The organism is Allobosea sp. WAO (genome assembly GCF_001509835.1).
Lineage (GTDB): Bacteria > Pseudomonadota > Alphaproteobacteria > Rhizobiales > Beijerinckiaceae > Allobosea.
Genome location: NZ_JXTJ01000018.1, coordinates 1 through 56,452, shown reverse-complemented (window position 1 = coordinate 56,452; position 56,452 = coordinate 1). Strand labels below are relative to the sequence as shown.

Genomic DNA, 56,452 nt, shown 5'->3' with positions numbered 1-56,452 from the left:
CGGCATCTCGAAATAGCTCTCGTCATAGACGATCTCGCGCGCCTTGCCGTCGTCGAGGACGTGCATGCGGACCGGCTTCTGGAAATAGCGCCCGAGATGGAAGAAGGTCACCGGCCAGGGCGAGGGCCCGTTCGCCCAGAGCGCCAGCTCCGGCTTGAACCTGATCTTGCCGTGCGCGTCGTAGTCGATCTTCTCGAGCACATCGGGCTTGGGGTTGGGCGGCGCCTGATAGGGCTTTCCGGCGAGATCCCGGGCGCGCGCCTTCAGCCCCTCGAAGCTGAACGCCTCGGCCTGGCCGAGCTTCAGCCCCTGCTGCGCCAGCGCCTTGGGCGCGAAGCCGAGCGCTGCCAGCGCGGCCGTTCCAGCCGCCCCCGACAGGAGCAGGCGACGGTCGATCGAAGGCGGGTTCGGCTTCTGCGAAGGCATCGGGTAAGCGCTCCGTGGCGGCGGGGGACGGATGTGCAGATGGTGTTCCCCGGCTAGCCTGTCCAGCCGGTCAGGGCAATCTCCGCCTCATTCTGTCCGGAGCAGGGCGAAAATCGCGCCGCAAGCGGGCATTCCACCGCCTTAGCCCTTTGGCCCGGCTTCCCTTTTCGGGGGCGAGCGTCCTACAACAGCCGTAGCCCGGCTCGCAGAAGCATGGGAAGCATTTCGGGAGGAACCATGAAGACGCTGTTCAGCGGCCGCAGCCTGGCCGGTATAGCCACCGCTTTCGCCATTGCCGTCGCACCGGGAGCCGCCCGCGCGCAGGAATTCATCAACGTGCTGACCGGCGGCACCTCCGGCGTCTACTATCCGCTCGGCGTCGCGCTTTCGAAAATCTATGGCGAAAAGGTGCCGAATGTGCGCCCGACCGTGCAGGCGACCAAGGCCTCCGTCGAGAACCTGCAACTGCTCCAGCAGGGCAAGGGCGAGATCGCCTTCACTCTCGGCGATTCCCTCGACGCCGCCTGGAAGGGCGACGAGGAGGCCGGCTTCAAGGCGCCGCTGAAGAAGCTGCGCGGCATCACCGCGATCTATCCGAACTACATCCAGATCGTCGCCTCGAAGGATAGCGGCATCAAGACGCTCGCCGATCTCAAGGGCAAGCGCCTCTCGGTCGGCGCCCCGAAGTCCGGCACCGAGCTCAATGCCCGCGCCATCCTCGCCGCGGCCGGCCTGTCCTACAAGGACCTCGGCAAGGTCGAGTACCTGCCCTTCGCCGAATCCGTCGAGCTGATGAAGAACCGCCAGCTTGACGCCACGCTGCAATCGGCCGGCCTCGGCGTCGCCTCGTTGCGCGACCTCGCCACCTCGGTCGAGATCACCGTGGTCGAGGTTCCGGCCGCCGTGGTCGACAAGGCCGGCCCGCCCTTCGTCAAGGTCGCGATCCCCGCCAACACCTATACCGGCCAGACCGCCGCCGTCCCGGCCGCCGCCGTGGTGAACTACCTCGCGACCCATGAAGGCATGAAGGAGGAGACGGTCTATCAGATGACCAAGGCCGTCTTCGAGAACCTGCCCGATCTCGCCGCCGCCCACGCCGCCGCGCGCTCGATCAAGCTCGAAAATGCGCTCGACGGCATGCCGCTGCCGCTGCATCCGGGCGCCGCGCGCTACTTCAAGGAAAAGGGCCTGAAGGCCGGCTCTTGAGCCAATCCGATCGCGACGCGCAGGCGAGGCCGGCATCCGGCCTCGCCTTTTTTTGACGAAACGAACAGGCAAGATCGCGCCGCGAGCGTGACGATGACGGGGAACAGCCGATGAGCACGCAAGCGAGCAGGCCCCTGGCCGTACCGGATGTCGCCGGCCCTGCGCAGGCGGCCCCTTACGACCCCGAGCACGGTCTTCCGGCGACCTTCGGCGAAGGCTGGAAGGGCAGGCTGCTGTTCTGGATCGCCGTCGCCTTCTCGGCCTTCCAGATCGTCACCGCCTTCGGCATTCCGCTCGACTTCCGGATCGTGCCGTCGATCTTCTGGCTGACACCGATCATGGCGATCCGGATCGCCTTCGTATTCTGGCTCGGCTGGATCCTGCTCGGCGCCGCGCGTGGCCGTCCGAATATCGAGGCGGTCCTCGCCTTCCTCGCCCTGTTCGGCGCCTTCGAGCTGGTGACGCTCTATACCGGCACGCTGCCGAACCAGGTGCTGCGCACCCTGCATGTCGGCTTCCTCTGCCTGACCGCCTGCGGCCTGCTCGCCAATGCCGACGAGACCTCACCGCCGGCCCGGGCCTTCTGGTGGGCAGTCGGCGTGGTCGGCTTCGCCGTCGGCCTCTACCATTGGTGGAACTATAACGAGCTGGTGAACCGCGCCGGCGAACTCACCCATGCCGACATGGTCGTCGGCATCGGCGCCCTCGTCGTGCTCTTCCTTCTGGTCTGGCGGGCGATGGGCATCGCCCTGCCGCTGGTCGCCGGCACCTTCCTGGCCTATTGCCTGTTCGGCAACTATCTTCCCGCCCCTTACGACCATCGCGGCTACAGCCTGGAGCAGGTGATCGAGCAGATGGCCTTCGGCACCGAGGGCCTCTACGCCACGCCGACCGCCGTCTCCGCCACCTTCATCTTCCTGTTCATCCTGTTCGGCGCCTTCATGGAGCGCGCCGGCGTCATCGATTTCTTCAACGACATCTCGATGGCGGTGTTCGGCGGCAAGCAGGGCGGTCCGGGCAAGGTCTGCGTCGCCTCCTCGGCGCTGATGGGCACGGTCTCGGGCTCCGGCGTCGCCAATGTCGTCGCCTCCGGCCAGTTCACCATCCCCCTGATGAAGCGCTCCGGCTTCAACGGCGCGTTTGCGGGCGGCGTCGAGGCGACCTCCTCGATGGGCGGCCAGATCATGCCGCCGGTGATGGGCGCCGTCGCCTTCATCATGGCCGAGACGATCGACGTGCCCTATTCAAAGATCGTCGAGGCCGCGATCATCCCGGCCCTGCTCTATTTCGCCGCCTGCTACTGGGCGGTGCATCTGGAAGCCGGCAAGCTCGGCCTGCACGGCCTGCCGAAGTCGCAGCTGCCGAGCGCCCGCGCCGAGATCCGCAAGAACTGGTACCTGATCGCGCCGCTCCTGGTACTGGTCTACCTGCTCTTCGCCGGCTTCACGCCGCTCTTCGCCGGCGCCATCGGCCTCGCGCTGACGGTCGCGCTGATCCTCGCTTTGGCGATCTCGGCCGGGCTCGCGACGCCCGCCTTGCGCATCGTCTTCTGGGTCGGCTTCGCGCTGATCTCGGCGGCCTCGATGACGATCAGCATGGCGACCGTGCTGATGGTCGTGCTCGCCCTCGTGCTCTGGAACGTGCTGCGCGGCGGTTCGGGCCGCGAGGTCCTGGAGTCCTGCGTCGCGGCGCTGGCGGACGGTGCCCGGCAGGCCCTGCCGGTCGGCCTCGCCTGCGCGCTGGTCGGCATCGTCATCGGCACCATGACCCTGACCGGCATCGGCACGATCTTCGGCTCCTGGCTGATCGGCATCGGCAAGCACTCGATGTTCCTCGCCCTCGTCCTGACGATGATCTTCAGCCTGATCCTCGGCATGGGCATCCCGACCATCCCGAACTACATCATTACCTCCTCGCTGGCCGCGCCGATCCTGCTGCAGCTCGACGTGCCGCTGATCGTCAGCCACATGTTCGTCTTCTATTTCGGCATCATGGCCGACCTGACGCCGCCCGTGGCGCTCGCCGCCTTCGCGGCGGCGCCGATGGCCAAGGTCTCGGGCATGAAGATCGGCGTGCAGGCGGTGAAGATCGCCCTGCCTGGCTTCGTCGTGCCCTATATCGCGGTCTATGATCCGACGCTGATGCTGCAGCCCGTCGCGGGTCTCTCCGGCACCGGCTACTGGCTCGCCGTTTGCTACATCGTCGTCAAGGCATCGCTCGCCATGGTGCTCTGGGGCACCGCCTTCGTCGGCTATCTCCTGCGGCCTCTGACGCTCTGGGAGCGCGTGCTCGCTGCGCTGGCGGCCGGATTGCTGGTCGCGGCCGTCCCGATCACCGACGAGATCGGTTTCGCCCTGGCTGCGGTGATCTTCGGCCAACACTTCTGGCGGGCGCGAGCAGCGACCCGGCAGGCGGCGTGATCTGCCTCGCCGCCGGCGCGCTGCTCGTGCCGCTCGGCGCCGGCGAGATCACCCTCGCCTGGCGCCATTCGGTCGAGAAGACGCTGTGGGAGGAACTCTGGCAGGAGAGCCCGGACGGGCTCGTCCTAGTCGAGGCGCGGGTGCAGGGCTCGGGCGCCGGCATGGACCCGCCCGAGAGCGCGAGACTGGTCGACGGCTTCTGGCGCTGGCGGCCCGGACTGCCTGCCTTGAGAGAGGTCGTGATGCGCCGCTCCGGCGCCACGGCCGACTGGCGCGTCTGCATCGGGAACGGCTGCCGCGCGATGGCGGAACTGGTGCCGGCCGAGGCCGATCCGGTGGTGCTGAAGCCCTGCCCGTGACGGCTCAGCTGCGGGGATGGATACGCTCGACCTTCACCACGCGGCGCATGAACACGACCATGCCATAGGCGGCGATGCCGGAGAACAGCGTCATCAGCACATAGGCGACGATGTGGCCGAGCTCGAACATGCCGGCGAGCGCCCAGCCCGAAGCCAGGGCAACCCCGAAGAGCTCGACCCCGATCAGGATCGCCATCGAGACCACCAGGATCATGTTGCGCCAGTTGGTACGCCCTGCGGCCATGCTTCCATTCCTCGCACCCATGCGCAGACCGCCTAGCCTAGGCAGCGCCGGCATGCAACAAAATCGCGCCTGATCGGCAAATGGTCACAGCTACCCCGAATGAAAAGAGCCTGATGCCCGACTCTCCCGTCTTCGCCAGCGCGGCGGTCGCCGCTCCCCATCATCTCGCTTCGCAGGCCGGCCGGGCGATCCTTGCCGAAGGCGGCAACGCCATCGAGGCCATGGTCGCCATGGCCGCGACCATTTCGGTGGTCTATCCGCATATGAACGCCATCGGCGGCGATGGCTTCTGGCTGGTGCACGAGCCCGGCGGCAAGGTTCACGCCATCGAGGCCTGCGGGGGCGCCGGATCGCTCGCGACGATCGAACGCTATCGCGAGAAGGGCTACGACACCTTGCCTTCCCGCGGCGCCGATGCGGCGATCACGGTCGCCGGCGCGATCGGCGGCTGGCAGGCGGCGCTTGCGCTCGCGCAGAGCCTGGGCGGCCGCATCCCGCTGAAGGACCTTCTGGCCGACGCCATTCGCCATTGCACCGAGGGCTATGACATCTCGGCGTCCGAGCTGCGCACCTGGCCGCAGGAGGTCGATGCGGTGAAGGCCGCGCCGGGCTTCAGCGATTTCTTCTGGCCGGGCGGCGAGCGCCCCAAGGCCGGCGACCGGCGCAAGCCCCGGGCGCTCGGCGCGACCTTCGAGCAACTGGCCCATGCCGGGCTCGACGATTTCTACCGCGGCGATATCGGCCGCGAGCTCGCCGAGGACCTCGATCGCCTCGGCGCGCCGATCACCCGCGCCGATATCGAGGCCTTCCGCGCGCGTGCCGTCCAGCCGCTGTCGCTGAAACTGCCGGGGCTGACCGCCTACAATTTCCCGCCGCCGACGCAAGGGCTCGCGGCGCTCCTGATCCTCGGCATCTTCGAGAAGCTCGGCGTCACCCGGGCCGAGGGCTTCGACCATCATCACGGCCTGGTCGAGGCGGTGAAGCGTGCTCTGGCGCTGCGCGACCAGGTGGTCACCGACCCGGCCTTCATGACCATCGACCCGGCGAGCCTGCTGAGCGACGCGGTCCTCGCCCGCGAGGCGCAGAAGATCGACCGCAAGCGTGCCGCGAGCTGGCCGTTCCGGCCCGGCGAGGGCGACACGGTCTGGATGGGCGCGATCGACGGCTCGGGCCTCGCCGTCTCCTATATCCAGTCGATCTACTGGGAATACGGCTCGGGCTGCATCCTGCCGAAGACCGGCATCAACTGGCAGAACCGCGGCGTCTCCTTCTCGCTCGACGCCAAGGCGCTGAATCCGCTGACGCCGGGCCGCAAGCCCTTCCACACGCTCAACCCGCCGCTGGCGCGCTTCGACGACGGTCGGATCATGAGCTATGGCGCGATGGGCGGCGACGGCCAGCCGCAGTTCCAGGCCCAGATCCTGTCGCGCTACCGCTTCGGCCAGAGCGTCGCCGACGCCGTCGACGCGCCGCGCTGGCTGTTCGGCCGGACCTGGGGCGCCGGCTCGATCTCGCTCAAGCTGGAAAGCCGCTTCGACCCGATGCTGCTGGCGCGGTTGACCGCCGCCGGGCACCCGGTCGAGGAATACAGCGAGGCCTATTCCGACCAGTTCGGCCATGCCGGCATGCTGGTGAAGCACCAGAAGGGCCAAGGTGGGGGTCATGTCGAAGCGACGCATGACCCGCGCTCCGACGGCGATGCCAGGGGGATCTGACAGGCCATGATCGAGGACGATCCGTTCCGCTGCTTCGTTCCCTATCCGCCGGCGCCGGTGAAGCACGCCTCCTCCGGTCCGCTCGCGGGCCTGACGCTGGCGGTCAAGGACCTGTTCGACATCAAGGGTTACCCGACCGGCGCGGGCTCACCGACCGTGCTGGCGCAGTCGGGCGTCAAGACCCGCACGGCGCCGGTGGTGAAGGCGCTGCTCGATGCCGGCGCCCGCTTCGTCGGCAAGACCCATACCGACGAGCTCGCCTTCTCGCTCAACGGCAAGAACGCCCATTTCGGCTCGCCGGTGAACCCGGCCGCGCCGGAGCGGATCACCGGCGGCTCCTCCTCCGGCTCGATGGCGGCGGTCGCCGGGCGGCTCGCCGACATCGCGCTCGGCTCCGACACCGGCGGTTCGGTGCGTGCGCCGGCGAGCTATGGCGGACTGTTCGGCATCCGCCCGAGCCATGGCCGCCTCTCGCTGAAGCGAACCTGGCCGCTGGCCGAGAGCTTCGATACCGCCGGCTTCTTCGCCCGTGACGGCGAGACCTTCGCCCGCGTCGCCAATGTCCTGTTCGGGAAGGACCGCACGACCCTTCCGGAGCGGCCGCGGCTGCTGCTCGCCGACGACCTTTTCGCCCAGGCCGTGCCGGAGGCCGAGCGCATCCTGCGCAATGCCGTCCAGCGCTTCGTGCCGCTGCTCGGCCAACCCGAGAGCGTCCGCGCCGTGCGCGACATGGACGCGCTCTACTGGGCCTTTCGCTGGCTCCAGGGCCGCGAGGCCTGGACGGCCGACGGGCCGATGATCGAGCGCTTCGCCCCGCCGCTCGGCCCGGGCGTCGCCGAGCGCTTCGCCTTCGGCCGCTCGGTCAGCGACGCCGAGGTCGCGCGCGGCGACACCGTCCGCCGCAACTTCCGCGCCAAGCTCGCCAAGCTGCTCGGCCAGGACGGCGTGCTGCTGCTGCCGACCGTGCCGGACATCGCGCCTTTGGTCAGCGCCGGCGAGAGCGAGCTCGATGATTTCCGCAACCGGGCCCTGCGTCTGCTCTGCCTTGCCGGGCTTTCGGGTTTCCCGCAGATTTCGATTCCGGTGGCCTATCGCGACGATGCCCCGCTCGGGCTGTCGGTGATCGGGCCCAGGGGCTCGGACAAGTCGCTGGTCGCCTTTGCGGTGAGGATCGAGCGGGCTGCCAGGATCAGACTGGCGTGACGATCAGACGGGCATGAGGAGGAGGCGGCGATGAGCGACCATGACCACCATCATCACCACGATCATGACCACGAGCACGACAATCATTTCACGCCGATCGAGGCGCGGGTGAAGGCGCTGGAATCGCTGCTGGTCGAGAAGGGCTATGTCGATCCGGCGGCGCTCGACGCCATCGTCGAAACCTATGAGACGAAGGTCGGCCCGCGCAACGGCGCCCGCGTCGTCGCCAAGGCCTGGAGCGACCCGGCCTATGCGCAGCGCCTGAAGCAGGACGGCACCGCCGCCGTCGCCGAACTCGGCTATGGCGGGCGTGGCGGCGAGCACATTGTCGCGGTGTTCAACACGCCGGAGGAACACAACCTCATCGTCTGCACGCTGTGCTCCTGCTATCCTTGGCCGGTGCTCGGCCTGCCACCGGTCTGGTACAAGTCACCGCCCTACCGCTCCAAGGCGGTGATCGACCCACGCGGCACCCTGGCCGATTTCGGCGTGACCCTGCCCGAGGGCCAGCGCATCCGCGTCTGGGACTCGACCGCCGAGACCCGGTTCATCGTAGTGCCGCAGCGCCCGGAAGGCACCGAGGGCTGGTCCGAGGAAGAGCTGGCGGACATCGTCACGCGCGACTCGATGATCGGCGTCGGCCTGCCGCAGGCGGGAGCGCGGTCATGAATGGCGGGCAGGATCTCGGCGGCCAGATGGGCTTCGGCCCGGTCCGACCCGAACCGGACGAGCCGATCTTCCACGCCGATTGGGAAGCGCGCATGCTGGCGCTCAACGTCGCCGCCGGGGCCATGGGGCACTGGACGATCGACGAGATCCGCCATGCGCGCGAGGCCATCCCGCCGGCCGACTACCTGTCCCTCTCCTATTACGAGATCTGGTACGAGGGCCTGCGCACCGTGCTGCAGCGGCACGGCTTCGCCACTCTTGCCGAGCTCGACAGCGGCGCCTCCGCCGGCAGCGGCACCACGCCGAAGCGCGTCCTGAAAGGGACCGATGTACCCGCCGTGCTGCGCCGCGGCTTTCCCTATGAGCGCGAAGCGGCTGCCCCGGCCCGCTTCAAGGTCGGCGACAAGGTCCGCACCATCGTCATGCACCCACGGCATCATACCCGCCTGCCGCGCTATGCCCGCGGCAAGCAGGGTGTGGTCGAGCGCGTTACCGGCTGCCATGTCTTCCCAGACACCGGCGCCCATGGCGCGCCCGAGACCGCGCAATGGCTCTATACGGTCGTCTTCGCCGGCCCCGAGCTCTGGGGCCGCGATGCCGATCCGAACTCCAGCGTCAGCATCGAAGCCTGGGAAAGCTATCTTGAGCCGGCCTGAGCACGATCTCGCGGCGGCACTCGCCGCCGATACCCCGATCCCGCGCGACGCCGAGGGCCCGATCTTCGCCGAGCCCTGGCAGGCGCAGGCCTTCGCCTTGGTCGTCGCCCTGCAGAATCGCGGTATCTTCACCGCCGATGAATGGGCGCAGGCGCTCGGCGCCGAGATCCGCGAGGCGCTCGCCGCCGGCGGCTGCCGCGATGGCTCCGATTACTACGAGCGCTGGTGCGAGGCGCTCGAGCATCTGCTGATCGAGAAGGGCTTGGCGAGCCATGAGGGCGTCGACGCCCGCAGCGCCGCCTGGGAGCGCGCTGCGCAGGCAACGCCTCACGGCAAGCCGATCCTGCTGGAGAACGACCCGCAACGCTAATGCCCTGGCCGGGCCCTTCGCCGTCACGACACTGTATCGCCGGCCGGACACAGGGCCGGAACTTCGCAGAACCGCTTCGCGCGACGAAGCGCAAACGGGAGGGACGCAGCATGAAGACGGTTCTCACCGGCCTGACCGCCCTGGCCGCGGCGGCCCTGTCCATTCCGGCCACGAGCCCGCCGGCCCATGCCGCCGACACGGCGCTCAGTACGCTGATCCCGAAGCTGACGCGCGGCACGCAATGGACGCAAAAGTCGGCGGTCGAGCTGCAGTTCCCGACGCATCACCCCCAGGGCATGGTCAGGATCGGCGATGCCTTCTTCATCTCCTCGGTCGAGATCAAGAAGCCGACGACCCGCTATCCCAGCCTGCAGGACGGCTATGACCGCGATACCGGAGAGGGCGTCGGCCATCTCTTCAAGGTCGACGCGCAGGGCAAGCTCCTCGGCAGCGTCACCCTCGGCGAAGGCTCGATCTACCACCCCGGCGGCATCGACTTCGACGGGAAGGACATCTGGGTTCCGGTCGCCGAGTACCGGCCGAACAGCCAGTCGATTGTCTACAAGGTCGACCCGGCGACGCTGACGGCGACCGAGGTCTTCCGCTTCAAGGACCATGTCGGCGGCATCATCCACAACACCGACGACAAGTCGCTGCACGGCGTCAGCTGGGGCTCGCGCCGCTTCTACAAATGGCCTCTCGACGGCGAGGGCAGGGTAACCAATGCGACGACGGCGCCCGAAGCGCTGCGCGTCGCCAATCCCGCGCTCTACATCGACTATCAGGACTGCCACTATATCGGCATGAGCCGGATGCTCTGCTCGGGCCTCAACGCCTACCGGACGACGAAGGACGGCCCGGTCTTCCGCCTCGGCGGCCTGGAGATCGTCGACCTCAAGGACAACAGGCCGGTCTATCAGGTGCCGGTCGAGCTCTGGTCGCCGAGCTCGGGGCTGCCGATGACGCAGAACCCATTCTGGGTCGAGCCGACGGCCGAGGGCGTGCGCGCCTACTTCATGCCGGACGACGACAAGTCGACCCTCTTCACCTTCGAGGCGGTGGTGAAGTAGGGCTGATTTCACGCCGCTGGTTTCGTCATGGTCGGGCTTGTCCGGACCATCCACTTCTTCCTTCGTCGCACAGCGTTCAAGACGTGGATGCTCGCCAACGAGGGCGAGCATGACGGGGTGATCAGCTTCCCTGCCCAGCCGCCCACAGGCCGAAGAGCAGGGCGGCGCCGAGCACGGCGACGAAGGCCGCCGCCAGCACTTCGAGCCCGGCGATGATGCGCACACCCGCGAGCGAACCGCCGCCGGCGAGGCGCAGCGCTGCGAACTTGAAGAACACGGCGAGCGCGGCCAGCGCCCCGGTGGTCAGGGCCGTGCCGAGCGCCATGGCGAAGGTCGCGGCGATCCCGGCCCAGAACAGGCCCTGCGCATTGGCGAAGACGAGGATGATCAGCGCTCCCGCGCAAGGCCTAAGGCCCGCCGCCAGCACGACCCCGGCCATCTCGCGGAAGGAACGCAGCCGCGAGATCTCCTCGGGCCCGGGCATGTGGACATGGTCGCAGGAGGCCGGGTCATGCGCCGCGCCGCCGCCGAGCGCGACGAAGCTCCCTGCCTTGCGCCAGAGCACGTAGAGCCCGACCAGCGCGACCAGCGCGAAGCTGCCGAGCTCGATCACCCGCGTCGTCGAAGCCATGGTCTTCGCCGTTGCGTTCAGTGCGAGGGTGAGGGTCCCGACCAGCCCGATTGCGACCAGCGCCTGGACGAGCGCCGCCGCGAAGCTCAAGGCGAGGCCGCGCCGCAGGCTGCGATTGTCGGCGACGATATAGCCCGAGATCACCGCCTTGCCGTGACCGGGGCCGGCGGCGTGGAACACGCCATAGCCGAAGGCCAGGCCTAGCAGCGCCGGTAGCGCGGCCGGCGACTGCGCGATCGCCTTCAGCGTCGCGGTCAGCTCGCGATAGAAACTCGACTGCCAGGCGAGGATGACGGCGCCGAGGCCCGAGGTCGCCGGCAGCGCCTCACGCGGCAGCGCCACGCCGAACGGGTTGCGCGGCGGCGGGGGCGGCGGCGGGAAATAGAGGCTGAGCAGCCAGGCGATCAGCCCGAGCGCGCCGGCGACCAGCGCCAGCGCCAGCACGGCGATGCATAGCCGGCGCGGCAGGGCGGCGAGGCCCGGCGCGGCGTCGACGCTCAGGGACATGCCACCAGGGCGCGCGTCGTGACGACGTAGGCGCTCATATCCGGCGTCGCGGTGATGTCTTCCTGCGCCAGGCGCTGCTGCGTCGCCGTATCGAGCTTGGGCGGACGCATAACCCGTACAACGCAGCCCTTCGGGGCATCGCGCGTCGTCACCGCATCGGCCTCGGCGGCGACCTCGAAGGCGACGAAATAGGTAGGGTCGCCGATCTCGATGCCGAAGGAGCGGTTGGCCACGGCCGGCGTCTTGAGCGGCAGCGTGAAGGTCAGGGTCAGCACCTTGTTCTCGTAGACCAGCCCTTCTTCCCCGGGCTTGCCGAATTCCTGCGCCTTGCCGTTCGCCTTGGCGCTCGTGAAGAAATCGACGTCCGGGAGGGATTCGATGTTGACCTTGGCGAGCTCGGCCAGCTCGTCCGGCGTCAGCTTGCCATCGCCGTTCTTGTCGAGCCCCTGGACCATATAGGCCGAATAGGCCTCGTCGAAGCTCCAGCGATGGCGCAGCGCCTGCACCGCGCCGTCGGGCGTGTAGATGATCTCGGTGCGCGAGGTCACGAAGACGTGCGGATGCGCCATGGCCGGCAGCGCGAGGCCGAACGAGGCGATGATGGCGCAGAGCGCGAGCGATCCGGTCTGGCGACGCGGCACGATGGCATTTCCTCGAATCTGCGGCGGAATCGGCAGCGCATGCTAACAAATGCGCGCGCTTTGCGCCTAGCCCGCAATCGGCTGCGAGACCGGCGCAGCCTTCCCCCGGAAAGGCGGCCAAATCGCGGCGCGCACGACATTGGCACAGTCTGGAATTGCACCAGACTGATTTGACGGCACCCGGGCGGTATGACAGCAATACTGACATAACAACGGGTTGGAGGCCGGCCATACCGTCCCCATAATCCCTGCGGGGTTCGATCTTCGGGAGGTCGTTCATGGCCGAGACGCAGCAGAACTCCGGGACCGAGGCGCTCCGCGCCGTCGCGCTCGACGACAAATACGACCTTTCGAAAGAGCAGATCTTCCTGACCGGCACGCAGGCCATCGCCCGCATGCTGCTGGTCCAGCGCGAGCGCGATCGCCGGGCCGGGCTGAAGACGGCAGGCTTCGTCTCGGGCTATCGCGGCTCCCCGCTCGGCGGGCTCGACCAGCAGCTCGCCCGCGCCGGCAAGCAGCTCAAGGCTGCCGACATCGTCTTCCAGCCCGGGCTCAACGAGGATCTTGCGGCGACAGCGATCTGGGGCACGCAGCAGGCCGAGCTCTCCGGCGAGGGCAAGCACGACGGCGTGTTCGGGCTCTGGTACGGCAAGGGCCCCGGCGTCGACCGCACCGGCGACGTCTTCCGCCATGCCAACATGGCCGGCACCTCGCGCCATGGCGGCGTGATCTGCCTGCTCGGCGACGACCACACCGCCGAATCCTCGACCAACGCCCACCAGACCGAATTCGTCCTGGTCGACCGGATGATGCCGATCCTCAACCCGGCGGGCGTCCAGGAGATCATGGACTACGCCCTGCACGGCTTCGCGCTCTCGCGCTTCGCCTCGGTCTGGGTCGGCATCAAATGCGTCAAGGACAACATCGAATCGACGGCCTCGGTCGACGGCTCGGTCGAGCGCGTCCAGATCGCGCTGCCCGATGATTTCGTCATGCCGCCGGGCGGGCTCGGCATCCGGCGCGAGCTCGATTTCCTCGACCAGGAGAAGCGGCTACACGTCCACAAGCGCGAGGCGATCCTCGCCTATCTGCGGGCGAACAGGCTCAACCAGGCCATCCTCTCGGGCGGACAAACGCCGCGCATCGGCATCATCACCGTCGGAAAATCCTATCTCGACGTGCGCCAGGCGCTGGAGGAACTCGGCCTCGACGAGGTCCGGGCCAATGATCTCGGCATCCGCCTGTTCAAGGTCGCCTGCCCCTGGCCGCTCGACCCGCAGGAGCTCAAGGACTTCGCCGCCGGGCTCGATCTGGTCATGGTGGTCGAGGAGAAGCGCTCGCTGATCGAGGTGCAGCTGCGCGAGGAACTCTACGGCTCGGCGCACCAGCCCATGATCGTCGGCAAGAAGGACGAGAAGGGCGACTGGCTCTTTCCGGCCCATGGCGCGCTCGACCCCAATGATGTCGCGATCGCGCTCGGCGCCCGCCTGCTGCAATACCGCGACGATCCCGCCCTGCGCGCCAGGCTGGAGGTGATCGCCGCCGCCCAGGGCCGGCTCGCCGAGGCGCAGGAGGTGGCCAAGCGCACCCCCTATTTCTGCTCGGGCTGCCCGCACAACACCTCGACCGTCGTGCCCGAAGGCTCGCGTGCCTCCGCCGGCATAGGCTGCCATTTCATGTCGCTCTGGATGGACCGCGACACCGCCGGCTTCACCCAGATGGGCGGCGAGGGGGCCAACTGGGTCGGCGAGGCCCCGTTCTCGACGCGCGGCCACATCTTCCAGAATCTCGGCGACGGCACCTACACCCATTCCGGCTCACTCGCGATCCGCTGGGCCGTCGCCTCGGGCGTCAACATCACCTACAAGCTGCTCTACAACGACGCCGTCGCGATGACCGGCGGCCAGCAGGCGGAAGGGCACCTGACGCCCGACCAGATGGCCCGCCAGGTCGCGGCGGAAGGCGTCGCCCGCATCGCCGTCGTCTCGGACGAGCCGACGAAATACCCGCCGGGAACGCTCTGGCCGCCCGGCACGACGCTGCACCACCGCGAGGATCTCGACACCGTGCAGCGAGAGCTCGCCGCGACGCCCGGCGTCTCGCTGCTGCTCTACGACCAGACCTGCGCCACCGAGAAGCGCCGGCGCCGCAAGCGCGGCGCCTATCCCGACCCGGACAAGCGCGTCATCGTCAACGAGCTGGTCTGCGAGGGCTGCGGCGATTGCGGCGTGCAGTCGAACTGCGTCTCGGTGCAGCCGCTGGAGACCGAGTTCGGCCGCAAGCGCCAGATCGACCAGTCGAACTGCAACAAGGATTTCTCCTGCCTGAAGGGTTTCTGCCCGTCCTTCGTCACCGTGCACGGCGCGCGGCCGAAGAAGGCCAAGGCGCGCGCGCTCGAGACTTCAGCCCTCGGCGGCGGCGCTGTCCCCGAGCCGCAGGTGCCGGCGCTCGACCGCAATTATGCGGTGGTCGTCACCGGCGTCGGCGGCACCGGCGTCGTCACGATCGGCGCGATCCTCGGCATGGCCGCGCATCTCGAAGGCAAGGGCTGCGGCATGATCGACATGGCCGGCCTCGCCCAGAAGGGCGGCGCCGTCTTCAGCCATGTCCGCCTCGCCCCGACGCCGGACGATATCCACGCCATCCGCGTCGCTGCCGGCCAGGCCGATCTCGTGCTCGGCTGCGACCTCACCGTCACCGGCTCGAAGAAGGTCTTGGGCGCGATCCGCCCGGGCTCGACCGTCGTCGTCAACACCGCCGAGAGCCTGCCCGGCGACTTCACCCGCAATGCCGATTTCTCGCTGCCGACCGAACGGCTGAAGCGGTCGATCCTCGCCGCCTCCGGCCGCGAGCACACCCATCTCGTCGACGCGACCGCCGCAGCCGTCGCCCTCCTCGGCAATGCCATCGCCGCCAACATGTTCATGCTCGGCTATGCCTGGCAGCATGGCGGGGTGCCGCTCTCGCGCGCCGCGCTGCTCCGGGCGATCGAACTCAACGGCGAGGCGGTGACGATGAACCAGCAGGCCTTCGAGCTCGGCCGCCGGGCCGCGCATGAGCCGGCGGCACTCGCCGCCGCGCTCGCAGAGGCGAAGGCGCCGACGCAGGCTCGCCAGCTCTCGCAGACGTTGGACGAGATCATCGCCCGCCGCGTCGATTTCCTCACCGGCTACCAGGACGCCGCCTATGCGGCGCGCTATCGCGACCTCGTCGAGAAGGTCCGTGCTAGGGAGGCGGGCATTCTGCCCGGCCAGAGCGCGCTGGCGGAAAGCGTCGCGCGCTATCTCTTCAAGCTGATGGCCTACAAGGACGAGTACGAGGTCGCCCGGCTCTATGCCGACGGCGCCTTCCGCCAGCAGCTCGCCGCGACCTTCGAGCCGGACAGCGCCTCGGGTCAGAAGCTGCGCTTCGAGTTCCATCTCGCGCCGCCGCTGCTCGCCAAGGTCGATCCGAACACCGGCCTGCCGCGCAAGATGAGCTTCGGCCCGTGGATGATGGGCGCCTTCGGCCTTCTTTCGAAGCTGAAGGGCCTGCGCGGCACCGCCTTCGACGTGTTCGGCTATACGCAGGAGCGCAAGACCGAGCGCCAGCTGATCGCAGACTACGAAGCGCTGCTCGGCGAGATCCTGACGAAGCTGAGCGCCGAAAACCACGCGCTCTGCGTCGCCCTCGCCGCGATCCCCGAAAAGATCCGCGGCTTCGGGCACGTCAAGGAACGCCATCTGAAGCAGGCCAAGGCCGAGGAGGCCGAGTTGCTGGCGCGCCTGCGCGACGGTTCTGCAGCGGCGCTCGCCATGCCGAAGGCAGCCGAGTAGCGCACGATCGTTCAAGACCGCGCCGGCCTTCCGGCGCTTCCCTGTGCCAACGTCCCGTTTCCGGGGACCTCGACGCAAGGAAGCCTCCATGGAAGGTCTCGCCGGCTTCATCCTCGCCGCGCTCGCCCTGACCGGCAGCCCGGGCCCGGCCAATCTCAGCCTCGCCGCGACCGGCGCCGCCTTCGGCCCGCGCCGCGGCATGCTCTATTCGGCCGGCATCATCGCCGGCCTGCTGCTGGTCATGCTGCTCTCCGGCAGCAGCCTCGCGGGTATCGCGCTGGCCCAGCCCGGCGTCGCGCCGCTGGTGACGGCGTTGGTCGTCGCCTATTTCCTCTATCTCGCCTTCCGCATCGCGACGGCGCCGCCGCTGGTGGAGGATGCCGGTGAGGGCAAGGCTCCCTCCTTCGCCGCCGGCCTTACCCTTTCCCTGGTCAATCCCAAGGGCTACGCCGCGATGGCCTCGCTCTTCTCCGGTTTCGTGCTGGTGCGCGGTGCGGTCCTCTCCGACGCCGCCGCCAAGACGGCGCTGCTGCTCGCCATCGTCACCGCCGTCAACGCGATCTGGCTTCTCGCCGGCGCTGCCCTGACCCGCGCCTTCCGCAACCGGCGCGCCAATCGCGCGATCAACCTCGTCTTCGCCGCCCTGTTGCTCGTCTCGCTGGTCTGGGCATTGCCGGGCTGACCGCTTATGCCTTTGTGCCGGCTTGAGTTTGCCGGCCGGCTCGCCGCATACTCGCCGTCAGGCGGCCCGCAAGGTCCGCACCCATCTCCGGCGAGCCTGCTTTGATCCCAGCCGAAGACCTGCGCCAGATCGCCTCCTGGTCGCTCGACCTCACGCCCGAGGAATTCGAGGAGGCCCGTCGCGGAACCACGATCAAGACCTATGGCAAGGGTGCCTATGTCTGCCATGTCGGCGACCGCCTGGAATCCTGGACCGGCGTCGCAGACGGGCTGCTGAAGATGAGTACGACCTCGCGCAGCGGCAAATCGGCGACGCTCGCCGGGCTACGCAGCGGCGCCTGGTTCGGCGAAGGCACGATCATCAAGAGCGAGCCACGGCGCTATGATCTCGTCGCGCTGCGCGAGACCAAGGTCGCGCTGATGCGGCGCCAGACCTTCTTCTGGCTGTTCGAGCACTCGGCCGCCTTCAACCGCTTCCTCGTCCACCAGTTCAACGAGCGCCTGGCCCAGTTCATCGGGCTCGCCGAATACGACCGCATGCTGGGGGCGACCGGGCGCCTCGCCCGCAACCTCGCCTGGCTGTTCAACCCGATCCTCTACCCCGGCCAGGGCCGGACGCTGGCGATCTCGCAGGAGGAGCTCGGCCTGCTGGCCGGCATCTCCCGGCAGATGGCCAATCAGAGCCTCGCCAAACTCGCCGAGCTCGGGTTGGTCGAGGTCGGGCATAACGAGGTGACGATCCTCGATCTGGATCGGCTTGCCCGCTACGAGGGGTGAGGCGCCCCAGAGGCGATACACGTCCGACCCGAGCGGCGCCGGCGCTAAGAATCCCCGCCCGGCGCGAAGAAGCAGAGCAGCTCGCCGGCATCGTTGATGCAGAGATGCCAGAGACCGTCCGGCGACAGCCGGGCCTTGTCGTGCGGGATCTGGAGGATCAAGAGCTCGCGGCGCTCCTTCGGCCACATCGGGTGTCGCCCCGGCGCGATCGTCACGACGAAGCCGGCCTTGCCGAGCTTCACCTCGTGGGGATCGATCTGGGCACAATCGGCGCCGGAACAGCAGGCGAACGGGTATTCCCAGCCATTGGGAGCCTGATGGGCGCGAGTTGCCCTCGCGCCGGCGGCGAGCATGACCGCTATCGTGATCGAGGCAAGAACGCGCATTTGCCGGTCCCCGCCCTGAAACTCCCGCCTGAATGCGGTGGATCGAAGGCATCTGGCCCGCGTGCCGCTACTCAACAGCAGGCACGGCAACCGGCCGGGGCCGGCGAGACGCGGCTCCTGCGCGCTTCTCGCGATTGAGTGAACACGCGCCAGTCAGCTTCAGCTGACGACGACGCGGCCTCCTTCACGATTGGAGGAGGTCGCAAATCCTTGAAATCTTTGCGGAAGCACCGATTCTACGGCCTGTCGGCCAAACCTCGGCGGGACAATAGCGCCCCAAAAGCATCCTGTCTGTCAAGCGCCTCCTTGCACAGGGTCGGGCCACCTGCAAAGCTTGCATGATCGCACAAGGGGCCGAATGGCCCGGACAATCCCGCGACAGACGGGGCGACAGGGTGGAGACGACGATCGTGGCAAGCGCTGCCGCCGGTGAGGCGGATACCTTCCCGAAACTGCTGACGCGCAATGCCCGCGAGCGCGCTTCGCGTGTCGCGTTCCGGCACAAGGATCTCGGCATCTGGCAGTCCTGGAACTGGGCTGAGGTCGTCGAGCAGATCCGCGCCTATGCCAGGGGCCTGCAGGATCTCGGCCTGAAGCGCGGCGAGAAGGTCGCCATCGTCGGCTACAACCGGCCGCGCCTCTATTGGTCGATGGCCGCGGCGCAGTGGCTCGGCGCGATTCCCGTTCCGGTCTATGCCGACAGCGTCGCCGACGAGATGGCCTATGTGCTCGACCATGCCGGCGCCGTCTTCGCCTGCGTCCAGGACCAGGAGCAGGTCGACAAGATCCTCTCCGTCGCCGAGCGGCTGCCCAACCTGCGGCACATGCTCTATGACGAGCCGCGCGGCCTGCGCGACTACGACCATGGCAAGCTCCACGACATCAGCGCGGTGATCGAGGCCGGGCGCGCGAAGCTGAAGGACCCTGCCGCGAGCGCCGCGCTCGACGCCGAGATGGCGCAGGGCACGGGCTCCGATCTCGCCATCATCCTCTACACCTCGGGCACGACCGGCCGGCCCAAGGGCGTGATGCTCAGCCATTACAACGTCATCACCGCTGCCGAGATCGGCTGCGCCTTCGACGGGCTGAACGAGAGCGACGAGATCATCGCCTATCTGCCGATCGCCTGGGTCGGCGACCACGTTTTCTCCTATGCCCAGGCGATCATCGCCGGCTTCTGCGTCAACTGCCCGGAAGGCCCGGAGACCGTCGTCGACGACCGCCGCGAGGTCGGCACCACCTACGCCTTCGCGCCGCCACGCGTCTTCGAGACCATGCTGACCATCACCATGGTGCGCATGGAGGATGCCGGCCCGCTGATGCGCAAGACGTTCCACTACTTCCTCGGCGTGGCGAAGAAGTACGGCGAGAAGATCCTGAACGGCGAGCCGGTGCCGCTCGGCGCTCGCCTGCTCTACAAGCTCGGCGACATCGTGATCTACGCGCCGCTGCGCAACCGCTTCGGCCTGACCAACATCAAGGTCGGCTATACCGCCGGCGAGGCGATCGGTCCCGAGCTCTTCCGTTTCTACCGCTCGATCGGCGTCAATCTGAAGCAGCTCTACGGACAGACCGAGGCCGGCGTCTACATCACCATGCAGCCGGACGGCGAGATCAAGGCCGACACGGTCGGCCGGCCGGCGCCGCAGGTCGAGATCAGGATCGACGACAATGGCGAGGTGCTCTACCGCTCGCCCTCGATCTTCCGCGGCTACTACAAGGACGAGGAGAAGACCGCGGAAACGATGACCGCCGACGGCTATGTCCGCTCCGGCGATGCCGGCTTCTTCGACGAGGGCGGCCATCTCAAGATCATCGACCGCGCCAAGGATGTCGGAAAGCTCAACTCGGGCGACCTGTTCCCGCCGAAATACATCGAGAACAAGCTCAAATTCTATCCGAACATCAAGGAGGTCGTCGCCTTCGGACAGGGCCGCGACTACGCGACCGTGGCGCTGAACATCGACCTCACGGCGGTGGGCAACTGGGCCGAGCGCAACAACGTCGTCTACGCCTCCTATCAGGAGCTTGCCGGCCACCCTCAGGTCTACGACATGATGGCCAGGCACGTCGACGAGGTGAACCGCTCGCTCGCCGCCGAGCCGATGATGGGCGGCGCCCAGATCAAGCGCTTCCTGATCCTGCACAAGGAACTCGACGCCGACGACGGCGAGCTCACCCGCACCCAGAAGGTCCGCCGCGGCTTCATCGCCGAGCGCTACGCGCCTCTGGTCGAGGCTCTGTACAATGGCTCCACCGAGGCCGACATCTCGACCGAAGTCACCTTCGAGGACGGCCGCAAGGGCATGATCTCGGCCAGGGTCAAGGTCCGCGACGCCAACATCTACCCGGTCACGGCCCCGGCCGGCGCCATCGCGGCGAAGGAGGCGGCATGAACGCGCATCCGATGAACCTCACCGGCGAACCCGTCACCGGCAAGGGCGATGTCCTGCTCTCGGTCGAGAGCGTCTCGCTGCGCTTCGGCGGCGTGAAGGCGATCACCGACGTCTCCTTCGACATCCGCAAGGGCGAGGTCCGCGCCATCATCGGCCCGAACGGCGCCGGCAAGACCTCGATGCTGAACTGCATCAACGGCTTCTACCACCCGCAGGAAGGCCGGATCACCTACAAGGGCGTCCGGCGCAGCAAGATCCGCCCGCATCAGGCCGCCGCCGCCGGCATCGCCCGCACCTTCCAGAACGTCGCTCTGTTCAAGGGCATGTCGACCCTCGACAACATCATGACCGGGCGCACGCTGAAGATGCGCAAGGGCTTCTTCTGGCAGGCCCTGCGCCATGGCCCGGCGATGAGCGAAGAGATCGAGCACCGCAAGGTCGTCGAGGACATCATCGACTTCCTGCAGATCGAGCACATCCGCAAGCTTCCGGTCGGCAAGCTGCCCTATGGGCTGCAGAAGCGCGTCGAGCTCGGCCGGGCGCTCGCCATGGAGCCCGAGCTGCTCCTGCTCGACGAGCCGATGGCCGGCATGAACCTCGAGGAGAAGGAGGACATGTGCCGCTTCATCCTCGACGTGAACAACCAGTTCGGCACCACCATCGCTCTGATCGAGCACGATATGGGCGTCGTCATGGACCTCTCCGACCGCGTCGTCGTGCTCGAATATGGCCGCAAGATCGCCGACGGCACGCCCGACGAGGTCAAGGCGAACCAGAAGGTCATCGATGCCTATCTCGGAGTAGCGCACTGATGACCACCGTATCCAGGAACCCGAGCGCAAAGGGGAAGAGCGCATGAGCGACGTCGCCGCGCAGCCCGCGCCCAGTCTCCTCGCCAATGGCTGGATCAAGACCGGCCTGATCGTCGCCGGCGTGATCGCGGCGGCACTGATCGGCGCCCAGCTCGACCCGTCGGGCACCATTCACAAGATCTTCGTCGACCCGTTCCAGCAAATGGTCCAGGCGCCCGACCTGCTCGCCCAGACGATCTGGGAAGGCCTGGTTTCCGGCGTGCTCTACGCCCTGATCGCGCTCGGCTTCGTCCTGATCTTCAAGGCTTCCGGCGTCTTCAACTTCGCCCAGGGCATCATGGTGGTGTTCGCGGCGCTGACCCTGGTCGGCCTGCACGAGAAGGGCGTCCCGGCCTTCCTCGCGGTCTTCCTGACGCTCGGCGTGATGTTCGTGCTCGCCGTCACCATCGAGCGCGTGGTGCTGCGCCCGCTGGTCAACCAGCCCGACATCATCCTGTTCATGGCGACCTTCGGGATCACCTATTTCCTGATCGGCTTTGGCGAATCCGTCTTCGGCGGCAATCCCAAGCAGATGATCACCAGCGAGCTCTATCTGCCGAAGGGGGCGCTCGACGCCAAGATCCTCGGTGGCATAGTCTCCTTCCAGAAGATCGACATCGCAGCGGCGATCATCGCCTCGCTGATGATCGCCGCGCTCGCCGTCTTCTTCCAGTACACCCGCATCGGCCGGGCGCTCCGGGCCGTGGCGGATAGCCACAAGGCGGCGCTCTCGGTCGGCATCTCGCTCAACCAGATCTGGGTGATCGTCTGGTTCACCGCTGGCATCGTCGCGCTGATCACCGGCATCATGTGGGGCGCGCGCTCGGACGTCTCCTTCGCGCTCGAGATCGTGGCGTTGAAGGCCCTTCCGGTGCTGATCCTCGGCGGCTTCACCTCGATCCCTGGCGCCATTGTCGGCGGGCTGATCATCGGCATCGGCGAGAAGCTCGGCGAGTTCTACTGGGGCCCGCTGATCGGCGGCGGCATCGAGAGCTGGCTCGCCTATTTCATCGCCCTGGGCTTCCTGCTGTTCCGGCCGCAGGGCCTGTTCGGCGACAAGATCATCGAACGCATCTGAGGGGCTGACACGTGTTCTACCGCGAAGCCGGCCAATTCAAATCGACCTACGCCGCCGACATGGCCGTGTTCCCGATCCGGCAGGACCGGATCGGCATCGCCGTGATCCTGCTGATCGCCTTCGTTGGCATCCCGATGATCGGCAACGACTTCTTCATCTCCTCGGTGATGATCCCGTTCCTGGTGTTCTCGCTCGCCGCGATCGGGCTCAACATCCTCACCGGCTACACCGGCCTGATCTCGCTCGGCACCGCCGCCTTCATGGGGGTCGGCGCCTATTCCTGCTACAAGCTGACGACGATCTTCCCGGGCGTGAACGTCATCGTGCTCGTGCTGGTCTCCGGCCTGTTCTCGGCGGCGGTCGGCGTGCTGTTCGGCCTGCCCTCGCTGCGGATCAAGGGATTCTACCTCGCGGTGGCGACCCTGGCGGCCCAGTTCTTCCTGCAGTGGGCCTTCGTGCGCGTGCCCTGGCTGTTCAACTACAACGCCTCGGGCGCCATCGAGGTGCCGCAGCGTCTGTTCTTCGGCCTGCCCATCACCGGCGCCTCGGCCTCGCCTGAAACGCGCTACTTCGTCTGCCTCGGGCTCGTCGTCGTCCTCACCTGGTTCGCCTCGAACCTGGTTCATGGAAAGCTGGGGCGTTCCTGGATGGCCGTGCGCGACATGGACATCGCCGCCGAGCTGATGGGCATCAAGCTGCTCAACGCCAAGCTGCTCGCCTTCGCCGTCTCCTCCTTCTATGCCGGCGTCGCCGGGGCGATGATGATCTTCTTCTGGTACGGCACCGCCGAAGCCGCCGACGTGTTCAACATTCGCCTCTCCTTCAACATCCTGTTCATGGTCATCATCGGCGGGCTCGGCTCGCTGATCGGCTCCTTCTTCGGCGCGGCCTTCATCGCCAGCCTGCCGACCATGCTGAAATTCGGCTTGCCGGCGCTGGGCGTGCCGCTCACCGGCGCCGCCGCCGAGCATGTCACCTTCATGCTGGTCGGCGGCCTGATCATCTTCTTCCTGATCGTCGAGCCGCACGGCCTGGCCCGGCTCTGGCAGATCGCGAAGCAGAAATTGCGGACGTGGCCTTTCCCCTACTGACCCGGGGAGGAGGTCCAAGAAGACGACCCGCGGCAAATCATAAGCGGCGGGCACTCAAGAGGCGGAACGGCCCCGGCCGCATCCGACGCAACCAACGGAGGAAGCAAAGATGAAGAGCAGCATGATCAAGGGCGTCGCGCTCGGCGCGCTTCTGGCGGCCGGCGCCCTCGCCGCTCCGGCCAATGCCCAGGACTCGGTCTACTTCGCCAACAACGCCTACCGCACCGGCCCGTTCTCCGGCTCCGGCATCCCGATCGGCGACGGCATGCGCGACTACATCACCATGATCAACGAGCGCGACGGTGGCGTGAACGGCGTCAAGATCGTCTACGAGGAGTGCGAGACCGGCTACGACACCAAGAAGTCGATCGAGTGCTACGAGCAGGCCAAGTCGAAGAACACCATCGTCTACTCGCCCTGGTCGACCGGCGCGACGCTCGCCGCGATCCCGCGCGCCCATGTCGACAAGATCCCGATCCTGTCGATGGCCTATGGCCTCTCGGCCTCGGCCGACGGCACCAACTTCCCCTGGGTCTTCATCCCGCCCTTCACCTATTGGGACGGCGCCTCCGTCATGGTGAAGCACATGGCCAACGAGCTCGGCGGCATGGACAAGCTCAAGGGCAAGAAGCTCGGCCTGATCCATCTCGACGCGCCCTTCGGCAAGGAGCCGATCCCGGTGCTTGAGAACCTCGCCAAGAAGTACGGTTTCGAGGTCAAGCTCTACCCGGTCGCTGCTGCCGACATGCAGAACCAGGGCTCGCTCTGGCTCTCGATCCGGCGTGACCGGCCCGACTTCCTCTACAATCAGGGCTGGGGAGCGATGAACCCCACCGCGGTCAAGGAAGCGATCAAGAACAACTTCCCGATCAACAAGCTGGTCGGCGTCTGGTGGGCTGGCGGCGATGACGACGCCCGCGCCGGCGGCGCCGAGGCCAAGGGCTACCGCTCGCTGAGCTGGGCCGCGGCCGGCACCAATTTCCCGGTGATGCAGGACATCCTCAAGCACGTGGTCGAGAAGGGCAAGAGCACGACGCCGAAGGATAAGGTCGGCGAAGCTCTCTACAATCGCGGCGTCTACAACTCGATGCTGGTCGTCGAAGGCATCCGCAACGCCCAGAAGCTGACCGGCAAGAAGGTGGTCACGGCGGAAGACATGCGCCGCGGCCTGGAAAGCCTCAACATCAACGACGCCCGGCTGAAAGATCTCGGCATGGCGGGCTTCACCACGCCGACCGTGGTCTCCTGCACCGACCATTCCGGCCACAGCAAGATGTTCGTCGCCGAATGGGATGGCACCAAGTGGACGCAGAAGGGCGACTGGATCGAGCCAATGAAGGACGAGGTCCGGCCGCTGATCGAGGCCAACGCCAAGGACTATGTCGAGAAGGCCGGTAACTGGCCGAAGCGCACCGAGTCCTGCGAGAAGTCGTCCTGATCTGACGAAGGGCGGACCGCGCTCCCTTCTCCCCCGTGCGGGAGAAGGGAGCGCGGCAAAGCCGAGACGGATGAGGGGTCGCGCCGTTCTGGACGGTCGCGGCTCTCGGCAAAGAACTCGGACGCGCAGCGCAACCCCTCATCCGGCGCTGCGCGCCACCTTCTCCCGCAAGGGGAGAAGGGGAGGAGCCGCAATGTCGAGCCTTGCCTTGGAAAACAGCCCCGCCCCAGCCGCCGCGACGGACACGATCCTGTCGCTGAACAATATCGAGGTGATCTACGATCACGTCATCCTGGTTCTGAAGGGCGTCTCGCTGCAGGTGCCGCGCAAGGGTATCGTCGCGATTCTCGGGGCCAACGGCGCCGGCAAGACCACGACCCTGAAGGCGATCTCGAACCTGCTCAAGGCCGAGCGCGGCGAGGTCACCAAGGGCTCGATCGTCTTCGACGGCGAGCGCGTTGACCGCATGTCCCCGAGCGAACTGGTGCGCCGCGGCTGCATCCAGGTCATGGAAGGCCGGCACTGCTTCGGCCATCTCTCGATCGAGGAGAACCTCCTGACCGGCGCCTTCACCCGGCGCGACGGCAATGCCGCGATCAAGCGCGACCTCGAGAAGATCTACGAGCTCTTCCCGCGCCTGAAGCAGCGCCGCAACTCGCAGGCCGGCTATACCTCCGGCGGCGAGCAACAGATGTGCGCGGTCGGCCGCGCCATGATGTCGAAGCCGAAGATGATCCTGCTCGATGAGCCGTCCATGGGGCTGGCGCCGCAGATCGTCGAGGAAATCTTCGAGATCGTTCGCCGGCTCAATGCCGAGGAGGGCGTCTCCTTCCTCGTTGCCGAGCAGAACACCAACATGGCCCTGCGCTACGCCACCTATGGCTACATCATGGAGACCGGCCGCGTCGTCATGGACGGCGAGGCGCAGATGCTGCGCGAGAACGAGGACGTCAAGGAGTTCTATCTCGGGGTTGCCGAAGGGGCCAAGAAGTCGTTCCGCGAGGTCAAGAGCTACAAGCGCCGCAAGCGCTGGCTGTCGTGAGAAACCCGCCGCGAATCCGCCGTATGAAGGGTCCAGGGCCTGATCGATGCTCTACGTCATCATCGTTCTCCTGCTCCTCGCCTTGATCTTCGGACCGCAGTTCTGGGTCCGTCGCGAGATGGAAAGGCACGCCGTGGCGCGGCCCGACCTGCCGGGAACCGGCGGCGAGCTCGCCCGCCATCTGCTCGACCGGTTCCAGCTCGGCGCGGTCGCGGTCGAGACCACGGCCGTGGGCGACCATTACGACCCCGACGCCCGTGCGGTCCGCCTCTCGCCGGGCAATCATGACGGCCGATCGATCACCGCCGTGGCGGTCGCCGCGCACGAGGTCGGCCATGCCATCCAGCATGCGCAGGGCAGCACCCTGTTCATCGCCCGCACCGGGCTCGCGCGCCTGCTCGGTATGATCGACAAGGTCGCGATGGTGGTGCTGGTCACCGCCCCACTGGTCGCGATCCTGACCCGCGTGCCCTCGATCGCCCTGATGCAGTTCGGTTTCGCCATCGCGCTGCTCGGCATCGGCCTTGTCGTGCATCTGGTGACCCTGCCGCTCGAATTCGACGCCAGCTTCGGCAAGGCGCTGCCGATCCTGACCAGCGACGGCTATCTCCACCCCGGCGACGTGCCGGCTGCGCGCGGTGTGCTGCGAGCGGCGGCGCTGACCTATGTCGCCGGCGCGCTGGTCGGGCTGCTGAACTTCCTGCGCCTCCTGCGCTTCATCCGATGATCGACGCCATTCCCGAGGACCCGAGCGATGAGCGAGTACTACGACGATCTCGAGACGCTATCGCCGGCGGCGCGCGAGGCCGCCCTGTTCGCCCGCCTGCCCGTCGTGCTCGAGGCCGCGCTGGCGACGCCGGGCTATGGCGCCCATCTCGCCGGCGTCGCGCCGGCGGCGATCCGCGACCGCGCCGCCTTCGCTCGCCTGCCGGTCCTGCGCAAGGCCGACATGCCAGCGCTCCAGCAGGCGGCACCGCCCTTCGGTGGCTTCACCACCGCGCCGCTCGGCTCCTTCGGCCGGCTCTTCACCTCGCCCGGGCCGATCTTCGAGCCGGAGGGCACCGGCACCGACCCCTGGGGCACCGCGCGCGGCCTCTTCGCCGCCGGGATCCGCAAGGGCGACATCGTGCTGAACACCTTCGGCTACCATCTGACGCCCGGCGGTTTCATCATGGATTCCGCCGCCCGAGCTATCGGCTGCGCCGTCATCCCGGCCGGTCCCGGCAACACCGAGCAGCAGCTCGAGGTCATCTCCGCTTACAGGCCGAGCGCCTATACCGGCACGCCGGACTTCCTGAAGATCCTGATCGAGGCCGCCGATGCGCGCGGCGTCGACATCTCCTGCATCAAACGCGCCGTGGTCTCGGGTGCCGCCTTCCCGCCCTCGCTGCAGAACTGGGTGCGGGCGCGCGGCATCGACGCCTACCAGCTCTACGCCACCGCCGATCTTGGCCTGATCGCCTATGAGACTGATGCCCGCGACGGCATGGTGCTGAACGAGAACCTGATCGTCGAGATCGTCCGGCCGGGCACCGGCGATCCGGTGGCGGAGGGCGAGGTCGGTGAGATCGTCGTCACCAATCTCGATCCGCACCACCCGCAGATCAGGCTGGCCGTCGGGGATCTCACCGCGGTGCTGCCCGGCGCGAGCGCCAGCGGCCGGACCAATGCCCGCATCAAGGGCTGGATGGGCAGGGCCGACCAGACCGCCAAGGTCAAGGGCATGTTCGTGCGGCCGGAGCAGGTCGCCGAGATCGCCCGCCGCCATGCCGAGATCGCCAAGCTGAGACTCGTCGTCGGCCGCGCCGACGAGGTCGACACGATGACGCTCAAGGCCGAGATCTATGCCGAGCCGAAAGGCTTCATCGACGCCGTGTCCTCGACCCTGCAGCAGGTGACCAAGCTCAAGGGCACCGTCGAGGTCCTGCCGCTCGGCGCCCTGCCCAATGACGGCAAGGTCATCGCCGACGAACGGCCGGTGGGGTAGTTCGTCTTCGCCGGAAAGAGCGCGGGGAACCCTCTCCTTCCAGGAGAAGGAATCTCGCGCCTCACCACGCGATCGGCTCCTCCCCCTTCCCTTCCAGCCACGCATTGGCGCGCGAAAACGGCTTCGAGCCGAAGAAGCCGCGTCGCGCCGAGAGCGGCGAGGGATGGGGGCTGGTGATGACGAGATGGCGGCTCTCGTCGATCAGGCCGCGCTTGCCCTGCGCCGGTGCGCCCCAGAGCAGGAAGACGACATGCGGCCGCGCGGCGGAGACGGCTGCGATCGCCGCGTCCGTCACCGCGCCCCAGCCGAGCGAGAGATGCGAGCCCGCCTTGCTGGCGCCCTCGCGCACGGTCAGCGCCGTGTTGAGCAGCAGCACGCCCTGGCGCGCCCAGGATGAGAGGTCGCCATCGGGCGGCGCGGGCAGCCCCAGATCGTCGGTCCGCTCCCGGTAGATATTGACCAGCGAGCGTGGCAGCGGCGGCGGCCCGACATAGGAGAAGGCGAGCCCATTGGCATGGCCCGGCGTCGGATAGGGATCCTGGCCGAGGATCACGGCGCGGACCCGGTCAAGCGGGGTCAGGGCGAGCGCGGCCAGGAAGCGTTCCGGAGCAGGGGCGACGATCTCGCCGGCAGCACGCTCGGCATCGACGGCGGCGCAGGCGCGTGCCACCGCCCCATCACGGAAAACGGACAGATCGCGCCAGGAGGCGGATGCGGGCGAAGCGAGAAAAGCGGCGAGCGCTGCGTCGAAGGTCGGCATCGTCGATTCTGCTGGCGGGAGAAGACTTGGTCATCCCGGCCGTAGCGCAGCAAAGGGCCGGGATCCATGCCTGAACCTCTATCGGCTAGGATCAAGCATGGATCCCGGGTCTCCCTTCGGTCGCCCGGGATGACTGGTATAGGTGCGATCAGACCGAGGCTTGCCTATTTCAGCACCGCCCGACCCTCGACCTTCGCGTCGACCGAGCCGAGCCGGCGGACATAGACCATCACCTCGTTGGCCATCAGCTTGCCGTCGGTGAGGCCGATCAGTGTCTTGCCACGGCCAAGCGCGGTGTAGCCGTCGCCGCCATCGAGCATGAAGTTGTTCGAGGCGACCGTGTACTTGCCGGCCGGGTCGATCGGCTTGTCATCGACGGTGACGGTCGTGACGCGCGAGCCCTGCGGCTGCTTCAGATCGGCCTCGAACTTCATGCCCGAGATCACCGGGAAGCGGCCGGCGCCCTGCGGCGCGTCGCGCAGCCCGTTCTCGATCGCGTCCCTGACATCCTTTCCGGTGATCTCAACCATCACCGTCGCATTGCCGAAAGGCAGTTCGCTCAGGACATCGCGCCGGGTCAGCTTGTGGCCGGCCGGGTACTGCTTGTTGGCGCGGATGCCACCGGCATTGGTGATAGCGAGCTGCGCGCCGGTTGCGCTCTTGATCGCATCCGCGATCAGGTTGCCGATCGCGGTCTCCTGGGTGCGGATCACGCCGGTGCGCGAATCGAGCGGCGCGGCCAGCGTCGCGATCTCGATGTCGAGTTCCTTGGAAAGCTCGGCCTCATAACCCTTCACGATGGCGGCGACCTCGGGATCCGGCGTCGCGGCGCGGGAATCGTTGACCCGGAAGGTCGGGGTCCACTCGACGCGGCGATTGGCGCCCTCACCCGTCGCCTTGGCGGCGATGTCGATCGCGGTGACGTAATTGCCCTCCTCGTTCGACTCGACCATCACCACCTTGCCGTCATAGGCGATGGCAAGATCATGGTCGTGGCCGGTCAGCAGGATGTCGACGACGCGCGAGCGCACGATCTGCAGGTCGGTGGCGCGGTCGGCATGGACGACGCCGACCAGGATGTCGGCGCCCTGCGCCTTCAGCGCCCGCGCCTCGCGCCGAAGTGCCTCCATGGTCGAGGAGAATTTCAGGTCGCCGGGATTGGAGAGCTGCGGCGTCGGATCATAGGTCGTGCCGATGACGCCGACCTTGAAGCCGCCGAGCTCGAAGATCTGCGAATCCTTGTGGCCAGGCAGCGGGTTGCCGGCTGCGTCGCGCAGGTTCGCGGCGAAGGTCGGATAGGTCTGGGCGGCGGCGAGCTTGAGATAGTTGTCCTTGCCGAAGTCGAATTCGTGATTGCCGGGCACGAAGACGTCGAGCCCCATCTTGTTCTGCATGGCGACGATATGCGCGCCCTGGTCGAAGCCCGACATCAGCGAGGGCGAGTAGCAATCGCCGGCATGGCAGAACAGCACCGGCACGCCGCGCGCCCGCTCCGCCTTGGCGATGCCCGAAGCCCGGGCGAAGCCGCCTTTGCCCTTGTCGTCGCTCATCTTGTAGATGTCGTTGACGAGCAGCAGCGTGAAGCTCGGAGCGGGCGCCTGCGCCTTCGCCACCGGGGCGGTCGCCGCCATGGCTGCTGGGGCGGCGAGCACGCTCAGCGCGCGGCGACGGGTCATCTTGGTCATAGGCCAACCCCTCCGGATTTGATTTTTTCCAGACTAGCAAGAGCCGTGCTGTGTTGGCGAGGTCCTGCGCGCGACAAAGCTGCGATTGCTGCGAGAACAGCTTCCGCATTGTCGCACCCGCCGACGAAACCTGTCTCGCGACTGGACGAAAGCCGGAACTCGTCTAAATCACAGGCCATGGAAAAGCGCATCGACACGAACGCCGAAGCCGGCTTGCCAGCGGCGCCCGCCATCGCCCTGCCGTCCGACCATCCGCGGGTCCGCTCCGGCCGGATCGGCGTGCTGCTGATGAATCTCGGCACGCCGGAAGGCACGAGCTACTGGCCGATGCGCGCCTATCTCAAGGAGTTCCTCTCCGATCGCCGGGTGATCGAGGAGCCGCGCTGGAAATGGTGGCCGATCCTCAACCTGATCATCCTGTCGACGCGCCCCGGCCGGAAGGGCAAGGACTACGCGACGATCTGGAACAAGGAGCGCGACGAGGGTCCGCTCAAGACCATCACCCGCTCGCAGACCGAGCAGCTGGCGCAGCGCCTCCAGGGCTTTGCCGGCGACCGGATCGTCTTCGACTGGGCGATGCGTTACGGCTTTCCCGATGTGAAGAGCCGGATCCAGCATCTGCAGAACGAGGGCTGCGACCGCATCCTGTTCGTGCCGCTCTATCCGCAATATGCCGCCCCGACCACGGCGACTGCCTGCGACCACGCCTTCCGGGCGCTGATGGAGATGCGCTGGCAGCCGGCGGTCCGCACCGTACCGGCCTATCATGACGATCCCGCCTATATCGGTGCGCTCGCGACCTCGATGCGGGCCTCGCTTGCCAAGCTCGATTTCGAGCCGCAGATCATCCTCTGCTCCTTCCACGGCATGCCGAAGGAGAACCTGCTCAAGGGTGATCCCTATTACTGCCAGTGCGCCAAGACCTGGCGTCTGCTGCGCGACGCGCTCGGGCTGCCGGAAGAGCGCTTCCGCATGACCTTCCAGTCGCGCTTCGGGCCCGATGAATGGCTGCAGCCCTATACCGACGAGACGGTGAAGGCGCTGGCTCAGGGCGGCGCCAAGTCTCTCGCCATCGTCGCGCCCGGCTTCTCGGCCGACTGCCTGGAGACCCTCGAAGAGCTCGACGGCGAGAACCGCGAGATCTTCCTGCACAATGGCGGCGAGAAATTCGCCTATCTGCCCTGCCTCAACGATTCCGCCGAGGGCATCGACGTCATCGAGGCGCTGGTCCGCCGGGAGCTGATGGGCTGGGCCTGAGGCATCCTGACGCCCTTCCCTCTTTGCCGGTCATTCCGGCCGGAGCGAAGCGCAGTGCCGGGATCCATCGTAGGGCGCAGTGCCCTCCGATGGATCCCGGGTCGACCCTTGGTCGCCCGGGATGACGGGAAGCGCCGAGGCGCATCGTTCAGCCCACCACGAAGCGCGTCACGCTCTCGACCACCGGCTTCGCCTGCAGGATGCGGCGGTGGCCGAGCCCGCCTGTCTCCTCCAAGGTCACGAAGGGCCCCCCCGCCGCCAGCGCCTCTGCATGGTGGAAATCGAGTTCGCGATCCTGCCGGTCATGGATCACCAGCGTCGGCAGGCCGATCGCAGCCAGCTGCTCGCGGCCCTCGAAAACCTCGATCGGATTGCCCGCGACGCTTTGGATGCGCTTCTCCAGCGCTGCCTGGCCGCGTCGGCCGAGTCCGATCGTCGCGCCGAAATTGCGCGTGATCATCGCGATCGAGGACGGCGCCGCGATCAGCGCGAGCCGGCGCGCCGCGACCGATGGCTGGCCCGGCACGCTGCCGGCGAGGGCTGCGAGCGCGATGGCCCCACCGAAGGAATGCGTCACGATAGCATGGACGGGGGCGAACACCCGGGCGACCGCAGCAAGGGCCGCAACGCCGAGCGGGATGTTGAGCTCCGCCCCGGTCGAGGCGCCATGCGCCGGCATGTCGAAGGCGACGACGCGGAACCCCTGCGCCAGCAAGGGCGCGACGAAGGCGGTCATGAAGGCCGCCTCGCTGTTCCAGCCATGCAGCAGGATCACCGTCGGCGCCGGGCCATCGCCATCTTGCAAGCGGGGCTCCGGTTCGAACAGATAGGTGCTGACCGTCCCGCACGGGTAGGATACCGCCTGCCTGATCGCCGGCGCGAGCCGGGCGCGGGCGGCAATGATCGCCTTGCCGGTCCGGCTCTGCGGGCCCGGCAGGCGCGGTGGCGTGCAGAAGAGCTTGAAGGCGGCGCGCCCTGCCGTATGCGGGGCGATGAAGCTGCCGATGCGGACGAGAGGACGAATGACGCTGAGGGCTGCGCTGGGCATGATCGGGAACCCTGTTTGTTCAGTCTTGAACTATTATGTTCAGCCATGAACAAAATGCAAGAGCCGATTTCCGCACCGTCAGATGAGCTGGGCGGCACTGGCGGCACCGGGCTGCCCTGGGATCTGCCGCGCTTCAAGAACTGGCTCGCCGTCGCGCGCATGCACCAGCTCTGGAAGAAGGTGTTCTCGGAGGCGCTGGCGCCTCTCGGCATCCAGCTCGCCCATTACGACGTGCTCGCCAATGTCTTCCGCACGCCGGGGCTGACCCAGCAGGCGCTGGCCGAGAAGCTGCTCGTCGGGCGCAGTGCCATGAGCATGCTGCTGCCCGAGCTGGAGCGCCGCAACCTGATCGAACGCCGCAATGACGAGGCTGACAAGCGCGTCCGCCGGCTCTGGCTGACGCCGGAGGGCGAGGCGCTCACCCGCAAGGCTCTGGCAATCCATACCGCCAGGATCGAGGCGATGATGGGCGTCCTCAGCGACGAGGAATGCAACGCCATCGGCGAGACGATGTGGCGTGTCGTCAAGGCGCTGGAAGGCTGATCCCGGCGCGAGCTTGCATCAAAGCTTCGCAATCATCAGCTTGATGGCCGCAGACTGGATTGGAGATTGATTTCATGGGTCCGTACGGGTTCGACATCGTCGTCGTCGCGCTGGTGGCGCTGGTCATCCTGACGATCGCGCTCGGCGTGCGCACGGTCCCGCAGGGCTACAACTACACCGTCGAGCGCTTCGGCCGTTATTCGCGCACGCTCGGCGCCGGGCTCGGCCTGATCGTGCCCTATATCGACCGGGTCGGCCACAAGGTGAATGTCATGGAGCAGGTGCTCGACATTCCCAGCCAGGAGGCGATCACCAAGGACAATGCCGGCGTGCGCATCGATGCCGCCGCCTTCTTCCAGGTGCTCGACGCCGCCAAGGCCCGCTACGAGGTCGCGAGCCTCGACGATGCGCTGATGGTCCTGACCATGACCAATATCCGCACCGTCGTCGGCTCGATGGACCTGGACCAGTTGCTCTCGCATCGCGACGAGATCAACGAGCGGCTGCTGCGCGTCATGGACGCCGCCGCGTCGCCCTGGGGCGTCAAGGTCACCCGCATCGAGATCCGCGACATCCTGCCACCGGCCGACATTGCCGGGGCGATGAACCGCCAGATGAAGGCCGAGCGCGAGAAGCGCGCCGCCGTGCTCGAGGCCGAAGGCCTGCGCCAGGCCGATATCCTCAAGGCCGAGGGCCAGAAGCAGTCGCAGATCCTCGCCGCCGAGGGCCGCAAGGAGGCGGCGCTGCGCGATGCCGAAGCGCGCGAGCGTCTCGCCCAGGCCGAGGCGAACGCCACCGCCATGGTCAGCGAGGCGATCAGCCGCGGCGACATCCAGGCCGCCAACTTCCTGATCGCCGAGCGCTACACCGACGCCCTCAAGGCGATGGCCAGCGCCCCCAACAGCAAGGTGGTGATCGTGCCGATTGAGGCTGCCGCGCTTGCCGGCACGGTCGGCGGCATCGCCCAGCTCACCAAGGCGGTTTTCGGCGAGGAGGCGATCGAGAGCCGCCGCGCCGGCTCCGTTCCGGCCGCCGGCCGCAGCCCCGGAGCCTGACATGCTCGACTGGTTCGGCTCCTTCGGCGGTTGGGTCTGGATCGTGCTCGGTCTCGTCCTGATCGGCGGCGAGATGCTCGCGCCCGGCGTCTTCCTGCTTTGGCTCGGCCTCGCGGCGCTGCTCACCGGTGCTGTCGTCGGCCTCACCGGCATCGCCTGGCAGGGCGCCTGGCTCGTCTTCGCCGCCTTTGCCGTCGCCAGCGTGCTGGTCGGCCGCATCGCGACAAGGCGCAAGGCCGAGGAGCCCGATGCCGCCCACGGCCTGAACGATCGCGGCCGACAACTGATCGGCCGGGTCTTCAAGCTCGAGGCGACCATGACCGGCGGCGAGGGCCGCATCCGCGTCGGCGATTCTTCCTGGCGCGTTACCGGCCCGGAGTTGCTCGCCGGCTCGGAGGTGCGCGTCGTCCGGGTCGAGGGCGCGACGCTGATCGTCGAGAAGGCTTGACTCGTCGCGCTCCGGGCCGCTTGCGCCGAATGCGACGCACAGGCTTAACCCGCCATTGAGGCTTGCGCGTCCCTGCCATGGACCACCGCAGCCGGTGCTGTCATGACGGGGCCTACGCTGCGGGCCCACAGGTAGCGCGGCGTGTCGGAGGGATCCGTCATGAGCATCCCGCACGGGCCAATCGATCTACTGCTAGCCGCCGCTCTGTCCCTGCTGATCGCAGCCCTGGCCTTCGGCGCCGTCTTCGCCTGATCCGAGCCCGTTTCAGGTGCGATTCATCCTGAATCGACCGTTCACCATCTCGCTGAACCGGTGATTCACCGGCGCCTTCTTCAAATCGCCCGCGAGGCGGCACTGGCCGCGTAGGAGGCGAAAGACATGACCCGCCGACACGGGCCGATCGATCTCATTCTCGCGGCAGGGTTCGCGCTGCTGCTGATGCTGCTCGCGCTGCGCCCGGTACAGGCCCGCGAAGTCGTCGAGTTTCCCGATCTTCGCTACCAGCCGGGCACGATCGTCATCCGCACCGCCGAGCGGAAGCTCTATTTCATCGCCGCCCCCGGCCAGGCGCTGCGCTACAGCATCGCCGTCGGTAAGGCCGGCAAGCAATGGCGTGGCGTCAAATACATCGAGGAGCTTGCGGTCGAACCGTCCTGGAGCCCGCCGGCCTCGGTCAAGCGCGACAATCCCTCGATTCCCGACATCATCCCGAGCGGCGCCCCCAACAATCCGATGGGCGCCCGCGTCATCGGCCTCGGGCCCGGCGGCGAATACGCGATCCACGGCACCAACAATCCGCGCTCGGTCGGCACGGCGGCATCCTATGGCTGCTTCCGCATGCACAACCGGGATGTGATCGATCTTTACGCCCGGGTCCGCATGGGCGCCCCGGTCGTGGTCATGCCCTGAGACAGCCGGCTTTACGGCGGGAATCGCGTCCCTGCCGTAAAGTCGCTTTGCATTCGCTTGCCCTCTCGCCTGCGGGAAGAAAGCCGGATATCGTTCGCCGCGCGCGACGCCAGTCTTGCTCAACTTCGAACCGCAGAGTCTCAGAGGGGCTACCGATGGATCATCTCGCAGACGTCAAGAAGTTCGCTAAAAAGGCCGTCAATGAAGCGGCTTTCGCCGGCATGGCCAAGTCTTATGCACTGGTCATGAGCAAGCCCGATACGCGCTACGTCGCCTGTTCCGACCCGGCCGAGCTGGAGCGCGTCCGCGAGAACTTCCTGAAGAAGAAGCTCGGCCTGAACGGCGGCGATCTCGACGCCTCGATCAAGGCGATCTGCGAGCACATGAAGGCCGACAAGACCAAATCGCGCCTGACCTTCTACTATCTGCTGGCCGAGCATTATGGAAAGCTTGATGCCTTCGTGAAGAAGTAGAGATCAATCCGACGGCTTTGGCCGCAAGGCGCTTCCCGAAAGGGAGGCGCCTTTTTTATTGCCCGCCGCCAGCCGTTTTCTATCCCCGCCGGCGAAACCGCGGCTGATCCGGCCAAGCCGGCATCATGGACGCACCGCCGCGTCGGGGGATTTCGCCATGTTCTCGCTTTCCCGCTCCGCCATCGCCAGCAACACCCCGGCCCTTCTCGCCGGTCTCGAGGCCGCGCTCGTCGCCGTCATCGTCTTCGGCGCCGGCCTCGCGCTCGCCGTCACCATCGGCTTCTTCTGAGAGGTGCCGCCATGCCGGCCCCGCAAATCTCCGTCGCCTCCCGGCCGGTCGGCCCGCATTTCGAGGTCGGCCGTGATCGCGAGGGCTTCTGGATCGCCGTCGAGACGCATGGGCGCGGCGGCGGCTACTTCGCCAGCCTCGATGCCGCCCTGCATTATGCCCGCTTCACCACCGGCCGCGAGCCTGGCGGGGTGACGCTGGCGACCCGCCCGCTCGAACTCCTGCCACCGCGCCTCTGCTGACGCCGCCCGCTCAGCGATAGAGGTCCTCGCGCGTCAGCGGCAGGCCGGACGGCCCCTTGCGGCGCTTCGAGACCAGCGTCTGATTGATCAGCGCCCCGCCACGCTCGAAGGCGAGCGAGCAGCCGGCGAGATAGAGCAGCCACATCCGCGTGCGCTCCGCCCCGATTTCGGCCTCCGCCTCCGCCTTGCGCGCGTTCAGCCGCTCCCACCATAGCCTGGTCGTGCGCTGGTAGTGCTCGCGCCAGCCCTCGACATCGTGCACCTCGAAGCCGTAGCGCTCGAGATTGGCGATCGACATGCCGAGATGATCGAGCTCGCCGCCGGGAAAGATGTAGCGCACCAGGGCGCGATACTCGGGCGGCATCTTGTTGAAGGCCTTCTCGGTCTTCTTCGCACGGCGCGAGATCGTGTGGTGCAGATAAAGCCCGCGCGGCCGCAGCAGCCGGTTCACCGCCTGGAAATAGGTCTGGTGGTTGCGGATACCGACCTGCTCGAACATGCCGATCGAGGAGATCTTGTCGAAGACGCCCTCCATCTGCGTGAAGTCCTTGAGATGCAGCGTGACCCGATCCTGCAGCCCGAGTCGCTCGACCTTCTCGCGCGCGAATTTCAGCTGCTCCTCGGCCAGCGTCACGCCATGCGCCTCGACGCCGTAATGCTGGGCAGCATGGCAGATCAGGGCGCCCCAGCCGCAGCCGATGTCGAGCAGCTTGTCGCCCGGCTTGAGGCGCAGCTTCCGGCAGATCATGTCGAGCTTGTCGCGCTGGGCCCGGCCGATATCGCCGTGCTCCTCGGTGAAGTAGGCGCAGGTGTAGACCATCTCCTCGTCGAGGAAGAGCCGGTAGAATTCGTTCGAGACGTCGTAGTGATAGGCGACATTGGCCTTGTTGGTCGCCGGATCGCCATCACGCGCGATCTCGTCGCCCTTGCGATGCGCCACCGCCGCCGGGGCCGAGCCCGGCGCGAAGATGAAGCGGCGCACCACGTCAAACACCGCCGATTTCGGGATGCCCCGCGCCAGCCTGCCGACCTTGCCCTCCGGCCGCGCCGCGGCGAGGTCGAAGATCGAGCCGTTCTCGATCGCGATCCGGTCGGAGATGTGGAGGTTGAGGAGTGTGTCGAGCTTCGGCTTGCGCAGCAATGCCGCAACGGCGCCGCCATCGCGGATCGCGATCATCAGCCCATCCTGCGGCCAGTCGGCGGGCACTTTCGAGCCGTCCCACAGGGAAAAGCCGAGCTTCAGCCCGAGTTTCGCATGGGCCTCGGTCAGAAGTCGCCGCAGTGCCTCGATGCGTTGTACGTCGCCGCCCATGCCGATAATCCGCCCCGTTTACCTTACGGCCTTTAGGCCGCAGGACGCTTCTCATTGCAACCGCGATTGCGCTCGTGGCCGGCGGCGCATGGCTATGCACCTTACGCAATGTCGCCATGCATGACCGCAGCAGCGTCACCGAATCTGCACAATCATTAACCGGCGGCGTTCCAGAACGATCCGGGCGCTTCTGCGCCGATTGATTCTGGAGCCCATGATGTCGTCAGCGGACCATCTCAGCCGTCGTCTTGATTTCCTGAAATTCGACGCCGAGACGCGTGCGCATATCGCCAATGTCCAGGATGTCGTCCGTGCGGCGCTGCCGGAGGCGCTGGACGCCTTCTACGGTCAGGTCGCCCGCTTCCCGGAGACCAACGCCTTCTTCAAGTCGCCTGGCCATATGGACAAGGCCAAGAGCCGGCAGCTCGATCATTGGCAGGTCATCGCCAACGGCCAGCCGGACCAGGATTATGTCCGTTCCGTCACCACCATCGGCGAAGTCCATGCCCGCATCGGGCTGGAGCCGCGCTGGTACATTGGCGGCTATGCCCTGCTGCTCGAGCAAATCATCGGCAAGGTCCTCGAGGAGCGTTGGCCGAAGAGCCGTTTCGGCGGCAAGCTGCCGGGCGCCGCCGAGCGCAGCGCCGAGATCGGTGCGATCGTTAAGGCTGCCATGCTCGACATGGACTACGCCATCACCGTCTATGTCGAGGCTTCCGAGACCGCCCGGCTCAAGGCAGAGGCCGAAGCTCGCGCCCAGGAGGAGATCAAGGCCCGCCAGCGCGACAAGGCGATCGGCTATGTCAGCGCTGCGATGGCGGCGCTCGCCCAGGGCGATCTCAGCCACCGCGTGCCCGCCGACATGCCGGAGGAATACGCCAGCATCGGCGAGCACTTCGACCACGCCATGACTCGGTTGGGCGAGATGGTCGCGACGATCAAGGCAAGCTCGGCTGCGATCGCCGCGTCCTCGCAGGAGATCAATTCGGGCGCCGACGACCTCTCCTCGCGCACCGAGCAGCAGGCGGCGGCGTTGCAGCAGACCGCCGCGACCACCGAGCAGCTCACCGCCTCGGTCAAGAGCTCGGCTCAGTCCTCGCGCGATTCGCTCGTCCTCGCCGACAATGCCTCGGCCGTGGCGCGTACCGGCGGTGAAATCGTCAAGGATGCGATCCAGGCGATGGTCCGCATCGAGGAGGCCTCGAAGAAGATCTCCGAGATCACCGGCGTGATCGACGGCATCGCCTTCCAGACCAATCTCCTCGCCCTCAACGCGGCCGTCGAGGCCGCCCGGGCCGGCGATGCCGGCCGCGGCTTCGCCGTGGTCGCCGCCGAGGTCCGGGCGCTGGCGCAGCGCTCGGCCGGCGCGGCCAAGGACATCACCAGCCTGATCGGCTCCTCCGATGCCGAGGTCGTCGAAGGCGTTCGCCTGGTTCGCCAGGCCGGCGAGACGCTGGAGAAGATCGTCGACGCCTCGACGCAGGTCTCGGCCACGGTCAACGACATCGCCGCCGCCACCGGCGAACAGGCCAACGGCATAGACGAGATGGCCCGTACCGTCAGCCATATGGACGAGATGACCCAGAGCAATGCCGCCCTGGCGGAGCAGAGCGCGGCCTCGGCTCGGACCTTGCTCGATCAGATCGAACGGCTGAACCAGCTGATGAGCGCCTTCCGGACGACGGGCCGCGAAGGCGCCGTCGCGATCCCGGCTCCGCGGCGCAGGGCCGCCTGAGGACGGATCCGGGCGTCGCCGCGACCTTAGAAGTCGCTGGCGATGCCCTTCACTTCCCAGTCGTCATAGCGCACCGGCTCGAGTCCGCCGCGGCCGGCGATTTCCTTGTCACGCCCGAGCGCCTCCGCCTTGGCGTCGAGGGCGGCGCGTCGCGCCTGCGCCTCGGCAAGCGCGCGCTGCGCCGCCGGCGTCAGTTCCTTGGTCGCAGGCACGCCGGAAGGCTCGCTCTTTTCCGCATTCGCGCCCATACTGGCCTCGATCTCTTGCAGGATCCGCATCGTCTTCACCACATAGGGATGAATTCGGCGCCAGGCGAGGGCGCCGCGGCGCGAATGCTCGAGCAAGCGAGAGGTGATCGATGAATTATGTCCGTACCGGCATGCTGATGGCAGCGCTGACCGCCCTGTTCGGGGCCGTTGGCTATCTGCTCGCGGGCGCCGGCGGCATGCTGATCGCGCTCGGCATCGCGGTCGCGACCAACCTGTTCAGCTACTGGAATTCCGACAAGCTGGCGCTGGCCGCCCACAATGCCGAAGAGGTCGACGAACGCGCAGCGCCGGAGCTCTACGGCATGGTGCGCGACCTCGCGGCGCGGGCGAACATGCCGATGCCGCGCGTCTACATCATCCATGAGGACCAGCCCAACGCCTTCGCCACCGGCCGCAATCCGCAGAACGCCGCCGTTGCTGCGACCACCGGCATCCTGCGCACGCTCAGCTATGACGAGCTCGCCGGCGTGATGGCGCACGAACTGGCGCACATCAAGAATCACGACACGCTGACCATGACGATCACCGCGACCATGGCCGGCGCGATCTCGACCATCGCCAGCTTCGGCATGTTCTTCGGCTCGCGCGACCAGCGTCCGAACTTCATCGTCCAGATCCTGGTGACGCTGCTGGCGCCGCTGGCGGCGACGATCATCCAGATGGCGATCTCGCGCTCGCGCGAATACGAGGCCGACCGGATCGGCGGCGAGATCTGCGGCAACCCGGCGGCGCTCGCCGATGCTCTGGCCAAGATCGCCGGCGGCGTCGCTCACATCCCGAACGAGACGGCGGAACAGAAGCCTGCTACGGCGCACATGTTCATCATCAACCCGCTGAGCGGACGCGGCATGGATTCTCTGTTCTCGACCCACCCCGACACCGGCAATCGCATCGCTGCGCTGATGGAGCAGGCGCGCGCCATGGGCGTCACCGGCCAGGCCGGCGGCTTCCTGCGCGGCGCGGCCCAAAGTCCATTCGGCGGCCGCGAACCCGGGCCCTGGGGCTGAGATGGCGCGCTCCGAAACCGCCGCGCCCTCCGCTGAAGCGAAGCCGCTCGACAACGCGCCGGGCCTCGCCGCCCGCCGGCTGGCTGCCGAACTGATCGACGAGGTCCTGCGCGCCGGGACCGCCCTCGACGAGACCTATGAGCGCATGGCTGCGGCAGCAAAGCTGGAGCCCGCCGATGCCGGCCTCGCTCGCGCCATCGCCACTGTCGCCTTCCGCCGGCTCGGCTCGATCCGCCATGCCATCGACGCAAGGCTCGAGCGCGGCAGCCCGCGCAATTCCGGCCCGTTCGAACCGATCATGGTCGCAGCCGCAGCGCAATTGCTCTTCCTCGACGTGCCCGACCACGCCGCCGTCGACCTCGCCATCCGCCATTTGCACGAGGATGCGCGTTCCTCGCGCTATGTCTCGCTCGGCAACGCCGTGCTGCGCCGGCTGGCCCGTGAGCGCGACACGATCCTCGCCGAGCTCGACCCGCTGATCGACGCGCCGGAATGGCTGGGCGAGAGCTGGATCCGCCATTATGGCGCCGAGACCGCCGCCGCCATCGCGCTCGCCCACGCGCAGGAGCCGCCGCTCGACCTGACGGTCAAGGCTGACGCTGCCGGCTGGGCCGAAAAGCTCGACGGCATCGTGCTGCCGACCGGATCGGTCCGTCTGCGCGGCCGCGAAAGCGTCACCACCCTGTCCGGCTTCGCCGAGGGCGAATGGTGGGTCCAGGATGCAGCCGCGGCGCTGCCGGCATTGCTGCTGGCCGCCAAGCCCGGCGAGCGCGCCGCCGATCTCTGCGCCGCCCCCGGCGGCAAGACGGCGCAACTCGTCGCGGCCGGCGCCGAGGTGACCGCCGTCGACCGCTCCGGTCCGCGCCTGCGCCGGCTCGCGGCCAATCTGGAGCGGCTCGGCCAAAAGGCCGAGATCGTCACCGCCGATGCCGCCCGCTACGAGGCGGAACCCTTCGACGCCGTGCTGCTCGATGCCCCCTGCAGCGCCACCGGCACGATCCGCCGCCATCCCGATGTCGCCTGGACCAAGCGTCCCGAGGACATCGCCAAGCTGATCGCCCTGCAGGCACGCCTGCTCGACCAGGCGGCGAAGCTGACCCGCCCCGGCGGCCGGCTCGTCTACTGCACCTGCTCGCTGGAGCCCGAAGAAGGCGAGGCGCAGATCGCGGCCTTCCTCGCGCGCCAGCCGGGCTTCGCCCGAAAGCCGATCGAGGCTGCGGAAATCGGCGGCATCGCCGAAGCGCTGACGCCTTTGGGCGAGCTGCGAACCTTGCCCCACCAGCTTGCCGGCGAGACGCCGAGACTCTCGGGCTGGGCGGGATTTTACGCATGTCGCCTGATCAGGCTATGACTTCTGCGGATTCGCCGCAGGGCTGGCGGCGGAACGGCGGGACGGACAGGGGCATTGAAGAGCTGGTCTGAGCGGGGGGGACTGGCACGCGCGGCGACCGGCCGCGCGGCGAAGCGCACCCGCGGCCAAATCGTTGGAGTCGCGCGCGCCTTCTGGCCCTTCGGGCGCTTGAAGGCGAACCGTCTGCTCTTCGCGCCGCACGACCTGCGCACCGCCGACCCGACGACGGCGAGCGACATCTATTCCGGCTATTTCGCCTTCGCCGGGCGCACCGTGAACAGCCATGGCGAATCGCCCTTCGAGATCGAACCGCCAACCGAGGCCTGGGCCGAGACACTGCTCGGCTTCTCCTGGCTTCGGCACCTGCGCGCCGCCGACAGCGCGATCGCCCGCGCCAATGCCCGCGCCTTGGTCGAGGAATTCCTCGCCAACAAGCATGATCGCGACGAGGTAGCTCGCCAACCAGCGGTAGCGGCCAGACGGCTGATCTCCTTTCTCTCGCATTCGCCGCTGCTGCTCGAAGGCGCCGACCATGTCTTCTACGAGCGCTTCCTCCGCCATATCGGGCAGACCACGGACCGGCTGCACCTGGCGCTCGCCGGAGCGGTCGAGGGCGTAGCGCGCCTGCAGTGCCTGATCGCAGTCTCCTTCGCCGCGGTCTGCCTCGACGGCCAGGAGCGCCGGCTGCGGCGCTTCGAGACCGCGCTATCGGACGAACTCGAACGCCAGATCCTGCCCGATGGCGGCCATCTCAGCCGCAACCCGCGCATCATCATCGAATTGCTGCTCGACCTCTTGCCGCTGCGCGAGACCTTTGCGGCGCGCGGCCTCGAACCGCCGCGCAGCATCATCATGGCGATCGACCGGATGATGCCGCATCTGCGCCTGTTCCGGCACGGCGACGGCGCTCTCGCGCTGTTCAACGGCATGGGCGCGACCCCGCCCGACCTGATGGCGACGCTTGCCGCCTATGACGACGCCCGCGGCCGGCCGATCGAGCATGCCGCCTATGCCGGCTATGACCGGCTCGCCGCCGGGCCGAGCACGGTGATCGTCGATGCCGGCCCGCCGCCGCGCGGCGCGAACTCGATCGAAGCCCATGCCGGCTGCCTGAGCTTCGAATTCTCCAGCGGCGCGCAGCGCCTTATCGTGAACTGCGGTGCCAGCCGCTATGGTGCGCCGGAGTTGCGGCTCGCCGCCCGCTCGACGGCGGCGCATTCGACCGTGACCCTCGACGACCGCTCGAGCTGCGTGTTCGGGCTGGTCCTTGGCGAGCGCCGCATCACAGCCGGGCCGGCCGACGTCCGCGCCGCCCGACAGGAGACCGAGCAAGGCGTCGAGTGGGTCGGCAGCCATGACGGCTACAAGCGCGCCTTCGGCGTCGTCCACACCCGCCGGCTGCTGCTCGCGCCGGGAGGCGGCGAACTGCTCGGCGAGGATGAGATCGGCGTCTCGCCCACCATGGCGAGCCTGCCCGCCGTCGCGCGCTTCCACCTTCATCCCGGCGTCACCGCCAGCCTGATCCGCGAAGGCGAAGGCGCCTTGCTGGCCCTGCCCTCCGGCGAGGTCTGGGCTTTCGAGGCGTCCGGCCTGACCGTCGCGCTGGAGGAAAGCATCTTCTTCGCCGCCGCCGACGGCAGGCGGCGCACCTCACAGCTGGTCATCGAATTCGACGCCGCCGCGACCCCGAAGATCATCTGGCGCATCGCCCGCCTGGGAACCGCTGCGCATCACGCAGGACCCGACCGGGAAGCCGAGATCGCGCTCGCCTTCCCGCCGATGAAACCGCCCTCCGAGGGCTGACCGTCGCCTCGGACAAGGCAAGCCTGCGCCCGTTGTGCTTTGCAGCGAGCCGCCGGCATGATAGGGCGCGCGCGAAACCTTTCGCGGTGCGCCGCGCAACTTTTGGATCTTTTTCCTCATGCCGAACGAACTTCGCCGCATCGAGCGCGCGCTGCTTTCCGTCTCCGACAAGACCGGCCTGATCGAGTTTGCGCGGGCGCTCTCACGCATGGGCATCGCTCTGGTCTCGACCGGCGGCACCGCCAAGGCGATCGCCGAAGCCGGGCTTGCGGTCACCGACGTCTCCGATCTGACCGGCTTCCCGGAGATGATGGACGGCCGCGTCAAGACGCTGCATCCCAAAGTCCATGGCGGCCTGCTCGCCATCCGCTCGCATCCCGAGCACCAGGCCTCGATGCTCGGCCACGGCATCAAGCCGATCGACCTCCTGGTGGTGAACCTCTATCCGTTCGAGGCGACCGTCGCGGCCGGCAAGCCCTATGACGACTGCATCGAGAACATCGACATCGGCGGTCCGGCGATGATCCGCGCCGCCGCCAAGAACCATCACGACGTCGCCGTCGTCGTCGAACCCGCCGACTATGCCGCCGTCCTCGCCGATCTCGAGGCCCATAAGGGTTCGACCACGCTGAGCCTGCGCCGCAAGCTCGCGCAAAAGGCCTATTCGCGCACCGCCGCCTATGATGCGGCGATCTCCAACTGGTTCGCCGGCGAGCTCGGCGACACCTCGCCGGCCTTCCGCGCGCTGGGCGGCGGCCTCGCCGAGACCATGCGCTATGGCGAGAACCCACATCAATGGGCCGCCTTCTACCGCACGCCGGAGCAGCGCCCGGGCGTCGCCACCGCGCGCCAGGTCCAGGGCAAGCAGCTCTCCTACAACAACATCAACGACACCGACGCCGCCTTCGAATGCGTCGCCGAGTTCGATCCGGCTCGCACCGCCGCCTGCGTCATCGTCAAGCATGCCAATCCCTGCGGCGTCGCCGAGGGCTCTTCGCTGCTCGAAGCCTATGAGCGCGCCCTCGCCTGCGATCCGGTTTCCGCCTTCGGCGGCATCGTCGCACTGAACCGCAAGCTCGACGCGGAAGCGGCGAAGAAGATCGTCGAGATCTTCACCGAGGTGATCATCGCCCCCGACGCGGATGAGGAGGCGATCGCAATCGTCGCCGCCAAGAAGAACCTGCGCCTGCTCCTGACCGGCGGCCTGCCTGACGTCCGCGCTGCCGGCCTTGCCCTGCGCACCGTCGCCGGCGGCTTCCTGGCGCAGGCGCGCGACAATGCCGTGGTCGACGACATGGAGCTGAAGGTCGTCACCAAGCGCCAGCCGAGCGAGGCCGAGCTCGCCGATCTGCGCTTCGCCTTCCGCGTCGCCAAGCACGTCAAGTCGAACGCCATCGTCTACGCCAAGAACCTCGCCACGGTCGGCGTCGGCGCCGGCCAGATGAGCCGCGTCGATTCCTCGCGCATCGCCGCCTGGAAGGCCGGCGAAGCCGCCAAGGCGGCCGGTGCGGCGGAGAGCCTGGCCAAGGGCGCGGTCGTCGCCTCCGACGCCTTCTTCCCCTTTGCCGACGGCCTGCTGGCGGCGGCGGAGGCCGGAGCGACCGCGGTGATCCAGCCCGGCGGCTCGATGCGCGATGACGAGGTGATCAAGGCCGCCGACGAGGCCGGCCTCGCCATGGTCTTCACCGGCCATCGCCATTTCAGGCACTGAGACGAGGCGCGGAGAAGCCGGATGCACACCGTCAAGGTCATCGCCGCCGGCTTCGCCCTGCTCGGCCTTCTGCTCCTGCTGGCGCCGCGCCTGAACACAGGCGGGCGCCATCCCGTGATCTTCGCGATGCGGTTGTTCATTCCGCTCTGGTTCGTCGCATCGGTGATCAACCTGATCGTCGGCATCAACAGTGCCGGCTACACCTTCCTGCAGGAGGCGCCGATCCTGCTCGTGGTCTTCGGCGTGCCGGCGGCGGTCGCCGCCCTGATCTGCTGGCGCTTCGATGGGAGAACACGGTGAGTCTGGCTTCGGTCCGCGCCTTCTTCGCGCAGCGCGCCCCCGATATCGAGATCCTCGAAACCGAAGGCAGCAGCGCAACCGTGACGCTCGCGGCCGAGGCCTTCGGCGTCGAGCCCGCCCGCATCGCCAAGACGCTGTCGCTGCGGCTTGGCGAGCGCATCGTGCTGCTGGTCACCCGCGGCGACGCGCGGCTCGACAACCGGAAGACCAAGGCGGCCTTCGGCACCAAGCCGCGCATGCTCGACCTCGAGGAAGTGGCGGCGATCACCGGCCATCCGGTCGGCGGGGTCTGCCCCTTCGGCTTGCTGAGCCCGCTGCAGGTCTATTGCGACGTCTCGTTGAAAGCCTTCGACGAGGTCGTGCCCGCCGCCGGTTCGACGCAGAGCGCCGTCCGGATCAGCCCTGAGCGGATGGTGGCGCTGACCGGCGCGGAATGGGTCGATGTCTGCCAGGAGCCTGCTGCTCAACAAGCCGAAAGCGCCGCCGCGCAACTGGCCTGAGGCCGCTCAGGCGCCGGCGCGCGCAATCAGCGCCATCGCTGCGGCGGGATTGCGGACCTTGTCGCCGCTGATCACATAGAGGAAGACGTCGCGCGGCTGCTTTTCGGCCGCCGGTGCGACCAGTTCGAGATCGCCAGGCGCATCGCCTCGCGCCCACTGGCGTGCACGCTCGGCCCAAGCGTCGAGCTGCGCTTCGGAATAGCCGTTGGGCTCGGCCTCCTTGGTCCCCATGATCCGGGCATAGACGAAAGGCGCGGTGACGTCGGCGATCTCGGGATACTCCGAATCCCCGGACGTGATCACCGCAACGCCGTACTCGCGCAGCAGGGCGACGAACTCGGCCGAGCGGAAGCTCGGATGGCGCACCTCGACGGCATGGCGCAGGGTGATGCCGTCAACCTCCTTGGGCAGCAGCTTGAGAAAGGCCTCGAAATCGGCGGGATCGAAGGCCTTCGTCGCCATGAACTGCCAGTTGATCGGGCCGAGCTTTTCCTTCAGCTCCGAAATGCCCGACGTGACGAACTTCTCGACCGACGGGCCAGCTTCGGCAAGGACGCGGCGATTGGTACAGAAGCGCGAGCCCTTCAGCGCGAAGACGAAGCCATCCGGCGTCTCAGCCCGCCATTTGGCGAAGCTCTCCGGCTTCTGCGAGCCGTAATAGGTGCCGTTGACCTCGATCGAGGTCAGCTTGCTGCCGGCATATTCGAGCTCACGCTTCTGCGGCAGCCCGTCCGGATAGAAAGCGCCGCGCCAGGGCTCGAACACCCAGCCGCCAATGCCGATGCGGATCGCGCCGCTGGATTTGCCGGGCATGTTCATTCTCCCATCTGCTCGCAGCGCGTCGCGCTCGCAATCCGCCGCCTCGTCGCTACACCGGTCCTGGCCGGCTTGATTCTCGCGACTATGACAGCTCAAGCGACGGAGCGCGTACTGCTTCCCTCGCTTTCCCGACAGAAGCTGTCAGCAGCGCATTGAAGAACGCCCCGCAGGAACGAACCTGCGAGGCGCTTGCGAGCTTGGTTGCGGGGCCGGCTACGGCCTTCCCGCCAGCGCTTCAGGCTAGAGCCCCTTAGGCAACCGCGGCGACCGAGGCCTCGTTGCCCGGCTCGCGTGCTTCCAGATCGGCCATAGCCGCCGCGACGCCGCCGCTGCGATGCGGGACGCCGGCTGCGGCCAGCCCCATCTCCACGCCCGACAGGGCACCGAGCAGGGCAAGCGCATTGCACTCGCCGAGATGACCGATGCGGAAGACCTTGCCGGCGACCTTGCCGAGGCCGGAGCCGAGCGAGATGTTGTACTTCTCCAGCGCGATCTTGCGGAAGCGGTCGGCGTCATGGCTCGGCGGCATCAGCACGGCGGTGAGCACCGGCGAGTGCTCGGCCGGGTTCTCGCAGAGCACCTCAAGCCCCCAGGCCTTTACCGCGGCGCGGCAGGCGCTGGCGAGGCGCTGATGGCGGGAAAAGACCTCGTCCAGCCCTTCCTCCTGCAGCATGGCGAGCGCCTCCTTCAGCCCGTAGAGGAGGTTGGTCGCCGGCGTATAGGGGAAGAAGCCGCCGGCATTGATCTTGATCATCTCCTCCCAGTCCCAGAAGGAACGCGGCAGCTTGTTGGTCTTCGAGGCCGCGAGCGCCTTCTCCGAGACGGCGTTGAAGCCGAGGCCCGGCGGCAGCATGAGCCCCTTCTGCGAGCCGGAGACGGTGACATCGACCTGCCACTCGTCATGGCGGTAGTCGACCGAGGCCAGCGACGAGATCGTGTCGACCATGAACAGGGCCGGGTGGCCGGCAGCGTCGATCGCCTTGCGGATCTCGGCGACGCGGCTGGTCGCGCCGGTCGAGGTCTCGTTATGGACGACCATCACCGCCTTGATCTTGCGGGCCTTGTCCTCGGCGAGCCGCGCCTCGATCGCGGCCGGGTCGGCGCCGCGGCGCCAGTCGCCCGGGATGAACTCGACCTCGACGCCGAAGCGCGTGGCGATGTTCTTCCACAAGGTCGCGAAATGGCCGGTTTCGGCCATCAGCACGGTGTCGCCCGGGGAAAGCGTGTTGACGATCGCCGCCTCCCAGGCGCCGGTGCCGGAGGAGGGGTAGATCACCACGGGCTGCTTCGTCTTGAAGACGGCCTTGCTGCCTTCGAGCACATGCTTGCCTAGCGCGGCGAACTCGGCGCTGCGGTGGTCGATGATCGGCATCGCGATGGCGCGCAGGATCCGGTCCGGAATTGGGCTCGGGCCGGGAATATGCAGGAAATGCCGACCCTGTTGTGCGCTCATGATGCTATCCTCTGCCAACCCGTCTGATCCGGCCGCAAGCCTGCGCCGTGTGGCTGGGTTTCATTTTGCATTCATTTTTTTCTTTGGCAATCTCTGGATCGTGCTCATTTCGAGCGCGCGGGGTCTCGACACCGCTATGTCGTTGAACTAGCGATTATTTATGATGAGCATGGTTCTGGATGCGCGCAAAGGCGCCGCCGCCGAAGCTGACCCGAGCGGACCTGCAACGGGAGAGGCCCCGCGCGCCCCGGTCTCGTTGCATGGCGAATTGCTCGCAGCGCTGCGCGACTATCTCGTCGAGGGCAATCTCGCCGACGGCGCCCGCGTTCCGGAAAGGCTGCTCTGCGACCGTTTCGGAATCTCGCGGACGCCGCTGCGCGAGGCGCTCAAGGTCCTCGCCGCCGAGGGGCTGATCGAGCTCCTGCCCAATCGCGGCGCGCGTGTGCGGGCGCTCAGCGCCGATGATCTGCGCGAGCTGTTCGATGTGATGGGCGGCCTCGAATCCCTGGCCGGGCGGCTCGCCTGCGAGCGCGTCAGCGACGAGGAGGTCGCGGAGATCGAGCGGGTCCATCACGAGATGTACCGCTTCTATCTGCGCCGCGACATGCACGGCTATTTCCAGTGCAATCAGGAAATCCACCACATGATCGTCGCGGCGGCGGGCAATGCGACGCTGGCCGCGACCTATGCCAGCTTCGCGGGCCGCATCCGGCGGGTACGCTATTCGGCCAACCTCGCCACCGATCGCGACCGCTGGGGCGAGGCGATGCGCGAGCATGAGGCGATTCTCGACGCTTTGCGGCGCCGCGCCGGCAGCGAGCTCAGCGACATCCTGTTCATGCATCTGCGCAACAAGCGCAAGGCTGCCGAACAGCGAAGCGTGAGCGAGGCGGCGGAGGTGGAGTCCGAAGACTGAGACTCTGCGCGCCTCGGCGCGCTTGCATTGTCGGGATTGCCGGAGCGGTTCTGCGCGAGTTGAGGTCGGCGCGATCGCGCTTGCCCGGCTGGCGTCGCGATGATGGCGTGCACTCCGGAGCAATTTTCGCCTTCAATCTCGCTGCGGTCATTTTTCGGATTGAATGCAAAATTTTTTGGTTCTAGGCTTCCCCTTACGACGCCGACAGAGCGCCACAGAGGGAGGTTCGGATCATCATGAAGCAGCATCTGCTTGCCGCATGCGCGGTTCTGGCAATCGGAGCGACGCCGGCCCTGGCCTGGGAGCCGAGCAAGGCGATCGAGATCGTCGTGCCCTTCTCCGCCGGTGGCGCCTCCGACCAGATGGCGCGGACGATGCAAGGCATCATCCAGAAGCACAACCTGACCTCGCAGCCAGTCATCGTCGTCAACAAGCCGGCCGCCGGCGGCGCCGAAGGCATGCTCGACATTCAGAAATCGTCAGGCGACCCCCATAAGCTGATCACCACCTCGAGCGGCATCTTCATGACGCCGATGGCGACCAAGCTGCCGCTGAACTGGCAGGACTACACGCCGGTCGCGATGATGGCGCAGGATTCCTTCGTGCTCTGGGTCAATGCCAAGGCGCCATACCAGAATGCCGGCGACTTCATGACCGCGGCCAAGGCGGCCACGCCGCCGCTGAAGGTCGGCGGCACCTCGTCCAAGCGTGAGGACAACCTGATCGTCTTCGCGATGGAGAAGGCCGGCGGCGTCAAGTTCGCCTTCATCCCGCACACCAGCGGCGGCCAGACCTCGACCCAGCTCTCTGGCAATCATATCGACGCCAGCACCAACAACCCCGCCGAGGATGTCGCCAACTGGCGCGGCGGCGCGACCCGCCCGCTCTGCGTCTTCTCCGACCAGAAGATGACCTATTCGACCCCGGTCGCCGACGGAAAATCCTGGGCGGACATTCCGACCTGCGCCTCCCAGGGGCTGAACGTCACCTACCAGATGCTGCGCGGCATGTTCATGCCGGGCAAGGTCACCAAGGACCAGCAGGCCTACTACGTGAACCTGTTCAAGAAGGTCTCCGAGACGCCCGAATGGAAGGACTACCTGGCGCGCAGCGCTCTGGTCGCCGACTACCGCGACGGCGACGCTTTCGTGCAATTCCTCAAGGCTGACGAGGAGAAGCACGCCAAGCTGATGGGCGACGCCGGCTTCATGGCCAAGTGAGGCCAACTCAGCGTGGAAGCGCTCCGCCGTCATTCCGGGCAGAGCGAAGCGGAGGCCCGGAATCCATCTTAGGGCAGCGCCTTGTGATGGATCCCGGATCGGCGCCGCTACACGGCTGGTCCGGGATGACCGAGCGGGAGATGATCGATGTCGAGTTCAGCTGAGACCGAAGCTCCGGAACGCGGCATCTCCCGCCGCCCGGTCGAAATCGCCACGGCCGCCATCCTGATCGGCCTCGGCCTGATCGTGCTCTGGGATTCCTATGGCCGCGGTGCCGGCTGGGATAACGGCCCGCAAAACGGCTTCTTCCCGGCCCGCGTCGGCTGGCTCTTCCTCGCCGCGTCGCTGTTCATCCTGTTCCAGTCGTTCCGCGCCGAGAACAAGGTCTTCGTGACCTATGCGCAGCTGGGGCAGGTGGTGCGGGTGCTCGGGCCGCTGATCGTCTTCGTCGCACTGATCCAGCCGCTCGGGCTCTACGTCGCTTCCGCCGTCTTCATCCTCGTCTTCATGGGCGTGATCGCGACTTCGCGCTGGTGGAGCATCGCGCTCACCGCGCTGCTCGTACCGCTCGCCTGTTTCTGGATCTTCGAGCTGCAGTTCCGCGTGCCCCTGCCCAAGGGCCCGCTCGAAGCCATGCTCGGCTACTGAGGTTTCGCCGATGGATGATCTTTCCTCGCTGATCACCGGCTTTCAGATCGCGCTGTCCTGGCAGAATATCGGCTTCATGGCGATCGGGGTCATCCTCGGCATCGTCGTCGGCGTGCTGCCGGGGCTGGGTGGCCCGAACGGCGTCGCGATCCTCCTGCCGCTGACCTTCGGCATGGACCCGACCTCGGCGATCATCCTGCTCTCCTCGATCTACTGGGGCGCGCTGTTCGGTGGGGCAATCACCTCGATCCTGTTCAACATCCCCGGCGAGGCCTGGTCGGTGGCGACCACCTTCGACGGCTATCCGATGGCGGTGCAGGGCAAGGCGGCGGAAGCGCTGACCGCAGCCTTCACCGCCTCCTTCATCGGGGCGCTCTCGGGCGTCATCCTGATCACCTTCGTCGCGCCGCTCGTCGCCCAGTTCGCGCTGCGCTTCGGGCCAGCCGAGTTCTTCGCCGTCTTCCTCCTGACCTTCTGCTCCTTCATCGGCATGGGCCGCGAGAACCGGGCCAAGATCCTGGCCTCGCTCTGCATCGGCTTCCTGCTCGCGGCCGTCGGTCTCGACTCGATCTCCGGCGACCTGCGCATGACCTTCGGCTCGACCGAGCTGATGCGCGGCTTCGACTTCCTGATCGTGGTGATCGGCCTGTTCGGTGTTTCCGAGATCCTGCTGACCGTCGAGGAAGGCTTGGTCTTCAAGGGCAAGCAGGCGCGGATCGACCTGATGGTCGTGCTGCGCACCTGGGCCGGGCTGCCGCGCTATTGGGCGACGCTGATCCGTTCCTCGCTGGTCGGCATGTGGATGGGCGTGACGCCGGGCGGCGCCATCGCCGCATCCTTCATGGGCTACGGCCTCGCCAAGCGCTTCTCGAAGCGCGGCAAGAACTTCGGCAAGGGTGAGATCGAGGGCGTGCTGGCGCCGGAGACGGCGGCGCATGCGGCGGGCACCAGCGCGCTCCTGCCGATGCTGGCCCTCGGCATTCCCGGCTCGGCGACGGCCGCCGTGCTGCTCGGCGGCCTCCTGGTATGGGGACTGCAGCCCGGGCCGATGCTGTTCGTCGAGCAGAAGGATTTTGTCTGGGGCCTGATCGCCTCGATGTATCTCGGCAATCTCGCCGGGCTGATCATCGTGCTCGCGACCGTGCCGCTCTTCGCGGCGATCATGCGCGTGCCCTTCTCCTTCGTCGCGCCGGTGATCCTGATCGTCTGCGCCATCGGCGCCTATACGATCTCGAACTCGATCTTCGACATCTGGCTGATGCTGATCTTCGGCGTCATCGGCTACGTCTTCAAGAAGCTCGACTATCCGCTGGCGCCGCTGGTTCTGGCGCTGGTGCTCGGCGACCGGGCCGAGGATGCCTTCCGCCAGGCCCTGCTCGGCTCCGGCGGAAGCCTGCACGTCTTCATCGCCAATGGCCTGGTAACGACCCTCGTCGTACTCGCCATGATCCTGCTGCTCTGGGGGCCGGTCTCGGACCTGATCGCCACGGCGCGCGGCCGCCATGCCGGTAAGGCGGCGGAGGCCGCCGAGTAGTCATGCCGGCTTCGGAAAGAACCGCCATCTTCCCGGATAGGCCGCAAGACCGCGCCGCTCCGGGATCCATCACGGAGCGCCGGGATTTACGATGGATCCCGGCGCGCCACTTCGCTACGGCCGGGATGACGGCTCACTTTAGAATTGGCTAGCAGAACGATGACCCACGCAGCCCCCCTGACCAAGCAGGGCTCTCGCAATCTCGGGCTGGAGCGGCGTCTCTCGCAGTCGCTGGAAGGGGAGGTGCGCTTCGACGCCTTCACCCGCGGGCGCTACGCCACTGACGCCTCGATCTACCAGATCATTCCGCAGGGCGTGGCCTTCCCGAAGAGCGAGGCCGACATCGCCGCGGCGCTGACGATCGCGGCCGAGCACGGCGTGCCGGTGATCGCGCGCGGCGGCGGCACCTCGCAGAACGGTCAGCCGATCGGCGATGCTCTGATCCTCGACATGAGCCGGCATTTCAACGCGATCCGGGATTATGATCCGGCGAGCCGCACCGTCTCGGTCGCGCCCGGCATCGTGCTGGAAGCGCTCAACACCCATGTGAAGAAGGACGGGCTGTTCTTCCCGGTCGAGCCCTCGACGGCGAGCCGCTGCACGATCGGCGGCATGGCCGGCAACAACTCGTCCGGCGCGCGCTCGCTGCGCTACGGCAAGATGGTCGACAATGTCATCGGCCTCAGGGCGCAGTTCCATGACGGCGAGGCTTTCGCACTCGGCGACGGACCACTCGGCGACAATGCCTCGGTCCGGACGCGCGATCTGATGACGCGGATGCTGGCGCTGGCGGATGGTCATCGCGACGCGATCGAGGCGATCTTCCCAAAGGTGCAGCGCCGTGTCGGCGGCTATAATCTCGACGAGCTGATCGTGCCGCGGCCGAATCTGTCGCACCTCTTGGTCGGCTCGGAAGGCACGCTCGCCATCACCACCGAGGCGACCCTGAAGCTCTCGACGCTGCCGGCGCACCGCGTCATGGGCGTCTGCCATTTCCCGAATTTTCGCGCCGCGATGGAGACGACGCAGCATATCGTCGCGCTCGGGCCGGTCGCAGTCGAGCTCGTCGACAACAATGTGCTGGTGCTCGGCGCCGACATTCCGCTCTTCGTGCGCACGCTCGCCGACATCACCAAGGGCAAGCCGAACTGCCTGCTCTTGGTCGAGTTCGCCGGCGACGACCTCGACGCGCTGAAGCGCGATCTGAAGCGCCTCGACCAGTGCATGGCTGATCATGGCTTTCCGGACGCGGTGGTCGAGGTGGTCGAGCCGGCCCGGCAGAAGCCGGTCTGGGAGGTGCGCGAGGCCTGCCTCAACATCATGATGTCGATGAAGGGTGACGGGAAGCCTGTCTCCTTCATCGAGGACTGCGCCGTTCCGCTCGAGCACCTCGCCGACTACACCGATGCGGTGACCGCCTTGTTCGAGCGGCATGGCACGCGCGGCACCTGGTATGCCCACGCCTCGGTCGGCTGCCTGCATGTCCGCCCGATCCTCAACATGAAGACCGAAGCCGGCGTCAAGGCGATGCGCGGCATCGCCGAAGAGGCCTGCGACCTCGTGCGCCGCTTCAAGGGCTCCTATTCCGGCGAGCATGGCGACGGCATCTCGCGCTCCGACTTCGTCGAGCCGATGTTCGGGGCGCCGCTCACCCGCGCCTTCGAGGCGGTGAAGGACGGTTTCGACCCGGAGAACCGGCTGAACCCCGGCAAGGTCGTCCGGCCCTATCATATGGACGACCGCAGCCTGATGCGCTTTCCACCGGGCTACGCCACGCCGGCTCCGGTTTCGACCGCGCTCGACTGGTCCGACTGGGGCGGCCTCGGCGGTGCGGTCGAGATGTGCAACAATAACGGCACCTGTCGGAAGATGGCCGGCGGCACGATGTGCCCCTCCTGGCGCGCGACGCGCGAGGAACAGCACCTGACGCGCGGACGCGCCAACTCGTTGCGCCTCGCGATTTCCGGCCAGCTCGGGCCGGACGCCTTCACCTCGCCGGAGATGAAGGAGACGCTCGATCTCTGCGTCTCCTGCAAGGGCTGCAAGCGCGACTGCCCGACCGGCGTCGACATGGCCCGTATGAAGGTCGAGTTCCTGCATCATTACCATGCCGAGCACGGCCTGCCGCTGAAGGAACGGCTGATCGCCTTCCTGCCGCGCTATGCGCCTTATGCGGCAAAGCTCGCGCCGCTGATGAACCTGCGCGACCGGATTCCGCTTCTGGCGAAGCTCAGCGAAAGCTGGCTCGGCTTCTCGGCGCGGCGCTCGCTGCCGATCTGGCGCAAGCCCTGGCGCGAGGCGGCCGAGCCGTCGAACGTGTCTGCCGTCAAGGGCGATGGCCGGGACATCGTGCTCTTCGGCGATACCTTCAACCGCTATTTCGAGCGCGAGAATCTGGAGGCGGCCGAGCGCGTGCTCGCCGCCGGCGGCTATCGCCTGCATCGTGTCGCGGCCAAGGATGGCGGCCGGCCGCTCTGCTGCGGGCGTACCTTCCTCTCGGCCGGGCTGGTCGATGAGGCCCGCGCCGAGGCGCGTCGGACGCTCGATGCGCTCGCGCCCTTCGTCGCCAAGGGCGCGCGGGTGGTCGGGCTCGAACCCTCCTGCCTGATGAGCTTCCGCGACGAGTTCGGCGCGCTCCTGCCCAAGGCGGAGGTCGAGCCCTTGGCCAAGGCGGCGCTGCTGGTCGAGGAGCTGCTCGCTGCCGACATGGCCGCGGGCAAGACCGCCCTGCCATTGCAAGATCAGGGCGGGCGCGTTGCCCATCTGCACGGGCATTGCCACCAGAAGGCCTTCGACGCGATGGGCGCGGTCGAGAAGACCTTGCGGGCAGTGCCGGGGCTGGAGGTCAAGCCGATCGAGTCGAGCTGCTGCGGCATGTCCGGCGCCTTCGGCTACGGCGCCGCGACCATCGACGTCTCGCTCGCCATGGGCGAACTCTCGCTGCTGCCGGCGGTGCGCAAGGCGGGTCCGAACGATCTCGTCGTCGCCGACGGCACGAGCTGCCGCCACCAGATCCATGACGGCGCCGGCCGCGAGGCCGTGCATGTCGTGCGCGTGCTGGCGGATGCTTTGGAACGGGAGTGACGCACCCAGGCCCGGTTCACCGATCTCCGGAGCGTCACCGGCGACGTCAGGCGGCTCGAGCTGCCCAGGCCATTACGCGGCAGGGTCGTAGTGGCGGCGGCGCGGAGCGGCTGAAGCGAAGGTCGGCGGCCCGAGACGCTGTCGGGCTCGGGCCGTGGCCTTGCGACGAAGGAAGGACGCCGCGGGGGCTTCAGACCGGTCTGCGCTGCATCAGGAATTGCTTCAGAAACGCAAAAACCCCATCTCGCGAGGAGATGGGGTTCTTACTAATTTTGGTTGCGGGGGCAGGATTTGAACCTACGACCTTCAGGTTATGAGCCTGACGAGCTACCGGGCTGCTCCACCCCGCGTCAAATCATCCCGCTTTGACCGACGACTTCATTGGTCAAAGCGTTCTGAACTTCATCATTGTCTTGAGGGAT

At 67.4% G+C, this 56,452-nt stretch carries 52 protein-coding genes and 1 tRNA gene (1 of these 53 cut by a window edge); 40 read left to right on the top strand and 13 right to left on the bottom strand.

Annotated elements, in window-relative coordinates; genetic code table 11:
• Positions 1-426, bottom strand: the 5' portion of a protein-coding gene (locus DK26_RS26150; protein ID WP_066479175.1) for a glucan biosynthesis protein D. The gene continues 1,197 nt to the left of window position 1, outside the view; only the first 426 of its 1,623 coding nucleotides appear in the window; its start codon is at positions 424-426; its stop codon lies beyond the left edge, outside the window.
• A 237-nt stretch (positions 427-663) separates the two neighbouring features.
• Between DK26_RS26150 and DK26_RS26145 the strand changes: the two genes are divergently transcribed.
• The 3 genes from DK26_RS26145 (at position 664) to DK26_RS26135 (ending at position 4,411) form a co-directional block, all read left to right on the top strand.
• The gene (locus tag DK26_RS26145) at positions 664-1,632 is read left to right on the top strand and encodes a TAXI family TRAP transporter solute-binding subunit (RefSeq protein WP_066479172.1); all 969 of its coding nucleotides are present in this window, start codon (positions 664-666) and stop codon (positions 1,630-1,632) included.
• A gap of 110 nt (positions 1,633-1,742) precedes the next feature.
• Positions 1,743-4,052 (top strand): TRAP transporter permease, encoded by a 2,310-nt coding sequence (locus DK26_RS26140; RefSeq protein ID WP_066479169.1) that lies wholly within the window; start codon positions 1,743-1,745, stop codon positions 4,050-4,052.
• Positions 4,049-4,411 (top strand): DUF1850 domain-containing protein, encoded by a 363-nt coding sequence (locus DK26_RS26135; RefSeq protein ID WP_066479166.1) that lies wholly within the window; start codon positions 4,049-4,051, stop codon positions 4,409-4,411. Before DK26_RS26140 ends, DK26_RS26135 begins: the two co-directional genes overlap by 4 nt.
• 4 nt (positions 4,412-4,415) lie before the next feature.
• On the opposite strand, the gene DK26_RS26130 is transcribed toward DK26_RS26135, so the two are convergent.
• Positions 4,416-4,655 (bottom strand): signaling protein, encoded by a 240-nt coding sequence (locus tag DK26_RS26130; protein WP_066479164.1) that lies wholly within the window; start codon positions 4,653-4,655, stop codon positions 4,416-4,418.
• A 113-nt stretch (positions 4,656-4,768) separates the two neighbouring features.
• On the opposite strand from DK26_RS26130, the gene DK26_RS26125 reads away from it, so the two are divergent.
• From DK26_RS26125 to DK26_RS26100, 6 genes are all read left to right on the top strand, one after another.
• Complete coding sequence (locus DK26_RS26125) at positions 4,769-6,370, top strand: gamma-glutamyltransferase (protein ID WP_066479162.1); 1,602 nt, start codon at positions 4,769-4,771, stop codon at positions 6,368-6,370.
• Between the two features lie 6 nt (positions 6,371-6,376).
• Entirely contained in the window at positions 6,377-7,573 is a 1,197-nt protein-coding gene (locus DK26_RS26120; RefSeq protein ID WP_066479159.1) for an amidase, read from the top strand.
• 30 nt (positions 7,574-7,603) lie between these two features.
• A complete protein-coding gene (nthA, locus tag DK26_RS26115) occupies positions 7,604-8,242 on the top strand; it encodes a nitrile hydratase subunit alpha (protein ID WP_066479157.1) in 639 nt (212 codons plus the stop codon).
• Complete coding sequence (nthB, locus tag DK26_RS26110) at positions 8,239-8,898, top strand: nitrile hydratase subunit beta (RefSeq protein WP_066479156.1); 660 nt, start codon at positions 8,239-8,241, stop codon at positions 8,896-8,898. The genes nthA and nthB overlap by 4 nt, the downstream gene beginning before the upstream one ends.
• Entirely contained in the window at positions 8,885-9,268 is a 384-nt protein-coding gene (locus DK26_RS26105; RefSeq protein WP_066479153.1) for a nitrile hydratase accessory protein, read from the top strand. The genes nthB and DK26_RS26105 overlap by 14 nt, the downstream gene beginning before the upstream one ends.
• Positions 9,269-9,378: 110 nt before the next feature.
• The gene (locus DK26_RS26100; protein WP_198162421.1) at positions 9,379-10,338 is read left to right on the top strand and encodes a DUF6454 family protein; all 960 of its coding nucleotides are present in this window, start codon (positions 9,379-9,381) and stop codon (positions 10,336-10,338) included.
• 121 nt (positions 10,339-10,459) lie between these two features.
• Here the strand turns inward: DK26_RS26100 and DK26_RS26095 are convergent, their stop codons facing one another.
• Positions 10,460-11,476 carry a nickel/cobalt transporter gene (locus tag DK26_RS26095; protein ID WP_066479150.1) on the bottom strand — a complete coding sequence of 339 codons (1,017 nt, stop codon included), beginning with the start codon at positions 11,474-11,476 and terminating at the stop codon, positions 10,460-10,462.
• On the bottom strand, positions 11,467-12,117 hold the full coding sequence (locus DK26_RS26090; protein WP_066479147.1) for a DUF1007 family protein: 651 nt from the start codon (positions 12,115-12,117) through the stop codon (positions 11,467-11,469). Before DK26_RS26090 ends, DK26_RS26095 begins: the two co-directional genes overlap by 10 nt.
• A gap of 278 nt (positions 12,118-12,395) precedes the next feature.
• Here DK26_RS26090 and DK26_RS26085 point away from each other — a divergent pair, with 278 nt between their 5' ends.
• The 3 genes from DK26_RS26085 to DK26_RS26075 all read left to right on the top strand — a co-directional run bounded on the left by DK26_RS26085 (position 12,396) and on the right by DK26_RS26075 (position 17,390).
• Positions 12,396-15,932, top strand: a complete 3,537-nt coding sequence (locus DK26_RS26085) for an indolepyruvate ferredoxin oxidoreductase family protein (protein WP_066479146.1) — start codon at positions 12,396-12,398, stop codon at positions 15,930-15,932.
• Between the two features lie 88 nt (positions 15,933-16,020).
• On the top strand, positions 16,021-16,614 hold the full coding sequence (locus DK26_RS26080; protein ID WP_066479144.1) for a LysE family transporter: 594 nt from the start codon (positions 16,021-16,023) through the stop codon (positions 16,612-16,614).
• A gap of 101 nt (positions 16,615-16,715) precedes the next feature.
• Positions 16,716-17,390: a Crp/Fnr family transcriptional regulator gene (locus tag DK26_RS26075; RefSeq protein ID WP_066479143.1), complete on the top strand. Its 675-nt coding sequence runs from the start codon at positions 16,716-16,718 to the stop codon at positions 17,388-17,390.
• Between the two features lie 44 nt (positions 17,391-17,434).
• Here the strand turns inward: DK26_RS26075 and DK26_RS26070 are convergent, their stop codons facing one another.
• Complete coding sequence (locus DK26_RS26070; RefSeq protein WP_066479141.1) at positions 17,435-17,776, bottom strand: hypothetical protein; 342 nt, start codon at positions 17,774-17,776, stop codon at positions 17,435-17,437.
• Positions 17,777-18,183: 407 nt separating this feature from the next.
• Between DK26_RS26070 and DK26_RS26065 the strand changes: the two genes are divergently transcribed.
• The 8 genes from DK26_RS26065 (at position 18,184) to DK26_RS26030 (ending at position 27,659) form a co-directional block, all read left to right on the top strand.
• Entirely contained in the window at positions 18,184-20,172 is a 1,989-nt protein-coding gene (locus tag DK26_RS26065; protein ID WP_066479601.1) for an AMP-binding protein, read from the top strand.
• Positions 20,169-20,984 (top strand): ABC transporter ATP-binding protein, encoded by an 816-nt coding sequence (locus DK26_RS26060; RefSeq protein WP_066479139.1) that lies wholly within the window; start codon positions 20,169-20,171, stop codon positions 20,982-20,984. The genes DK26_RS26065 and DK26_RS26060 overlap by 4 nt, the downstream gene beginning before the upstream one ends.
• A gap of 202 nt (positions 20,985-21,186) precedes the next feature.
• Positions 21,187-22,101 (top strand): branched-chain amino acid ABC transporter permease, encoded by a 915-nt coding sequence (locus DK26_RS26055; RefSeq protein WP_066479598.1) that lies wholly within the window; start codon positions 21,187-21,189, stop codon positions 22,099-22,101.
• An 11-nt stretch (positions 22,102-22,112) separates the two neighbouring features.
• Entirely contained in the window at positions 22,113-23,192 is a 1,080-nt protein-coding gene (locus DK26_RS26050; protein WP_066479137.1) for a branched-chain amino acid ABC transporter permease, read from the top strand.
• A gap of 109 nt (positions 23,193-23,301) precedes the next feature.
• Positions 23,302-24,630 (top strand): ABC transporter substrate-binding protein, encoded by a 1,329-nt coding sequence (locus DK26_RS26045; protein ID WP_066479136.1) that lies wholly within the window; start codon positions 23,302-23,304, stop codon positions 24,628-24,630.
• 193 nt (positions 24,631-24,823) lie between these two features.
• A complete protein-coding gene (locus DK26_RS26040; RefSeq protein WP_066479133.1) occupies positions 24,824-25,672 on the top strand; it encodes an ABC transporter ATP-binding protein in 849 nt (282 codons plus the stop codon).
• Positions 25,673-25,718: 46 nt separating this feature from the next.
• Positions 25,719-26,399 carry a zinc metallopeptidase gene (locus DK26_RS26035; RefSeq protein WP_066479126.1) on the top strand — a complete coding sequence of 227 codons (681 nt, stop codon included), beginning with the start codon at positions 25,719-25,721 and terminating at the stop codon, positions 26,397-26,399.
• A 27-nt stretch (positions 26,400-26,426) separates the two neighbouring features.
• A complete protein-coding gene (locus DK26_RS26030; protein ID WP_066479123.1) occupies positions 26,427-27,659 on the top strand; it encodes an AMP-binding protein in 1,233 nt (410 codons plus the stop codon).
• Positions 27,660-27,720: 61 nt separating this feature from the next.
• Here DK26_RS26030 and ung read toward each other — a convergent pair whose 3' ends face one another.
• Together ung and DK26_RS26020 are read right to left on the bottom strand one after the other, a co-directional pair.
• Positions 27,721-28,419: a uracil-DNA glycosylase gene (gene ung, locus DK26_RS26025; RefSeq protein ID WP_066479122.1), complete on the bottom strand. Its 699-nt coding sequence runs from the start codon at positions 28,417-28,419 to the stop codon at positions 27,721-27,723.
• Between the two features lie 164 nt (positions 28,420-28,583).
• Positions 28,584-30,104, bottom strand: a complete 1,521-nt coding sequence (locus DK26_RS26020) for a bifunctional UDP-sugar hydrolase/5'-nucleotidase (RefSeq protein ID WP_066479120.1) — start codon at positions 30,102-30,104, stop codon at positions 28,584-28,586.
• Positions 30,105-30,281: 177 nt separating this feature from the next.
• Here DK26_RS26020 and hemH point away from each other — a divergent pair, with 177 nt between their 5' ends.
• Complete coding sequence (gene hemH / locus DK26_RS26015) at positions 30,282-31,361, top strand: ferrochelatase (RefSeq protein ID WP_066479117.1); 1,080 nt, start codon at positions 30,282-30,284, stop codon at positions 31,359-31,361.
• A gap of 148 nt (positions 31,362-31,509) precedes the next feature.
• On the opposite strand, the gene DK26_RS26010 is transcribed toward hemH, so the two are convergent.
• Complete coding sequence (locus DK26_RS26010; RefSeq protein ID WP_066479114.1) at positions 31,510-32,409, bottom strand: alpha/beta hydrolase; 900 nt, start codon at positions 32,407-32,409, stop codon at positions 31,510-31,512.
• A gap of 45 nt (positions 32,410-32,454) precedes the next feature.
• On the opposite strand from DK26_RS26010, the gene DK26_RS26005 reads away from it, so the two are divergent.
• The 7 genes from DK26_RS26005 to DK26_RS25980 all read left to right on the top strand — a co-directional run bounded on the left by DK26_RS26005 (position 32,455) and on the right by DK26_RS25980 (position 36,368).
• Positions 32,455-32,952 (top strand): MarR family transcriptional regulator, encoded by a 498-nt coding sequence (locus DK26_RS26005; RefSeq protein ID WP_349236339.1) that lies wholly within the window; start codon positions 32,455-32,457, stop codon positions 32,950-32,952.
• Between the two features lie 74 nt (positions 32,953-33,026).
• Positions 33,027-34,007 (top strand): SPFH domain-containing protein, encoded by a 981-nt coding sequence (locus tag DK26_RS26000; RefSeq protein WP_066479113.1) that lies wholly within the window; start codon positions 33,027-33,029, stop codon positions 34,005-34,007.
• 1 nt (position 34,008) lies between these two features.
• On the top strand, positions 34,009-34,455 hold the full coding sequence (locus DK26_RS25995; RefSeq protein WP_066479112.1) for an NfeD family protein: 447 nt from the start codon (positions 34,009-34,011) through the stop codon (positions 34,453-34,455).
• A gap of 378 nt (positions 34,456-34,833) precedes the next feature.
• Positions 34,834-35,364: a L,D-transpeptidase gene (locus DK26_RS25990; RefSeq protein WP_066479110.1), complete on the top strand. Its 531-nt coding sequence runs from the start codon at positions 34,834-34,836 to the stop codon at positions 35,362-35,364.
• Positions 35,365-35,519: 155 nt separating this feature from the next.
• Positions 35,520-35,837, top strand: coding sequence for a DUF2853 family protein (locus DK26_RS25985; RefSeq protein ID WP_066479105.1), 318 nt, complete (start codon positions 35,520-35,522; stop codon positions 35,835-35,837).
• A gap of 157 nt (positions 35,838-35,994) precedes the next feature.
• A complete protein-coding gene (locus tag DK26_RS29955) occupies positions 35,995-36,126 on the top strand; it encodes a hypothetical protein (RefSeq protein ID WP_282568058.1) in 132 nt (43 codons plus the stop codon).
• A gap of 11 nt (positions 36,127-36,137) precedes the next feature.
• Positions 36,138-36,368 carry a hypothetical protein gene (locus DK26_RS25980; protein WP_066479103.1) on the top strand — a complete coding sequence of 77 codons (231 nt, stop codon included), beginning with the start codon at positions 36,138-36,140 and terminating at the stop codon, positions 36,366-36,368.
• A 10-nt stretch (positions 36,369-36,378) separates the two neighbouring features.
• On the opposite strand, the gene DK26_RS25975 is transcribed toward DK26_RS25980, so the two are convergent.
• Positions 36,379-37,680 (bottom strand): class I SAM-dependent methyltransferase, encoded by a 1,302-nt coding sequence (locus DK26_RS25975; protein ID WP_066479100.1) that lies wholly within the window; start codon positions 37,678-37,680, stop codon positions 36,379-36,381.
• Positions 37,681-37,897: 217 nt separating this feature from the next.
• On the opposite strand from DK26_RS25975, the gene DK26_RS25970 reads away from it, so the two are divergent.
• A complete protein-coding gene (locus DK26_RS25970; RefSeq protein ID WP_066479097.1) occupies positions 37,898-39,415 on the top strand; it encodes a globin-coupled sensor protein in 1,518 nt (505 codons plus the stop codon).
• Between the two features lie 26 nt (positions 39,416-39,441).
• Here the strand turns inward: DK26_RS25970 and DK26_RS25965 are convergent, their stop codons facing one another.
• A complete protein-coding gene (locus tag DK26_RS25965) occupies positions 39,442-39,663 on the bottom strand; it encodes a DUF1674 domain-containing protein (protein WP_066479593.1) in 222 nt (73 codons plus the stop codon).
• 110 nt (positions 39,664-39,773) lie between these two features.
• Here DK26_RS25965 and htpX point away from each other — a divergent pair, with 110 nt between their 5' ends.
• The 6 genes from htpX (at position 39,774) to DK26_RS25935 (ending at position 46,356) form a co-directional block, all read left to right on the top strand.
• Positions 39,774-40,691 (top strand): zinc metalloprotease HtpX, encoded by a 918-nt coding sequence (gene htpX / locus DK26_RS25960; protein ID WP_066479096.1) that lies wholly within the window; start codon positions 39,774-39,776, stop codon positions 40,689-40,691.
• A 1-nt stretch (position 40,692) separates the two neighbouring features.
• Positions 40,693-42,042 carry an RsmB/NOP family class I SAM-dependent RNA methyltransferase gene (locus tag DK26_RS25955; protein WP_066479095.1) on the top strand — a complete coding sequence of 450 codons (1,350 nt, stop codon included), beginning with the start codon at positions 40,693-40,695 and terminating at the stop codon, positions 42,040-42,042.
• A 54-nt stretch (positions 42,043-42,096) separates the two neighbouring features.
• Positions 42,097-43,845, top strand: a complete 1,749-nt coding sequence (locus DK26_RS25950; protein ID WP_066479092.1) for a heparinase II/III family protein — start codon at positions 42,097-42,099, stop codon at positions 43,843-43,845.
• Positions 43,846-43,963: 118 nt separating this feature from the next.
• A complete protein-coding gene (gene purH / locus DK26_RS25945) occupies positions 43,964-45,556 on the top strand; it encodes a bifunctional phosphoribosylaminoimidazolecarboxamide formyltransferase/IMP cyclohydrolase (RefSeq protein ID WP_066479089.1) in 1,593 nt (530 codons plus the stop codon).
• A gap of 21 nt (positions 45,557-45,577) precedes the next feature.
• Positions 45,578-45,856 (top strand): hypothetical protein, encoded by a 279-nt coding sequence (locus DK26_RS25940; protein ID WP_066479086.1) that lies wholly within the window; start codon positions 45,578-45,580, stop codon positions 45,854-45,856.
• The gene (locus DK26_RS25935) at positions 45,853-46,356 is read left to right on the top strand and encodes a YbaK/EbsC family protein (RefSeq protein ID WP_066479084.1); all 504 of its coding nucleotides are present in this window, start codon (positions 45,853-45,855) and stop codon (positions 46,354-46,356) included. Before DK26_RS25940 ends, DK26_RS25935 begins: the two co-directional genes overlap by 4 nt.
• Before the next feature lie 6 nt (positions 46,357-46,362).
• Here DK26_RS25935 and DK26_RS25930 read toward each other — a convergent pair whose 3' ends face one another.
• Positions 46,363-47,169, bottom strand: coding sequence for a DUF72 domain-containing protein (locus tag DK26_RS25930; RefSeq protein WP_066479590.1), 807 nt, complete (start codon positions 47,167-47,169; stop codon positions 46,363-46,365).
• 256 nt (positions 47,170-47,425) lie between these two features.
• On the bottom strand, positions 47,426-48,628 hold the full coding sequence (locus DK26_RS25925; RefSeq protein WP_066479083.1) for an aminotransferase class V-fold PLP-dependent enzyme: 1,203 nt from the start codon (positions 48,626-48,628) through the stop codon (positions 47,426-47,428).
• A 163-nt stretch (positions 48,629-48,791) separates the two neighbouring features.
• Between DK26_RS25925 and DK26_RS25920 the strand changes: the two genes are divergently transcribed.
• The 5 genes from DK26_RS25920 to DK26_RS25900 all read left to right on the top strand — a co-directional run bounded on the left by DK26_RS25920 (position 48,792) and on the right by DK26_RS25900 (position 56,030).
• Positions 48,792-49,544 carry a GntR family transcriptional regulator gene (locus DK26_RS25920; protein ID WP_248310110.1) on the top strand — a complete coding sequence of 251 codons (753 nt, stop codon included), beginning with the start codon at positions 48,792-48,794 and terminating at the stop codon, positions 49,542-49,544.
• A gap of 236 nt (positions 49,545-49,780) precedes the next feature.
• The gene (locus DK26_RS25915) at positions 49,781-50,764 is read left to right on the top strand and encodes a tripartite tricarboxylate transporter substrate-binding protein (RefSeq protein WP_066479082.1); all 984 of its coding nucleotides are present in this window, start codon (positions 49,781-49,783) and stop codon (positions 50,762-50,764) included.
• A gap of 147 nt (positions 50,765-50,911) precedes the next feature.
• Entirely contained in the window at positions 50,912-51,412 is a 501-nt protein-coding gene (locus DK26_RS25910; RefSeq protein WP_066479080.1) for a tripartite tricarboxylate transporter TctB family protein, read from the top strand.
• Between the two features lie 10 nt (positions 51,413-51,422).
• Entirely contained in the window at positions 51,423-52,946 is a 1,524-nt protein-coding gene (locus DK26_RS25905) for a tripartite tricarboxylate transporter permease (RefSeq protein WP_066479077.1), read from the top strand.
• Positions 52,947-53,105: 159 nt separating this feature from the next.
• On the top strand, positions 53,106-56,030 hold the full coding sequence (locus DK26_RS25900; protein WP_066479075.1) for an FAD-binding and (Fe-S)-binding domain-containing protein: 2,925 nt from the start codon (positions 53,106-53,108) through the stop codon (positions 56,028-56,030).
• A 273-nt stretch (positions 56,031-56,303) separates the two neighbouring features.
• Here the strand turns inward: DK26_RS25900 and DK26_RS25895 are convergent.
• Positions 56,304-56,380 (bottom strand) — tRNA-Met (locus DK26_RS25895).
• Positions 56,381-56,452: the final 72 nt, after the last annotated feature.

Bases quoted from the DNA above. Each gene is read 5' to 3' on its own strand.
- DK26_RS26145 (WP_066479172.1), top strand. From the start codon at position 664: ATGAAGACGCTGTTCAGCGGCCGCAGCCTGGCCGGTATAGCCACCGCT.
- DK26_RS26140 (WP_066479169.1), top strand. From the start codon at position 1,743: ATGAGCACGCAAGCGAGCAGGCCCCTGGCCGTACCGGATGTCGCCGGC.
- DK26_RS26130 (WP_066479164.1), bottom strand. From the start codon at position 4,655: ATGGCCGCAGGGCGTACCAACTGGCGCAACATGATCCTGGTGGTCTCG.
- DK26_RS26125 (WP_066479162.1), top strand. From the start codon at position 4,769: ATGCCCGACTCTCCCGTCTTCGCCAGCGCGGCGGTCGCCGCTCCCCAT.
- DK26_RS26120 (WP_066479159.1), top strand. From the start codon at position 6,377: ATGATCGAGGACGATCCGTTCCGCTGCTTCGTTCCCTATCCGCCGGCG.
- nthA (WP_066479157.1), top strand. From the start codon at position 7,604: ATGAGCGACCATGACCACCATCATCACCACGATCATGACCACGAGCAC.
- nthB (WP_066479156.1), top strand. From the start codon at position 8,239: ATGAATGGCGGGCAGGATCTCGGCGGCCAGATGGGCTTCGGCCCGGTC.
- DK26_RS26100 (WP_198162421.1), top strand. From the start codon at position 9,379: ATGAAGACGGTTCTCACCGGCCTGACCGCCCTGGCCGCGGCGGCCCTG.
- DK26_RS26095 (WP_066479150.1), bottom strand. From the start codon at position 11,476: ATGTCCCTGAGCGTCGACGCCGCGCCGGGCCTCGCCGCCCTGCCGCGC.
- DK26_RS26085 (WP_066479146.1), top strand. From the start codon at position 12,396: ATGGCCGAGACGCAGCAGAACTCCGGGACCGAGGCGCTCCGCGCCGTC.
- DK26_RS26080 (WP_066479144.1), top strand. From the start codon at position 16,021: ATGGAAGGTCTCGCCGGCTTCATCCTCGCCGCGCTCGCCCTGACCGGC.
- DK26_RS26070 (WP_066479141.1), bottom strand. From the start codon at position 17,776: ATGCGCGTTCTTGCCTCGATCACGATAGCGGTCATGCTCGCCGCCGGC.
- DK26_RS26060 (WP_066479139.1), top strand. From the start codon at position 20,169: ATGAACGCGCATCCGATGAACCTCACCGGCGAACCCGTCACCGGCAAG.
- DK26_RS26055 (WP_066479598.1), top strand. From the start codon at position 21,187: ATGGTCCAGGCGCCCGACCTGCTCGCCCAGACGATCTGGGAAGGCCTG.
- DK26_RS26045 (WP_066479136.1), top strand. From the start codon at position 23,302: ATGAAGAGCAGCATGATCAAGGGCGTCGCGCTCGGCGCGCTTCTGGCG.
- DK26_RS26040 (WP_066479133.1), top strand. From the start codon at position 24,824: ATGTCGAGCCTTGCCTTGGAAAACAGCCCCGCCCCAGCCGCCGCGACG.
- DK26_RS26035 (WP_066479126.1), top strand. From the start codon at position 25,719: ATGCTCTACGTCATCATCGTTCTCCTGCTCCTCGCCTTGATCTTCGGA.
- DK26_RS26030 (WP_066479123.1), top strand. From the start codon at position 26,427: ATGAGCGAGTACTACGACGATCTCGAGACGCTATCGCCGGCGGCGCGC.
- ung (WP_066479122.1), bottom strand. From the start codon at position 28,419: ATGCCGACCTTCGACGCAGCGCTCGCCGCTTTTCTCGCTTCGCCCGCA.
- DK26_RS26020 (WP_066479120.1), bottom strand. From the start codon at position 30,104: ATGACCAAGATGACCCGTCGCCGCGCGCTGAGCGTGCTCGCCGCCCCA.
- hemH (WP_066479117.1), top strand. From the start codon at position 30,282: ATGGAAAAGCGCATCGACACGAACGCCGAAGCCGGCTTGCCAGCGGCG.
- DK26_RS26010 (WP_066479114.1), bottom strand. From the start codon at position 32,409: ATGCCCAGCGCAGCCCTCAGCGTCATTCGTCCTCTCGTCCGCATCGGC.
- DK26_RS26005 (WP_349236339.1), top strand. From the start codon at position 32,455: ATGAACAAAATGCAAGAGCCGATTTCCGCACCGTCAGATGAGCTGGGC.
- DK26_RS26000 (WP_066479113.1), top strand. From the start codon at position 33,027: ATGGGTCCGTACGGGTTCGACATCGTCGTCGTCGCGCTGGTGGCGCTG.
- DK26_RS25995 (WP_066479112.1), top strand. From the start codon at position 34,009: ATGCTCGACTGGTTCGGCTCCTTCGGCGGTTGGGTCTGGATCGTGCTC.
- DK26_RS25990 (WP_066479110.1), top strand. From the start codon at position 34,834: ATGACCCGCCGACACGGGCCGATCGATCTCATTCTCGCGGCAGGGTTC.
- DK26_RS25985 (WP_066479105.1), top strand. From the start codon at position 35,520: ATGGATCATCTCGCAGACGTCAAGAAGTTCGCTAAAAAGGCCGTCAAT.
- DK26_RS29955 (WP_282568058.1), top strand. From the start codon at position 35,995: ATGTTCTCGCTTTCCCGCTCCGCCATCGCCAGCAACACCCCGGCCCTT.
- DK26_RS25980 (WP_066479103.1), top strand. From the start codon at position 36,138: ATGCCGGCCCCGCAAATCTCCGTCGCCTCCCGGCCGGTCGGCCCGCAT.
- DK26_RS25975 (WP_066479100.1), bottom strand. From the start codon at position 37,680: ATGGGCGGCGACGTACAACGCATCGAGGCACTGCGGCGACTTCTGACC.
- DK26_RS25970 (WP_066479097.1), top strand. From the start codon at position 37,898: ATGTCGTCAGCGGACCATCTCAGCCGTCGTCTTGATTTCCTGAAATTC.
- DK26_RS25965 (WP_066479593.1), bottom strand. From the start codon at position 39,663: ATGGGCGCGAATGCGGAAAAGAGCGAGCCTTCCGGCGTGCCTGCGACC.
- htpX (WP_066479096.1), top strand. From the start codon at position 39,774: ATGAATTATGTCCGTACCGGCATGCTGATGGCAGCGCTGACCGCCCTG.
- DK26_RS25955 (WP_066479095.1), top strand. From the start codon at position 40,693: ATGGCGCGCTCCGAAACCGCCGCGCCCTCCGCTGAAGCGAAGCCGCTC.
- purH (WP_066479089.1), top strand. From the start codon at position 43,964: ATGCCGAACGAACTTCGCCGCATCGAGCGCGCGCTGCTTTCCGTCTCC.
- DK26_RS25940 (WP_066479086.1), top strand. From the start codon at position 45,578: ATGCACACCGTCAAGGTCATCGCCGCCGGCTTCGCCCTGCTCGGCCTT.
- DK26_RS25930 (WP_066479590.1), bottom strand. From the start codon at position 47,169: ATGCCCGGCAAATCCAGCGGCGCGATCCGCATCGGCATTGGCGGCTGG.
- DK26_RS25925 (WP_066479083.1), bottom strand. From the start codon at position 48,628: ATGAGCGCACAACAGGGTCGGCATTTCCTGCATATTCCCGGCCCGAGC.
- DK26_RS25920 (WP_248310110.1), top strand. From the start codon at position 48,792: ATGAGCATGGTTCTGGATGCGCGCAAAGGCGCCGCCGCCGAAGCTGAC.
- DK26_RS25915 (WP_066479082.1), top strand. From the start codon at position 49,781: ATGAAGCAGCATCTGCTTGCCGCATGCGCGGTTCTGGCAATCGGAGCG.
- DK26_RS25910 (WP_066479080.1), top strand. From the start codon at position 50,912: ATGTCGAGTTCAGCTGAGACCGAAGCTCCGGAACGCGGCATCTCCCGC.
- DK26_RS25905 (WP_066479077.1), top strand. From the start codon at position 51,423: ATGGATGATCTTTCCTCGCTGATCACCGGCTTTCAGATCGCGCTGTCC.
- DK26_RS25900 (WP_066479075.1), top strand. From the start codon at position 53,106: ATGACCCACGCAGCCCCCCTGACCAAGCAGGGCTCTCGCAATCTCGGG.